Raw genomic sequence first — 55,520 nt, 5'->3', positions numbered from 1 at the left:
GGGCACGCCGCACTCGCCCGACACGCACACCTCGGGCACCACCGACCCGGCCTCGACCACGACGCCCACGCCCACCGGCGTGCCGACGACGACCACGCCGCAGTCCGGCGCGGCCGCGGCGAGCGGTGGCGGCGGAGCGTTCGGCGGTGGCGGTTTCGGCGGCTACGGCGCGGGTCGCGGCTCGCTGCCCTCCCCGGTCACGGCCTCCGGCGGCGGTTCGGGCTCCGGCTCGGCCGGTGTCGGCTCGCTGTCCTCGCCCGGCGTGGCGACGGGCGCGCTGGCCAACGAGTCCCGCGGCGGCGGTTCCGCGCCCGGTGGCGTGACGAGCCAGTTCCAGGCGCCGAAGAACGTGACGCCGCAGTCCGGCGGGATGATCGGCGGCCCGATGGCGCCGCCGCCCATGGCGCCCACCGGTGGCGGCGGGGAGGCCCGCGACCACACCCGGCGCAGCATCCTGGAGGAAGAGGACGACGTCTTCGGCGTCGACCGCGCCGCCCCACCGGTGATCGGCCTGTGAGCGAACGCGTCTTCCGGTTGAGCGAGGCGGAGTTCTTCCTGCTGTGGCAGGAGGTCCACCGCGACACCAGGCCCGTGCCGCTGGGCGTGCGGCACGTCGGCTTCACGCAGGCCGCGCGGGCCCGTTCGGCGGAGGACGCGTCGCGCGGGTTGGCCGCGCGCGGGTACGGCACCGTGTCGCGGCCCGAGCCCGAACTGGCCGGCCTGCTGCACGGGCTGGCCGAGTACGAGGTGGGCCTGGAGGTCGTGTTCACCGCGCGCGGTCAGCAGGCGCGCGGGCTGGCCACCGTCGGGCGGCACGGCGCGTTCGCCGGCCGGATGGGCGACTCGGTGCAGGTCACCGGGTTCCGCCCGACCGCGCTGGCGTCCACCACGGTCGGCACCCTGCCCGCCGCGCCGACCGGCACCGGCCGTTCGGTGAACGTGCGCTGGGAGGACTACCTGGCCGCCGGTCGCGCGGGCGAGGAGGACGGCGCCGAGGGCTTCCTGGACGTGCTGCGCGGCGTCGGGATGCGCGAGCCGGAGATGAACACCCTGATGCGGGCCGTGACGACGCGCAGCGGCGGCGGCGAGGTGGCCGTGATCGCCCGCAACCGCAACGGCTACCTGCACCACACCGGCGACTCGGTGTCCTGGCTGGACACCGCCGAGGGCCGGTACCTGCTGCGCCGCGACCGGCAGTGGCTCGTCGTGACCCCGACCGACGCGCCGCGCCTGACCTCGGCGGTCGAGACCCTGGTGGCGGGCGCCGGCCGGAACTAGCCCGGTGTGTGGAGACCAACTGTGGTTCCCGGGCGGTTCTTCGGCTAGGAACTTCAGGTATGAGCGACACGCGCGCCGGCACCGCCGCCGGCCAGGCAGAACTGCTGTGGCGACCCGACCCCGACCGGGTCGCGGCCACCCGCATGGCGGCCTTCCGCTCCTGGCTGCACGAGACCAAGGGCCTGGAGTTCGGCGACTACCCGTCGCTGTGGGAGTGGTCGACCTCGGACCTGGAGGGGTTCTGGGGCGCGATCGCGGAGTTCTTCGAGGTCGAGTTCCACACGCCGCCGGAGCGGGTGCTGCCCGAGGCCGTGATGCCCGGCGCGCGCTGGTTCCCCGGCGCCACCCTGAACTACGCCGAGCACGCGCTGCGCCGGGACACCGACGAGGTCGCCGTGGTCTTCCACCGCGAGGACGGCGAGTCGTCCCGGCTGACCTACGCGCAGCTGCGCCGCCGGGTCGCGGCCGTGCGCGCCGGGTTCCGGTCGCTGGGCGTGGGCCGGGGTGACCGCGTGGTCGCCCTGGTGCCGAACTCGCCGGAGGCGCTGATCGCGTTCCTGGCCGCCGCGTCGCTGGGCGCCACCTGGTCGTCGTGCTCGCCCGACTTCGGCGCGCGCGCCATCGCCGACCGGTTCGCCCAGATCTCGCCGACCGTGCTCGTCGCCGTCGACGGGTACCGGTACAACGGGCGCGGCTTCGACGTGCGGCCGACCGTGGAGCAGCTGCGCGAGCAGATCCCGTCGCTCGCGGCCACCGTGCTGGTGGACTACCTGGGCGGCACGCTGCCCGGCACGGTGGCGTGGGACTCGTTGCTGACCGATTTCGCCGACGCGCCGCTGGAGTTCGAGCCGGTGCCGTTCGACCACCCGCTGTGGGTGCTGTACTCGTCGGGCACCACGGGGCTGCCCAAGGGGATCGTGCAGGGGCACGGCGGGATCCTGTTGGAACACCTGAAGATGCTGGCGCTGCACAGCGATCTCGGTCCGGGCGACCGGTTCTTCTGGTTCACCACCACCGGCTGGATGATGTGGAACTTCCTGGTGTCCGGCCTGCTGGTCGGCACCACCGTGGTGCTGTTCGACGGCAGCCCGGCGCACCCGGACCTGTCGGTGCTGTGGCGCCTCGCGGCCCGGGAGCGGGTGACGTACTTCGGCACGTCCGCGCCGTACATCCAGTCGTGCCTCAAGGAGGGCCTGGAGCCGGGCGCCGAGCACGACCTGGCCGAGCTGCGCGTGGTGGGCTCGACGGGCGCGCCGCTGACCCCCGAGGGCTTCCGCTGGATCTCCTCCGCCGTCGGTCCGGTGCAGATCGCCTCGGTGTCCGGCGGCACCGACCTGTGCACCGCCTTCGTCGCCGCGTCGCCGGACCTGCCGGTGTGGCTGGGGGAGCTGTCGTGCCGCGCCCTGGGCGCCGCCGTCGAGGCGTACTCCGAGGCGGGCGAGCCGGTGGTGGAGGAGGTCGGCGAACTGGTGCTGACCAAGCCGATGCCGTCCATGCCGGTGCACTTCTGGGGCGACGAGGACGGTTCGCGGCTGCACGAGGCGTACTTCGACACGTTCCCGGGCGTGTGGCGGCACGGCGACTGGATCCGGATCACCGACCGGGGCTCGGCGGTCATCTACGGCCGCAGCGACTCGACCCTCAACCGCGGCGGCGTCCGGATGGGCACCAGCGAGTTCTACCGCGTCGTGGAGGGCGTCGAGGGCGTCGAGGACTCGCTGGTGATCGACACCTCCGGCGCGGGCCAGGCGGACGGCGAGCTGCTGTGCTTCGTGGTGCTGGCGGACGGCGTGACGTTGGAATCCCTGGAGCCGGCCCTGAAATCGGCCCTGCGGACCGAGCTGTCCCCCCGCCACGTGCCGAACCGGTTCGTCGTGGTGGACGAGATCCCGAGGACGCTGAACGGCAAGAAGTGCGAGGTGCCGGTGAAGAAGATCCTCGCCGGCACCCCGGCGGAGAAGGCGGTGAGCCGCGACGCGCTGCGCAACCCGACTTCCCTGGCGCCGTTCCTGGCGCTGGCCGAGCACTGAGACGAACCTCACGATCATGCCCGTGAACCCCCGGTAAACACCGGGAACGCCCCTCTCGCACGTGCCCTGACCAGCCAGGATGCCGTGACGAGGGGGGCGTTTTGCCTCGGCCGGGGTGACCTGTGTAATCTATGCGTCGTAGCCGAGGGCTCCGGGAGGCTTCGCCTAGTCTGGTCTATGGCGCCGCACTGCTAATGCGGTTTGGGTTTATCGCCCATCCCGGGTTCAAATCCCGGAGCCTCCGCAACACCCTGCTATACTGGGGTGACAACTGAACACTGACGCGCCCGTAGCTCAACGGATAGAGCATCTGACTACGGATCAGAAGGTTAGGGGTTCGAATCCCTTCGGGCGCACACGAGCAAGAACAGGGCCCCGTTCCGACATCGGAACGGGGCCCTGTTGCGTCGGGGCCTGGTCCTCCGTCACGCGAACGTCTGCGCGGAGCCGGGCCGTCGGGCGCGGAGATCCTCGTCACCTGGACCCGCTGGGCCGAACCCGGTTGCCGTGCGTCGGGACGGCTCATGGAGTCCCTGCGGATCCGGATGCTTTCCCGGCTTTGTCCGACCGATTCCGGTGCCGGCTTTTGTCCTTTTTCTGGGTCGTTCCTCGTCTGTTTTGGAATGCCCTCGGTCGATACGGTGTGCGCCGCGTCGCCTGAATTCGGCGTGCAATTCCGCGACAGCGGGAATCGATTCGAACGAGGAGGGGCGATGGACCGGTACACGGTGCGGCTCGCGCCGGTGGACGGGCAACCCGGTGTGTTCGTGGTGGCCGACGGCCCCGACGCCCGAGTGCACCGGGTGACGACGACGTTGCGGACCTTCGAGGGGACCGAGGCGTTGCTCGCGCTCGAACTGGACGTCGAGGGGGTGGAGCCGGGGCAGCTCCTGATCTACACGCCCGGCGCGTTCAAGATGGTGCTCAAGGCCTTCCCGAAGGTCTACGACGGGGTGAACTCCGTGCTCAAGGAGATCCAGGCGAAACGGGATCGCGAGGCCGAGGAGGCGGCGGCCGCCGCCGCCGAGTTGGAGAAGCGGGAGGCCGACGGGCTCGCCCGGGTGCCGGAGGAGGCGGAGACCAAGGGCGACTTCGAGCGGGGGCTGGCCGCGATCAGGAAGAAGTGGGAGCAGTCGGCGGTGAAGCGCGCCGCGGTGCTCGCGGTGTTCTCGCTGCGCAAGGAAATCACGCTCATCTTCAACCAGCCCCACGAGGGGTACTACCAGGCCGACCCGGTGCGGCTCGTGGTCAAGGGCGCGGTCCGGGCGGGCGACCTGCGTGTGGACCCCGGCCGGTAGCGGACGCGGCGCGGCAGGTGGTCGGCTGCCGCGCCCCGTCCGCGGGGGTCAGTCGCGGGTTTCGTCGTCCTCGGTGGGCGCGGCGGGTGCGGACGGCGCCGGTGCCTGGCGGGCGCGGTCGGTCGGGGTGTCCGGGTGGAGGAGGTCCACGATCTGGTTCTGCGCCCAGCCCAGCGTGCGGCCGGTCCACGCGGGTGGGTCCGGGAGGGTGGTGACGAGGTCGACCAGGTCGCTGAACTGGTCGCACGCCTCGTCGGCGAGGCCGGACTTGATGTAGTCGTTGAGCAGGTTGACCCTGGATTGCAGTTCGAGTTGGTGGTCCTGGCGTTCCGCGGCGAACAGGACCAGTTTGTGCACTGCGGCGCGGAATCGTTCCAAAGAGTTCGCCATCCGGATCCTCCCCGGTGTTTTCCCATTGGCTTCGACCGTGTCATCGGAGTGCTCCCGGAACCCGTTACGCCGTATTTCTGCGGGTAATTCCGGTCGAGGAATGGCGCATCGTCCGGCACTCGGGTCGGGTACCCGCCAACCGGGTGGCCATGTCAAGAACTCTTGACATGGTGTCAAGCCGACCATACCTTCGCTCATGTCAAGTCTGTTTGACATCGAGGGAGGACGGCCATGTCGTACGAAGAGAAGGGCGCGTGGGTGTACCTGGTGGTCACCGTCGCCGCCTTCGTCGGGTACGCGGTGGTGACACCGCTCCGCGACGGCACGCCCTACGTGGCGAACCTGTTGTGGGCGCTGGGGATCGCCGTCGTCGGCGCGATCGTGCTGCGGGTGCTGGTGGAGGTCGTGCGCCCCAGCGAGCGGCACCGGGCGGACGAGCGGGACCGGGAGGTGCGGCGGCGCGGCGAGTACGTCGGCGGCGTGGTGCTCGGGGTGGCCATGGTCGGCCCGTTCGGGTTGGCGCTCGCCGACCGGCCGCACTTCTGGATCGCCAACGCGATGTACCTGGCGTACGTGCTGGCCGCGGTCGTCGGCACGGCGGTCAAGCTCGTCGGCTACCGCCGGGGGTGGTGAATGGCCACCCGGATCACCAACTCCATCCGCGCGCTGCGGTTCGCGCGCGGCGAGATGACGCAGGCCGAACTCGCCCGCCGGGTGGACGTCACCCGGCAGACCGTCATCGCCATCGAACAGGGTCGGTATTCACCCTCCCTGGAAATGGCCTTCCGCATCGCGCGGGTGTTCGACGTCCCGTTGACCGACGTTTTCCAGTACCCGGAGGAGTGACCGATGCGCGCCATCGTCCAGGAGCGGTACGGCGACCCCGCCGAGGTGTTCGAGATCCGCGAGGTCGACCGGCCGACCCCGCGGGACGGCGAGGTGCTGGTCAGGGTGCACGCGGTGCCCGTCACCGGCACCGACTGGCACCTGTTCCGCGGCCTGCCCTACGCCGCCCGCCCCGCCACCGGGCTCAGACGCCCGCGCAACCGGTTCCCCGGGCTCGAGCTGTCCGGCACGGTCGTGACCGGCGGCGGCGGGTTCGCGGTCGGGGACGAGGTGTTCGGCTGGTGCGCCGGCACGTTCGCCGAGTACGTGGCGGTGCCCGCGAACCAGTTGGCCCGCAAGCCGGACAACGTGACGCTGGACGAGGCCGCGGCCGGTCCGATCGCGGCGTTCACCGCCTACCAGGCCGTCAAGCACGTGGCGGCGGGCGACCGGGTGCTGGTCTCCGGCGCGTCCGGCGGCGTCGGCACGTACGCGGTGCAGTTCGCGAAGGTGGTCGGCGCGCACGTGACCGCCTTGTGCGGCAAGGAGAAGGCCGACCTGGTCGCCGGGCTCGGCGCGGACGTGGTGCTCGACTACCGCGCGTTCGACTACACCGGCCGCGGCTTCGACGTGCTGCTGGACGTCTACGGCAGCCCGTCGGTGCGCCAGTGCCGCGACGTGGTCCGCCCGCGCGGCAAGGTCGTCATGGTCGGCGGCACGGGCGGGAAGTTCTTCATGGGCACCGACCGGTGGCTGCGCGCGCTGGTCCTCGCCCCGTTCCTGGGTTTCACCGCACGCCCGGTCGTGCACCGGGACAGCCACGACGACCTGGTCGCGATCCGGGACCTGGTGGCGGCGGGCGCGGTGCGACCGGTGCTGAGCGGCACCTACCCGTTCGACCAGGCGCCGCAGGCGATCCGGGACGTCCACGAAGGACGGGCGCGCGGTCACGCCGTCGTCCGCGTCGCCCGCTGACCGCATGCCACCCGGTCCGGAATCACCCGGCGACGGCACCCCTACGTGCCGGTAGCGGACAGAATGGCGGGGACGCACGCCACAACCGGGGGGTTTCCAGTGCTGCGCATCGATCCGCTCCACCCGAGCACCGCCGCCGAGTCCGCGCTCGCCGGGTACGCCCGGGTCCTGCGCGCCGCGCGGGCCGTCGACCGACCCGACTTACCCGGGCTGACCGAGGAGGCCGTCCTCGGTCGACTGTCCGGACCGGCCTGCGGTGCCGGTCCGGTGCTGCACCTGGTGGCGCACAAGGAGGACGTCGTCGGCGTCGCCTCCGCGCACTTCCCGTCCGACGTGGAGAACCGCGGCGTGGCGCTCGCCGACGTGCGGGTGCACCCGGGCCACCGGCGCGCGGGCGTGGGCACCGCGCTGCTGGACGCCGTGCTCGCCGCCGCCCGCGAGCGCGATCGCGTTGTGCTGGAAGGGATCCGGGTCGTCAAGGACGGCGCGGGCGAGCGGTGGGCCGCCGCGCGCGGGTTCCACCCGGTCCACCAGGTCGTCGACCAGTCGTTGGTGGTGACCGAAGTGGACCCGGCGCTGTGGGACGTCCGACCGCCCGCCGGTTACCTGATCCGGCACTGGACCGGCGCCGCGCCCGACGAGCTGGTCGCCTCGCTCGCCGCCGCGCGGAGTTCGCTGACCGACGCACCGCGCGGCGGCACGGCCTACCGCGCGCCCACGTGGTCCGCCGGGGCGCTGCGCGCGCAGGAGGCCGAACTGGCCGAACGGGGTGTCGAGCGCCGGGTGGTCGTGGCGGTGCACGAGGCCGTCGGCGAGGTCGTCGCCTTCACCGAGCTGGACGTGCGGCCGCACCGACCGGCCTCGGCCGTGCAGCGGGACACCGCCGTGCTCGCCCGGTACCGGGGTCTCGGGCTCGGAAGGGCGGTGAAGGCGCACCAGTACCGGCTTCTCGTCGCGCAACGACCCGGGCTCGACCGGGTGCACACCACGACCGGCGCGGACAACGCGCACATGATCGGGGTCAACCACCAGCTCGGGTTCACCACCGGCCGCGACCTGCTGACCGTGAACCGCCCGGTTTAGCCGAGTTCGGCGAGCACGGCGTCGGTGAACGGCGTCCAGGCCTCGACCGCCCACGCGCCGAACGCCCGGTCCGTCAGGGTCACGCAGGCCGCGTGGGCGTCGGGGTCGATCCACAGGAACGTGCCGCTCTGCCCGAAGTGGCCGACCGTCCGGGCCGAGCTGGCGGTGCCGGTCCAGTGCGGCTGCTTGGCCGCGCGGATCTCGAAGCCCAGGCCCCAGTCGTTCTCCTTCTGGAGCCCGTAACCCGGCAGCACGCCGCGCAGCCCGGGGAACACGACCGAGGTCGCCTCGGCCACCAGCCCCGCCGACACCAGCTTCGGCCGCTGCACCTCGGCGGCGAACCGGACCAGGTCCGCGACGGTCGAGGTGGCGCCGGCGCCCGCCGAGCCGTCGAGGCTGGTCGACGCCAGGCCGAGCGGCGTCAGCACGGCCTCGCCGAGGTAGTCCGGGAACGCGATGCCGGTCGCCGCGCGCACCGTGTCGGCCAGCACCTCGAAGCCGGTGTTGGAGTAGATCCGCTTCGCGCCGGGCGCGGCCTGGACCTGCTCGGAGTCGAACGCCAGGCCGGAGGTGTGCGCGATCAGGTGCCGGACCGTCGACCCCTCGGGTCCCGCGGGCTGGTCCCACTCGACCGCGCCCTCCTCGACCGCGACCAGCACCGCGTAGGCGGTGAGCAGCTTCGTCACCGACGCCAGCGGGAACCGGCGGGTCACGTCGCCGACCTCGCCCAGCACCCGGCCGTCCGCCGCGACGACGGCCGCCGCCGCGTGGTCGACCGGCCAGTTCGCCACCGTCCGCAAGCTCTCCATGCCGCAGACTCTGCCACGTGTCCCCGCGTGAACTCGTCGTCCTCGGCACCGCGAGCCAGGTGCCCACCCGCACCCGCAACCACAACGGCTACCTGCTGCGGTGGGACCGCGAGGGGTTGCTGTTCGACCCGGGCGACGGCACCCAGCGGCAGATGCTGCGCGCCGGCGTGGCGGCGAGCGACGTGACCCGGCTGCTGATCACGCACTTCCACGGTGACCACTGCCTCGGCGTGCCGGGGGTGGTGCAGCGGCTGTCGCTCGACCGGTGCGCGCACCCGGTGTTCGCGCACTACCCGGCGTCCGGCGAGGAGTACTGGGCGCGGCTGCGGCACGCCTCCTCGTTCTACGACGCGGTCGACCTGCGCGCCGAGCCGGTGACCGGACCCGGGGTGGTCGCGGTCGGTGACTTCGGCACGCTGGAAGCGCGTGAGTTGGACCATTCGCTTCCCTCTTTCGGGTATCGCCTGGTCGAACCGGACGGGCGCCGGATGGTGCCCGAACTGCTCGCCGCGCACGGTGTCTCGGGACCCGCGGTCCGGGCGCTGGAACCGCCCCTGCTGGACCTGGTGAGCGTGCCGCGACCGGGCCAGAAGTTCGCGTTCGTCATGGACACCCGGCTCTGCGACGGGGTCTACGAGCTGGCCGCCGGCGTCGACCTGCTGGTGATCGAGTCGACGTACCTGCACGTGGACGAGCGGTTGGCGGTCGAGCACGGTCACCTCACCGCCCGGCAGGCGGCTCGGGTTGCGCAGGAGTGCGGCGTCCGCAAACTGGTGCTCACCCACTTCTCCCAGCGGTACTCCGAGCCCGCGGCGTTCCACGAGGAGGCGGCCTCGGTGTTCTCCGGCGAGGTCGTGGTGGCCGAGGACTTGCAGCGGATTTCGGTGCCGAGCCGAATCGTCACTCGACAGGCGTAACGCGTGCGCCGTTCGGGCGATGTCACGCGCAGCCTGATGTGATGGAGGTTCGCGTTGTCCCGTTCCTGGCGCCTCGGCGCGGTGGTCGGCCTGCTGTGCGCCGCCCTGCCCGCCCTGTCCTCCGGCACCGCCTCCGCCGCTCCGTCCGACCCCTCGTGCACGCCGGTGACCTGGGACGCGCCGGGATTCGAGTGGCCGCGCAGCGTGGTCGACTCCTACGCCACGTTCGGCGACCTGCACGTGGTGGCGTCGCTGACCGACCCGGCGTCGCGCAACGGCGACGACTCGAACCCGCTGGCCGACTTCGGCGAGGCGGGCGTGCCCGGCTGGGCGAAGCGGGCCTACACCGGCACGCTGGCGGGCTTCGGCCACGGCGTGCTGACGCTGGTGATGAACAGCCTCACCGCGGGCGACGCGCTCGGCCTGACCTTCCGGTTCGACCGGCCGGTGGCGATCCCGGACTTCACCGTCGGGGAGATCGACTCGGTCACCGAGGGCGAGATCTGGCACACCCACGAGGACTTCGTGAAGGTCGAGGCGTTCCGGGACGACGTGCCGGTGACCGTGGCGGTGACGGGCGCGCAGACCCGCGTGTACGCCACGGCCGACCTGGTGACCTCGCTGCGCCTGACGTTCTCCGACGGTCCGCGCGACGCCGAGGCCGACGCCGCGGCCGTCACCTCGGTGGTGTGGCCCGCGCCGGCGACCGCCGTGTCCGACGGCATGGCGATCCGGATCGACGGGTTCACCGCGTGCGACCGGGTGCCGACGCCCACCACGACGACCACGCCCGCGCCGACCACGACCACCGCCGAGCCGACGACCACCGCGACCGGCACCCCCGAGGCCGTGCTGGGCACGTCCGTCGAGGAGCCGCCGACCTCCGCCGACAGCTGGACCTCCGCGCCGGTCACCACCTCGGAGCAGGCCTACGCGGTCCCGGACCAGGGCGGGTTGGCCTCGACCGGCGCGGACCTCGGGTGGCTGCCCGCCGCGGGCGCGCTGCTGGTGGTCGCGGGCGGGCTGCTGCTGGTGGTCAGGCGCCGGGTTCGGTGAGCCACTGGTCCCGGACCACGTCGTCCAGGGCCGAGTCGCGCGGCCGCCAGCCGGTCGCGCGCAACCGGGACGTGTCGGCGCGGAGCTCGGGGATTTCCCCCGGGTTGGCGGGTTTTCGGGTGGCCGGCACCTCGCGGCCGCTGACCCGGGCGACCGAGGCGAGCACGTCGGCCACGCTCGCCGACGTCGCGCCGACGTTGTAGACGCCGTCGCCGGTCGCGAGCACGTGCACGAACGCCCGTGCCACGTCGCGCACGTGCACGAAGTCGCGCACCGCCGTGCCGTCGCCGTAGACGTCCATGCCGGGCAGCCTCCCCGCCGCGACACCGCAGGCCCGGGTGATCACCCTGGTGTCGTCCCGGTCGCCGCCGCCCGCCACGTTGAACAGCCGCAGCACCACGCCGTGCCCGACCCACCGCACGGCCTCCTCGGCGGCGAGCTTCGACGCCGCGTACGGGTTCGCCGGTCGCACCGGGCTGTCCTCGTCCAGCACGCCGCCACCGCCGTACACGCTGCCCGTGGACGCGAACACGAACCGCTCCACCCCGTGCCGCAACAGGTTCAGCGTTCCGCCGACGTTCACGTCGAAGTACTCGCGGGCCCGCTCGACCGACTCGCGCACCCGCGCCAACCCGCCGAGGTGCACCACGCCGTCCACGCCACGCACGCCCGCCCGCACCGCGGCCTCGTCGCGGACGTCGCCCGCGAACCGGACCACCTCGATCCCGGCGCCGACCGCCTCGGCCTCCACGGCCCGCCCGACGTACCCCCGCCACCCGGTCACCAGAACCCGCATGCGGCCCATCCCACCACCCCGGCACCCGGGCGTCCGGACGGAGGCCGGGCAGTGTCCGCCCGGCCTACCGGCGTTCTCCCGAACGGGTGGGTCAAGCCCCGATCTTGGTGAAGTGATTCGTGGAAAATTGACCCTAAAGGTGCGGTGCGGGGTCGCCGATACAACCCAAGTGAGTTACCCGCACCCAGCCACGCCCCGGACCATCGACGGCCCGCTCGCCGAGCACGCCGTGCTGGAGGCCAAGCGGCAGCGGTTCCTGGAGGCCGCCGCGGCGATCGTCGCCGCCGCCGCTCCCACGTCCGTGGAGGACACCCTCCTCGGGCTCACCATCCCGTTCCCCAAGTCCAAGGGAGCCCGGGCTTTCCTGAGCCGGGTTGACCAGGTGCTTCGCGACGCCGCTCGATGATCTCGCGGGGTCGGCCGCGACCCCATCGGCAAGTTTCATCCGGTCGTTGCCCGACCGTGCTGGGACATCCCGCTCGCCTGCCTCTACAGTGCGTGGCACTGGCGCTCGCCAGTTGTCTCGTCTGCTTCTCTACAAAGCGAGTTCTCGGCGATGGATCATGTCCTTTCCGCGCTCACCGAGCGCCTCGGCACGTTGTTCGGCGACCGGCTGGTCGTGCTCGCGGGCGGTACTCGGTTGAGTAGTCGCGTCGGCGAGCTGCACCAGTTGGGCGCCCGTCACACGCTCGTGCTGTCCACGGACGATCACGCGCCGCTCTACGACTCCGAGAGAGCGCGCTGGGTGCCGCTGGGCATCGCGGGCGGCTTCGTCGCGGTCGAGCAGAACCGCCTGACGAAGCTGCTCACGTCGCCGAACCGCAAGGTCCGCGAGGTCCTGCGCGAGTTCGACCCGGAGGGCGAGGCGCTGGTCATCAGCACGCCTTACGTGCACACGCCCGAGTTCGCGGGCCGGCCGGTGCTCAACGCCCGCCGCCCCGAGTGGGTCGAGCTGGAGAACAAGACCACGATCGACGCGCTGTGGGACGAGCTGTCCGCGCCCCGCGCGCCCGCCGTGGTGCTGGACCTGGACTTCGAGGCGCTGTGGGCGGCCACCGAGCAGCTCGACAAGGGCGCCGGCGTGGTGTGGTCCGGCGACGGTCCGGCGATCAACGGCGGCGCGAACTTCGTGCGCCGGGTGCGCGGCCGCGAGGAGGCCCTGGAGGCCTTCGAGGTGCTGGCGCCCAAGTGCGACTTCGTCCGCGTGATGCCGTTCCTGGAGGGCATCCCGGTCAGCGTGCACGGGATCGTGTTCCCGGACGGCACCGCCGTGCTGCGCCCGATCGAGATGGTCGTGCCGCGGCGCGCGGGCCAGGCCCGGTTCCTGTACGCGGGCTGCGCGTCGTACTACGACCCGCCCGCCCACATCCGCGAGGAGATGCGCAACCTGGCCCGCCGGGTCGGCGAGCGCCTCCGGGAGTCCGTCGACTACCGCGGCACGTTCACCCTGGACGGCATCGCGACCGCCGACGGCTTCCTGCCCACCGAGATCAACACCCGGTACGGCGGCGCGATGGTGTGCTTCGAGGACGCCGTCCCGCAGCTGCCGCTGGCCCTGGTGCAGGTCGCCCTGGTCGCGGGCCACGACCTCGGCGTCTCCTCGATCGAGTTCGAGGAGCTGCTGGTCGCCTCGGCCGACGCCTACCGGCACGGCTCGGTCGGCGCGAACGTCCGCGCGGTCAACCCGACCGAGGTCGTGGAGCGGCCGGTCGTGTTCACCGAGTGGTCGTGCCGGTTCGCGCACCCGGAGGAGACCCCGCACGGCGCGCTGCGGCTGCGCCCGTCACCGCTGGGCGCCCGGCTGGAGCTGGACTTCGTGGCCGACGAGCTGGTGCCCGGCCGGCCGGTCGTCGCGCTCACGGTGGCCGCGTTCGCGCTGGCCGACCAGGAGTGGGGCACCGCGATGGGCCCCCTGGAGCCCGCCATCCCGATCGAGGACGACGAGCCCGCGATCCTCGCGCCGGTCGCCGAGCCGACCGCCGTCACGGCCTGACCGGGGGAGTGCCCGCGCGGCACTCCCCACCGGCCCGCTAGTCGCCGTCCGGTTCGCCGTACGCGGCCAGGAAGGCGAACCGCGACCCGATCAGCTGGAGCGTCACCTCGGCCGGCTGGTAGGGCGGGAACGCGCCCTCCTCCAGCTCCCGCAGCACTTCCGGGTGCGCGCGGGCGGTCGCGCGCACCCGCGCGGCGTCGGTGTCCGCGCCGCGGGTCAGGTGCAGCACCACGGCCGCGGCCTCCCCCAGCAGCGGCGGGCACGTGCCGCCGAACGCGATCCCGTGCGCCACGTCCACGATGTGCGCCGGCACGACCTCGGGCACCGCGATCGCCAACGCCATCGAGCACGCCACCTCCGCGCCCGCCAGCGCCTCGAAGACGCCCGGCGCGGCCTTGGCGACCGCGTACCGGGTCTGGGTGATCCAGTCCGGCGCGAGCCGCGGCAGCTCCCGGCCGAGCGGGTTCCACCGCCGGCGGGTGCGGCGGCCGCCGGCGGTGAACCCGGCGCTCGCCAACGCCAGTCGGGCGAGCAGGAAGATCACCCGATCGCGGGACGCCCCGGGCACCTTGTACGACGCTCCGACCTCGGCCAGGAACGGCGCGGCCCACGCGCTCGCCTCGGACACCGTGTCGTCCTCGAGCAGCCTCGCGTCCAGCGCGGAACACGCGTCGAGGTCGCCGCTCGCGGCACGACGCAGCAGGTCGTCGACGCCGGCGCCGCGGTCCAGCCCGGTCCACGGCGCCTTCGCCAAGCCGCGCAACGGGTCCGGTCTGTGCCAGGTGGGTGGCAACTCCATGCGGGGCAAGCTACGACAGGTCGTACGATCACCGCTGTGCGCGCTCCCACTTTCAAGGTCGTGGACCTGTTCTCCGGCGCCGGTGGGATGAGCCTCGGCTTCCAGGCGCACCGCGACTTCACCGTCGTCGGCGCGGCGGACGCGCAGATCGGCAAGCCCTCGTCCCGGCTGGGTTCGTTGCGCTGCAACGGGACCTACCGCGAGAACATCGGCGTCGACCCGCTCCAGGTCGACCTCGGCCGGCTCGACCCCTCGGTGTTGCGCCAGGTCTGGAACCTGCGGCGGGGCGAGCTGGACGTGCTGGTGGCGTGCCCGCCGTGCTCCGGTTTCACCCGGATCAGCCCGGCCAACCACCTGCGCGACGACCCGCGGAACTCGCTGGTCGGCCGGGTCGCCGCGTACGCCGAGGAGTTCCGGCCGCGGGTGGTGCTGCTGGAGAACGCGCGCGAGCTGGTGAAGGGCAAGCAGCGCCACCACCTCGAGGGGTTGGCCGACCAGCTGATCGCGCTCGGGTACGAGGTGGACGCGCGCAAGCACATGCTGTCCAGGTTCGGGTTGCCGCAACTGCGGGAGCGGGCGATGGTCGTCGCGGTCGACACGGGGGTGCCGCTGCGCACGCTGGACGACCTGTGGCACGGCTGGGAGGTGCGCGACGCGGCGGTGACCGTGCGGCGCGCGATCGGCAAGCTGCCGCCCGTCGAGGCGGGCCTCGCGCACCCGGACGACCCGATGCACGTGTCGCCGTCGTTCCGGCGCGACAAGTCGCTGGAGCGGATGCGGGCGATCCCGGCCGACGGCGGGTCGTGGGGCGACCTCGTCGGCGCGTCCGAGGACCTGCTGAACCCGGCGCAGCGCAAGATCATCGACGCGGGCAAGTGGGGTTCGCACCCCGACGTGTACGGCCGGATGTGGTGGGACGAGCCCGCCAGGACGATCAAGCGCGAGTGCGGCCACGTCGGCAACGGCCGGTACGCCCACCCCGACCAGCACCGGCTGTGCACGGTCCGGGAGATGGCGCTGCTCCAGGGTTTCCCGCAGCGGTTCCGGTTCGACGTGTCGGTGATCGGCAACGCCTACCGGCACCTGGGCGACGCCGTGCCGCCGCTGGTCTCCTACCAGCTGGCCGCGCTGGTGAGGTGGATCCTGACCGGCAGCCCGCCGACCGCGAGGGACCTGTGCCTGCCCGGCACGTCGCTGCGGCCGGGCGACATCCGGCCCGCGCTGCCCGCCGACCTGGTCGCGTGATCACCGTTCCGTAACGGTGTGGAGTCGAATCGCTGCACAGCGCGTCACCGCCGGGCCGGTTCGATCATCCACTGTGGACGGTCGACCTGGCCTTCCGGCTGCTCAGCGCGCCGATACGCACGGTATATCCCGTTCTCGTTCGTGGGTAACCCGATCGGCTAAGGTCGCGCCGATTCCTGTCGGTTTGGTGCAGGCGCTTTCTGGTTTCAGCAGCCCGCCGAACGACAGGAACCGCCGCCTTCACCACATCGGGCTACTCGCGAAGCCTTAGGAGACACATGGCACCCCGGTTGACCTTGAAGCGCGTGGGGGCTGCGGTCCTCGGCGCCTCCGTCGTGCTGACGACCGCCGCCCTTCCCGCCCTCGCGGACCCGGTCAAGGTCGTGCCGATCGAGCGGTCCGACGCGGACTTCGCCAAGTACCACGAAGAGGGCATCAACGTCTGGCTCGAGGGTCACGACGACCCGGACGACGCCGCCGTCGACGCGAACCTGATCGCCCTGTACGTCATCGAGAACGGCGCCAAGAACGTCGTCCAGACCTACTGCGTCGAGCTGCCGACCCAGCTGGTGAACGGCACGCCGCTGCACGAGGTGCCGTGGGACCAGCACCCGAACGCGACGACGAAGTTCAAGGACAACGCCAAGTACGTCAACTGGATCCTGCACCACAGCTACCCGTCGGTCGACTTCGCCAAGGTCGGCGACGAGGCCGGCAAGAAGGTCACCAAGCGCGAGGTCATCGCCGCGACGCAGGCCGCGATCTGGCACTACAGCGACGGCGCGAACCTGTCGACCAAGAACCCGACCGCCGACGACGACCCGACCGTCGACGCGAACGTCAAGGCCGTCTACGACTACCTGACGAGCGCCAAGAACGAGGGTGACGAGCAGCAGCCGAAGCCGACCCTGGAGATCAAGCCGGAGTCGCTGCACGGCAAGGCGGGCGACAAGCCGATCGGCCCGTTCACGCTGACCACGAGCGCGTCCCAGGTCCTGCTGAAGGCCGCGCTGCCCGACGGCGTGAAGTTCACCGACGCCGACGGCAAGGACCTCGGCTCGCCGGTGACCGCCAAGGACGTCTACCTGAAGGTCCCGGCGGGTGCCAAGGCCGGCAAGGTCGAGTTCACCGTCGAGGCGAGCGCGCCCGTCAACCAGGGCCGGCTGTTCGTGAGCGTGGACAAGAACGACAAGACCCAGTCGCTGGTCGTGGCGAAGTCCGGCGACGTGTCGGTCAAGGCGAAGGCGACCGCGGACTGGGAGGAGGGCGTGGTCGAGACGTCCCCGAGCAGCACCGTGCCGTCGACCTGGCCGACCACCACGACCGCCGTGCCCTCGGAGTCCGTCGAGGTCCCGCCGACCATCACCACGACCGACACGCCGCCGGCCGCCGGTGCGGACACCGACGACCTGGCCTACACCGGCGCGTCGATCTTCGTGCCGCTGCTGATCGGCCTCGGCCTGCTGGCCGCAGGCGTCGTGGCGCTGATCGTGGTGCGCCGCCGCAAGTCCGCGTAGTTCCCCGTCGGACGGCCCCCTCGGCGAGCGCCGAGGGGGCCGTTTCGCGTCGGTGCGGACATCCGGGCGATACCCGCTGGTCATGACGTCGCAACCTGGTGGACCGACTGGTCGCGGGCCGTTCCGGGGTGCCGGGGGTACCGTTTGGCGCTGGGGACGCGAGGTCGGTTCGGGTAACCTGCGTCAGGAGTGCGAGGGAGCACCATGAACTTCGACGAGATCAAGAACAAGGCGTCCGAGCTTCTCGAGCAGAACCACGAGAAGGTGGACGACGGCATCGACAAGGCGGCCGAGTTCGTCGCCGGCAAGTTCGGGCACGAGGACCAGGTCAAGTCGGTGGCCGAGAAGGCCAAGGACATCCTTCCGGGTGGAGAGTGAATTCTTCGAACACGGATGAGCGGGTCGCCCAGCTCGGGGAGGCCCGCTCTCCTTCTGCGCGCATGATCACCTGGCAGGGCTACGACGTGCCCCGCCTGGAGCAGGTCCGGTTGCAGCTGTCCGAGCGCAGGCTGCGCGCCTCGGGCCGGCTCGTCACCGCGGGCCCGGGCGAGCAGTTCAGCGGCTCGTTCGAGGTCTCGGTCGGCGAAACCGGCGCGGTCACCCGTTTGCTCCTGCGAACGGCCACCGTGTCCGAGGAACGCCAGATCTCGGTGTCCCGCTCGTCCGAGGGCATCTGGCTGGTCGACCACGGCCAGGGCGCCGAACGCGCCGACTTCGACGGCGCGGTGGACGTGGACGTGCAGTTCGCGGTCCTGTTCAACGCGATCCCGGTGCGCCGGCTGAACCTGCAACGCGAAGAGGGCACCCACGAACTCCCGGTGGTCTACGTGACGCTGCCGGACCTGTCGGTGCAACTGGTGCGCCAGACCTACCGCACGGTGACGATCGAAGAGGACCGCTCGGTGGTGTCGTTCACCCACGGCGACTTCACCCAGGACATCACCTACGACGAGTCAGGCCTGGTCCTCGACTACCCCCGAATCGCCTACCGCCTCTGACTCTCGTTCGGGCGACGCAATCGTTTGCGCCCGGTGTTGGGGCGGCCCGGCCGCAACAGGCGCGAAGCCCTGGCTCCCGCCGTCCGACGGACCTACCAGGGCTCACTTCCTCGGTCGAGCGACCTCGGCCGCAGGAGCGTATCGAGCCGTACGACCGCCGGCTATCGCTGAACCGGGTGATCACACCCGGACGGCCACCGCCATGCCCTGACCGACGCCGACGCACGCCGCCGCGATGCCCAGGCCCCCGCCGCGAGCCCGCAGGTGGCGGCACAGGTCGACGATCACCCGCGGCAGCGAGGCGCCCAGCGGGTGCCCGTACGCGATCGCGCCGCCGTGCACGTTGACCTTCTCCTTCTCCACCTCCGGCAGGTGGTGCAGCACCGACAGGGCCATCGCGGCGAACGCCTCGTTGATCTCCCACAGGTCCACCTCCTCCGCCGACACCTTCAGCCGCGCCAGCAGCTTCCGGATCGCGGACACCGGCGCCAGCGTGAACCGCTGCGGGTCGTCCGCCGTCACGGCGCTGCCCAGCACCTCCGCCAGCGGCTCCAGCCCCAGCTCCGACGCGGTGTCCTCGGAACCCATCAGCACCGCCACCGCGCCGTCGTTCAACGGCGACGAGTTGCCCGCCGTCACCGGACCCGACTCGGAGAACGCGGACGCCAGGTTCGCGAGCTTCGCGAGCGACGTCTCCGGCCGCACCGACTCGTCCCGCCGCACCGACGACCCGTCCGGCAGCTGCACGGGGAACGCGAAACCCTCGTGCACCCCCGCGTCCCACGCCGCCGACGCGCGCCGGTGCGAGCGCAGCGAGTACAGGTCCATCGCCTCCCGGCCGATGCCCAGCCCGACCGCCACGTCCTCGGCCGCCCGACCGAGCGGCACCGTCCACTCCGGTCGCATCCGCCGGTTCACCAACCGCCAGCCGAGCGCCGTCGACGCGGGCTCCAACCGGTCCGGGAACGCCTTCTCCGCGCGCGGCAGCACGAACGGCGCGCGCGTCATCCCCTCCACCCCGCCCGCGATCACCAACGACATGTCGCCCAGCGCCACCGCCCGCGCGGCCTGCACGATCGCCTCGCCGCCGGACGCGCACAGCCGGTTCACCGCGACGCCCGGCACCGACGTCGGCAACCCGGCCAGCAGCGCCGCCATCCGACCGACGTCCCGGTTCTCCTCGCCCGCGCCGTTGGTGTTGCCCAGCACCACGTCGTCCACCAGCGCCGGGTCGACGGGGTGTCTGCGCAGCAGTTCGGTGATCGGCAGAGCGGCCAGGTCGTCCACCCGGACACCGGCCAACCCGCCCCGGTAGCGACCGAACGGCGTGCGGGCGGCGTCGAGGATCAGCGGGCGCTGCATGCGCCCCATCCTCTCACTGCGCCACGAAGAACGGGACGAAAGCCGAGGTGGGGCGGGTGTCCGCGGACGTGCCGAACAGTCGCACCTCGACCAGGTGGGGCCCGGCCGACAGCGCGCCGGTGTTCACCGCGAGCCGCCACCGCCCGGCCACCGCCGGTCCGGCCGCCGTCGTCGGCACCGACGCCACCCGGTCGCCGTCCACCCGCACGGTGAACCCGGCGAGCCCCGCGACCGGCCCCGACGCGTCCAGCACCAGGTCGAGCACCAGCCTGCCGCGCTGCACGGGCGTGCCCTCGGGCACCGGGTGCCCGGCCGCGTCCAGCACGCTGCCGGTGGCCCGGGCGAGTTCGCGCTCCACGCCGCCCAACGGCGCGGTGTCGGTGCTCGGCGGCGTGCCGGTGAACGTGCCGGCCAACTCCAGGTCCACGTGCGACACCTGCACGCGCAGGGTGCTCACGACGGTGGCGTGCAACGTCCCGTCCACCACTCGCACCGCTTCCTTCGGCAGGTCGGCCACCGCGGCGTACCCGGACCGCCACGCCTCGCCCGCCACCGCCGGTCGCAGCGGCACGCTCACCCCGCCCACCACGACGGACAGGTCGGGCGCGCTCGGCGCGGTGTCGGAGTGCAGCAGCGTCAGCCGCAACTGCCCGCCGGTCACCCCGGCCACCGGCTGACCGGCCTCGTCCTCCGCCGCCTTCGCCGCCACCACCACGTCGACCTTCGGCGACGGCACGTACGGCGGCAGCGCGCCCGCGTCGAACGCCACCAGGCTCACCGCGACCCGCTGCCCGGTCGGCCCGGACACCGACAGCAGCGCGGTCGCCTCGGACCACCGCGCGACCGCCGTGCTCGTCGCGACCGTCGACCCGTCGAGCACCACCGACACCCCGTCCGGGCGAATCAGGAGTTCCCACCGGTGGGTGATGCCGGGCTCGAGCAACGGCACCGCGCGCACCGCGGTGGTGGGCGTTCCCTCGGCTGTGAGCACCTCCACGGTGGACGTGCCACCACCGGAGGCCACCCGCAGCCGCAGCACGCCCGGCGGCAGCGGATCGCCGGGCACCGCGCTGAACGGGCCGGGCGCGAGGTCCACGAGCAGTTCGCCGTCCAACCCCGGCCCGTCGGTGTCGACCAGGAACCGGCCCGCGCCGTCGTGCAGCACGAACGGCGCGCGCGAGCGCAGCACGGCGGGCGCGGAGGCGCAGTTGCTGCTGAGCACGAGCCGCCGGCCGTCGTCGTCGCGACCGGGCGTGGCGCGCGCGCAGTTCGGTCGCGACGAGAGCCGCCAGCGGGTCGGGTCGGGCGCGTTCGGCTGGTCGAACCGGTCCACGAAACCGGCGTCGACCCGTGACGACTGCGGCGTCCCGGCACCGCGCGCCGGTTCCGACCGCTGCCCGAACGCGTCCACCGCCCGCACCTCGACGGTGTACTGCACGTCGTCGTCCAGGCCGTTCAGCTCGGTGGCGTTGCGGGTGGTCAACGTGCTGCGGTCGAGCCCGTCCCGACCCCAGCGCACCTCGTACCCGGGCGCCTCACCCGTCCAGCGGACCTGGAGGCGGTGCGGTCCGGCGCGGAACGACAGGGCCGTCGGGGCGGTGGGCGGCGCGCCGGGCGTCGGCACCAGCACGCCCTCGCCCGCGAACGGCGCGAGCGAGGTCGGCGGCGGCGCGGACGTGGTGGCCGTCGTCGGCGACTCGGGCGCGCCGGTGGTGCGGAGAACCGCGACCGCACCGCCGAACAGCACCACTGCGGCGGCGATGACGGCGATCCGGCGACGGTCCATGGCGCAAAGCTAGGTCGCGGGGTGATCGCGGTCACCCCTCGTTGCCCAGCTGAGACCTACCTCGGCGGGGTGTCGAACGACTGCTCTTCCGTGCGGACGCCGACCCGCTGGTCCACCGGGAGCACCCGGGCGGTGATCCGGTGCGCTCCGGCGGCCAGGTCGTCGAGCACGAACTCGTGCCGGCCGCCCGCCGAGCCGTTGGTGGGCACGGCGGCGACCTTCGTGCCGTCGAGGTCGAGCTCGACGCCCTTGATCGCGGCCAGCTCCCGCTCGGACCGGCCGTCCAGCTCCACGGCGATCCGCGTCTTGCCCTGGTCCTGCACGACGGTGAGCGACGGCTGCGGCGTGCGCGGCTCGGGCGTGCCCTGGTCGGCGAGCTTGGGCAGCGGGCGGTGCGCGTCCGGGCCGTCGGTGACGACCAGGTGCGAGTCGTAGACGGTGACACCGGCCTCGCCGCTCACCGAGATCCTCCCCTCGCCGCCGGTGACCGGGAAGTCCGCGTACACCACGGCGTTGCGGCCCTGGTCGACCTCGGACGCCGGGCTCAGGAAGGTCGCGGTGGCCGACCGGTCGTCGTACTTGATCGTCACCGGCGTCTTCTCGGCCACCACGGTCGCGACCACGCGGACCGAGGTGCCGCCGGCGACCAGGTCGCGCGGCGGCGACTTGAGCACCGCGGCGTTGTGGTCCTGGGTGCCGGGTCCGAGCGGGACCACCGACGACCGCTGCGGCGACTGGGGCGTGCCGGCGACGCCGAACGAGTCGAGCGTGGTGCCGCGGGCGTTGCGGAACACCAGGCGCGGCCGGGCGGTTTTCCACGGGATCTCCACCGACGAGGTGGCCAGCGCCTCGCCGTCGCGGAGCGCGACCACCGTGTCGTCCAGGATCCGGACCTCCCAGCGGTGCCGGACGCCCGGCGTCGGCGGCGCGACGGAGCTGTTGATGTTGACGACGCCGGAGTTCGGCAGCGCGCCCTCGCCGACGTCGAACGACGCGCCCTGCCTGGTCACGTGCAGCACGATCGAGCCGGTCGGGAAGGGCGCGGCGAGCTTGCCGAGGTCCTGGTAGGGCTCGGGCAGCAGGACGATCAGGAACTCGCCGTCGTCCGCGCCGGCCGGACCGTCGGTGGTGAACACGACCCGGCCGAACGCGCCGTCCTTGTCCGGCTTGTCGGTGAGCTGGAGCGGGGTGTTGGCCTGGAGTTCGAGCTCCTCGCAGGTCACCTCCACCCGCTTGCCGTTGAACGGGCGCAACCCGACGCAGTCGGCGTTGCCGTGCAGCCGCCAGCGCTGCGGGTCGAGGCCGCTCGGGCCGTCGAAGACGTCGACGGGTTGGACCAGGCCGTCCAGCCGGTGCGGCTCGGCCAGCCTGTTCGGCACGCCGCTCGCCCTGGCCGGCTCGGACCGCTTGCCGAGCGGGTCGAGCGCCCGCACCTCGACGTCGGTCGTCGCCTCGGGGTCCAGGTCGGTGAGCTCCACCTCGGTGTTCTGCACGAGGCGGACGTGGTCGCCCCACCGGACCTCGAACCCGTTGCGCGTGTAGCCGCCGGCGGCGGTCCACTGCGCCCGGATGCTCGTCCGGTCGAGCGCGGACAGCTTCAGGTCCTGGGGCGTGGCGAGTTCCTGGGAATCGGGCGCGTACGCCACTCTAGAATCCAGGTACCGGCCGAACGCCACGTCTTCTTCAGGCATCGTCCCCTGCCGCAACACGACGACCGCGCCGACAACCAGCGCGACTCCACCGACAACCGCGACCACCCCGAGTCGTCCCACACCACGACAATACGACTCGCGAGTGCCGATTGCGACCCCGCTCTGCTTGGCCTTCGCTCGAATTCCCACCCACCGGCCCGGCTATTCCGCAACCCCTATTCCCGCTAGTCAGAGTCGCTGCCGCCGCACCCGATCAGCCCACCTGGGTGCGAATTCCGCAGGCCCGAACCCGGACGCGACCGAATTTCGCGATCCCGCATTGCCTTCCGGTCGACCCGTCAATTCCCCGCGGCTCCGCCAATTCCCACCGTGGCCACGCTTTCACCCGGTCGATCCGCCACCGCGAAGCGCTCGAATGATGCACGCCGGGTTAGCGCCGTGATAGCGCGAGGATAGAACTTCCGCCGCCGATGTGAGTTCGACGTAAATTCCGCGCCCTTTGTAGGATCATAGGCGGCAAGGATCGTCCCCTCATTGACAAGTAGGATCGTTCAACAACCCCACAATCCCACTTATCAACGAGAGAACATCAGGGCGTGTAGGTCCGCACGACGTGGCGGGAGAGCCCGACGACCCGACCTCCGACGCGACCCAGGGCGGTCAGCGCGCCGAGGGCGCCGGGCGCGGCGAGGTCGATGGTGGCGTCCTCGCGACCAAGGGCCGCGTCGGCCACCACCCCTCCCCGCTCGTCCTGGCCCGAGGTGCCCGCGGGAGTGAGGGCGCGGTCGGTGGGCGTGGTCGCGGGCGTCGCGTCGCGGTCGGTCGGCGCGGCTGCGGACGGTGGGGTGTGGTCGGTGGGCCTGATCGCCGGCAACGCGGCGTGGTCGGCCAGTGCGGCTGCGGGCGGTGGGGTGCTGTCGGTGGGTGTGATCGCGGGCGTCGCGTCGCGGTCGGTCGGCGCGGCTGCGGGCGGTGAGGTGCGGCCGGAGGAAGGGGAGGCGGGAGCGGCGCCGGCGTGGTCGGCCGAAGGACCCGTGCCCCCGTGGGCCAAGTCGGTGGAAGGACCCGCGCCCTCGTCGGCCAGGTCGGCGGAAGGAACCTCGCGCCCATGGGCCGGGTCGGTGGAAGCAGCCGCGTCCCCGTCGGCCAGGTCGGTGGAAGCAGCCGTGCCCTCGTCGGCCCTATCGGCGGAGGTGGTCGTGGGAGCGGTGGTCGTGGGGGCGTGGTCGAAGCGGGCGCGGTGGAAGTGGAGGGCTTGGCGGGCCTCGTGGCCGGCGTCGATGGTTTTCGCCAGGCCGCCCGTCGACGCCAGGGAGCCGCGGGCCGCGCCGAGGCGGCCCAAGGCGTCGTCCACCGCGTCCAGCAGCGCGGCCCGGTTGCCCTCGCACATCGCGCGCACCAGTTCCGGCCGGCTGCCCGCCACCCGCGTCCCGTCCGCGAACGACCCCGCGGCCAGCGACAGCGCCAACGGCCCGCCGTCCGCGCCCACGCTCGCCAGCACCGCCGCCAGCACGTGCGGCAGGTGCGAGATCCGCGCCACCGCCGAGTCGTGCTCGGCCGCCGACGTCGGCACCACGTGCGCGCCCGCGTCCAGCGCCAGCGAGATCACGTCCTCGAGCACCTCGCGGTCGGTGTCGTCCTCGACCGCCACCACCCACGCCGCGCCGTCGAACAACCCGGCGCCACCGGCGTCCCACCCCGAAGCCGACGTGCCGGCCATCGGGTGACCGCCCACGTACCGCACCCCGGGCGCGACCCGGCGCACGAGGTCGTCCACCGGACCCTTCACGCTCACCACGTCGGTCACCCGCACCCCGGCCGGCACCGCCCGCAGCACCTCTTCCACCGCGAACAGCGGCACCGCGACCACCAGCAGCCCGTCGACCGCCACGACCCGGTCCAGCGCCGAGGCGAGGTCCACGACCTCGAACCCGTCCCGCCGGGCCGCCGCCGCGTCCGCCTCCGACGCCGTCACGCCCCACGCGGAACGCCCCGCCGCACGCGCCGCGCGCAGCACCGAGCCGCCGATCAACCCCAGTCCGACCACGCACACGTCACGCACGGCCCTCATCCTGCCGGCGGGCGCCGGAGCGCCCGCCGACCAGGCGTCACCGCAGCGCGTCCAGCGCGAACGCCGAGTACACGACCACGCCGTGCTCCATCGCGGCCTCGTCGAACAGCACGCGGCTGGAGTGGTTCGCCTCCGCGTGCGCCAGGTCCACCCCGCGCGGGCACGCGCCGAGGAACGCCATCGCGCCCGGCACCTTCTGCAACACGTACGACCAGTCCTCGGCGCCCATCAGCGGGTCCTCCATCGGCACCGCCCACCGCGCGCCCAGCGCCGACGCCGCGACGTCCACCACGTGCGGGCCGACCACGTCGTCGTTCACCGTCACCGGGTACCCCGGCACGATCTCGACCTTCGCCGTGCACCCGTGCGCCGCGGCCACGTGCGCGACCAGCTCGGGCAGTTCGCGCAGCACGAACGTCCGGGTCTCCTCGGACAGCGTCCGGACGGTGCCCTCCAGCAGCGCGGACTCCGGGATGATGTTGCTCGTGGTGCCGGCGAGGATCCGCCCGACGGTCACCACCGCCGGCCGGTGCACGCTCACCCGCCGTGCCACCAGCGCGTTGAACGCGGGCACCAGCGCCGCCGCGGCCTGCACCGGGTCGATCGCGTCGTGCGGCATGCCGCCGTGCCCGCCGCGCCCGGTGACCCGCACGGTGAAGGTGTCCGCGGACGCCATGATCGGGCCGGGCCTGCTCACCACCACGCCGGACTGCAAGGTGGACGAGATGTGCAGCGCCAGCGCCTTCTCCACCGGCGTGCCACCCGCGTCGAGCACGCCCTCCTCGATCATGAACCGGGCGCCGTGGTGACCCTCCTCACCCGGCTGGAACATGAACACGACCTGCCCGTTCAACGCGTCCCGCCGCGACGACAGCAGCCGGGCCGCGGACGCGAGCATCGCCACGTGGGTGTCGTGCCCGCACGCGTGCATCGTCCCGTCGACCTCGGACGAGTACTCCAACCCCGTCTCCTCCTGGAGCGGCAGCGCGTCCATGTCGCCGCGCAGCAGCACGGTCGGGCCCGGCCGCGCGCCGCGCAGCACCGCCGTGAGAGAGGAAGTGCTGGTACCGGTGGTGATCTCCAGCGGCAACCCGTTCAGCGCGTGCTCGATCGCGGCCTGCGTGGCGGGCAGCTCCAACCCCTGCTCGGGGTGCCGGTGGATCTGGCGGCGCAGCGCCACCGTCCGGGGCTGGAGGGCCCGTGCCGCTTCCGCCAACCCCGTGAACCGTGGCTCCGGAGTGGTCGGCTGGGCGTTCGACAGAGTTGTGCTCATCCCTCGATAGTGGCACCCGTTCCACCCCGATGCCGGGACGCGAGGCCCCCGTGCTACCGGGTGTGGTGCGGTGGCCCTACGGTGTGCACCATGGCAGACCAGGAGCCCGTCGGTGGCTTCGCAGTCGCCGTCGTCCGCGAGGACGGCCGCTGGCGGTGCAGCAAGATGGACAGCTCCGCGCTGTCCGAACTCGACGCGGCGATCACGGAGCTGCGTCAACTGCGCTCCACGGGTGCGGTGTTCGGTCTGCTGGCCGTGGACGACGAGTTCTTCATCGTGCTGAGGCCCGTGCCGGGAGGGGTGTCGCTGCTGCTGTCGGACGCCGCCGCGGCGCTGGACTACGACATCGCCGCGGACGTGCTCGACCTGCTGCGCGTGGACCCTCCCGACGAGGAGGACGAGGAGCTGTGGCCCGAGGGCGACCTCGCGGTGCTCGCGGACCTCGGGATGCCGCGCCACGAGTTGCAGGTCATCGTGGACGAGGTCGACCTCTACCCCGACGAACAGCTCCAGATGATCGCCCAGCGGATCGGCTTCGGCGACGAGTTCACCAAGTTGCTGGACACTATTCAGGCGTGACGCCTTACGAAGAGATGGTCTCGTCCGCATTGGAAGTCGCTTCGCTGGCGCCCGCCACGGGTGACATCCCCATCGGCGCGGTGGTCTACGGCCCGGACGGCGCGGAACTCGCCCGCGCGTGCAACGGCCGCGAAGCGCTCGGCGACCCCACCGCGCACGCCGAGGTGCTGGCCCTGAGAGCGGCGGCCGGCCGGTTCGGCGACGGGTGGCGGCTGACCGGCTGCACGCTCGCCGTGACGGTCGAACCCTGCACGATGTGCGCCGGCGCGCTGGTGCTGGCCCGGGTGTCGCGGGTGGTCTTCGGCGCCTGGGAGCCGCGCACCGGCGCGGTGGGCTCGCTGTGGGACGTGGTGCGCGACCGCCGGCTGAACCACCGCCCGGAGGTGGTCGGCGGCGTGCTGGAGTCGTCGTGCGCCGCCCTGCTGGAGGGCTTCTTCGCCGACCTCTAGCCGGCTCGTTGAAGTAGCCGCCTCCGGTGGTCGGTGCCACGATCCCGTGGTGGAGGACGCGGTGCTTGCGGTACTGGTGGCCAGGGGTGACCGTGCGGCGTTTGCGGCGCTGGTGGACCGGTACTCGGTGCGGGTGTTCCGGGTGGCGGTCCGTATCCTGGGCGACGCGGCCGAGGCGGAGGACGTCACCCAGGAGGTCTTCGCGACCGCGTGGGGCCGGCTGGGCGACCTGGCCGACCCCGCGGCGGTCCGCACGTGGCTGTTCCGGGTGACCGAACGCCACTGCCTGGGCGTCCTCCGCACCCGCCGCTGCGTGGTGGTCCCGTCGGTGCCGGAACAGCGCTGCGCCTCCTCCGACGACCCCCAACACCTGGTCGAGGCCGCGGCGACGGTGACGGCCCTGCACGCGGCGGTGTCCACCCTGCCGCCCACCCAACGCGCGGTCTGGTTCCTGGCGGAGGTCGAAGGACTGTCGTACGCGCAGATAGCAACCACCCTGACCACCTCGGAGGAATCCGTCCGAGGCCGCCTGTGCCGAGCCCGCGGCCGCCTGGCGGACGCGATGAGAAGCTGGCGCTGACCCCCACTTCCACCCCCGTTCGGGGGACCTGTATTGTTCTCGGCGGTGGCGTGTCCGAGCGGCCGAAGGAGCACGCCTCGAAAGCGTGTGAGGTGAAAGCCTCCGTGGGTTCAAATCCCACCGCCACCGCTGAAGACGGGGTCCCAGCTGCGGAAACGCAGCGGGACCCCGTTTCTGTTTCCGGGTGCTCCACCTCCGCCGACGGGTTCGCAGCGAACACAACTGCGCACCTTGAACCGGAGCACTCCGTGGGTACGAAAGCCCTCCTCGACTGGGGATCTCGGTCACTCCCTCCACCGCCACTGGCACGCGCTCGTCCGCGACTGGCGCCGATCCCTCCGCGCGGACGGCAAGAGCGACGCGACCATCCGGATATACCTGACGGCGGTGCGGCACCTCGTCGCGTGGCTGATCGCGGAGGGTGATCTCTGCACCGCCGACGAGGTCACCCGAAGCCACGTGCGGGGCTGGGTGGCGCACATGATCGACACGCGTTCGGCCGCGACCGCGAACACCAACTACCGGGCGATCCGGCTGTTCTTCACGTGGCTGATCGGCGAAGAGGTCATCACCCGGTCACCGATGGAGGGCACCGGCAGCCCGAGGCGCCCGACAAGCCGATCCCCGTCATCCGCGACCGGGAGATGTCCAAGATCCTCGGTGGCTGCACGGGACGCGGGTTCCTGGCGTCGCGCGACCGCGCGATCATCCGCCTGCTCGCGGACACCGGCGTGCGCCGATCCCAGATCGCCGGTTTGGACGTGGACGACGTCGACTTGGCCTACGACTTCATCCGGGTGACCGGCAAGGGTGGACACGTGCGGACCGTGCCGTTCGGCGCGAAGACGGGCAAGGGCAGGCTGAGCCCTGTCGCGCTCGGGCACATGCTCACCAGACGCGGCGCCGCCGTGGGGATCGAAGGTCTGCACACCCACCAGTTCCGGCACACGTTCGCCCACACCTTCCGCAAGCTCGGCGGCAACGACTCGGATCTCAAGCGGCTGGGTGGGTGGAAGTCGGACGCGATGTTGGAGCGCTACGGCCGGAGCGCGGCGGACGAGCGAGCACGCGAAGCCCACCGGCGCCTAGCCATCGGAGACCGCTACTAGCTGCGGATTCACCCTCGACACGACCCCTGACCGGGCATTCCGGCGGCTACCGCGCCGATCAGGACACCCTGGACGGGTTCTCCGGCCCAGACTCGATCCTTGCGCCGGCGGAGTCCGGGACCGTGCCGCTCAAGGAGGTGCACGTGGCGTACTTCGACTGGGCGGAGGAGGAAGGTCACGCCGAGCGCCACCGCTACACCCTGCGCAACCTGAAGACCGAGTTGGAGAACCGTGGGTTCACCTTCGGCCGTACCGGCGGGCGACAGATGATCCGCAACGCCCGGTTGAACCGTTCGGGAACCCGCCCGGTCCCGCCGGTCGCCGCCGTCTGATCGACGCGGGGGGTGCGCAGGTGCGTACCTGAGTCTCACCGGCTCTTCGTTATTTGATGTTCTGATTCGACCCCACTATCCCTAGAGGGAAATTGGGGTCTGTTCGCGCCTGCCCACCTCCGCGTGAATGCGGCGGGTTCGTCGGGGGCGACTGCCGCAGGGGGAGGGTGGTCCGAAAGTTCAGGGCCTCCCTCCCCTCTGGGCATCCCGGCCACTCTTCGCACACGCCCTGAGTGTCGTGGTGTTTTTCCGGCGCGAAATGGCTGGTTGGGGCGTTTCGGGTGTCGAACCGGCTTCTCGCGGAGACGCTTGAAGCGTCGGTTAGTCGGTGTTGAGTGCGTGGTAGTAGCTCATTCGGTGCCGCGTCCACGTACGTACTGCTGTGGTGGGTGGGGTGGTGGCGAATCGGCGTTCCCACATGCGGAGCAGCGATGCGGCAAACGAGGTGATCGCGTGCGGCGGTGCTGCTGCGAAGGCGTCGAAGCGCTGTGCCCAGTTCTCGGCCGCGTCGGGGCGGTGTCCTTCGGCGATCAGTCGGACCGTCAGGAACGCGGGGTCGATCCACGCGGCACCGGTGCGCCACCAGGCCCAGTCGATCACCTTCGCGGTGCCGGTGATCAGGAAGTTGGCCGGGTTCAGGTCGGAGTGGATCAAGCGGTCGCCGTCGAGGTGTTCCGGCGCGCGGGCGGCCCAGTCGACGACAAGTTCGGCGTTGGTCTCGGACCACGGATCGGCGTTGTCCGGTGGTGGTGAGCCGAGTTCCTTCTTGAGGGCCTGGTGCCATTGGATGGCCATCGGTCGGGTCTGCGGGGGTTCGCCGGCCGCGATCCGGGCTACCGCGTCGGCGACTGCGGGGAGATCGGTCGAGCCGGGGGACAGGTCCGCGTGGTGACCGTCGAGGTGTTCGAACCCGAGGATCAGCCAGTCATCGGCTTCGACGTGCCACAGCAGGCGTGGCGCGAGTTCGTCGGGCAGGTGCGGGCCGATCGTGAGTTCGTTGCGGTGCATGGCCGCGAGTGGCGAGCCCGTCGTGATGCCCTTGCAGAACACCGGTCCGGACGCCGTGGTGAGCGTGACGGCGAGTTCGGAGTTCCGACCGCTGTCCGGGGACCTCACTTCCGATACCGGTCCGGTGTGCTGTTCCACGGCCTGCCGCACCCCTTCGGGCAGGTCGTGCCAATCACGACGGGTCGCCATCACCTGTTCCTGTTCTGGGGCTCAGCGCCCCGTCGTCACGAGCGTGCGGTTCCGGGCCGCCGCGCCGTCCTCGTCACCACCCTGGCCGCAGTTGGTGCACCCGGCGTGGCACTGGGAGCACTGCGCGGACCCGGCCGTCGCCCACAGGTCCGGGTCCACCTCGAAGCCCGCCGCACGAAGTGCGTCCACCGTAGGGGCGAGCATCCGCGCGGTGTCGGAGGGCGTGGCACGCGGCGGGGCGAACTCCTCGGGCACGTGGTGCAGGAACCGGCCCGCGACGCGGTCGCAGAACTCCGCGTAGTCGACGGTGTTCAGGATGAACTGGTGCCACCCCAGGTCGACCCGCAGGCTCGGGCGGAAGTGGCCGTCCGGGTGGTCGGCGCAGACCTTCAGGAACGCCACGGTCGCGTCCACGATCCGCACCGCCTCGTCACCGGTCATCCCCGCGTGCTCGTTCACGAGCTGCCGGACCAGCCGGTTGCGGACTTCGCTCGAAATCAGTGGCTGGATGGTCGAGAGCGTCATCTTTCCCCTTCCCGTGCGAATTTCGGGAACCTCGCGCAAGGGCGTCCGTGCTGACCGCCAGTGCCTCCACCCACCGCGCGGCTTCTTCTTCGGGAATCCGGATTCCCTCCGGGTCTCGGGCCTCCCGAATAATCACCAGGGCAACCTGTGTCCACGCGTGCAGGTCGAGCACCGCAAGGCTCCGTTGTGCGTTCTGGGTGGTGGTCCGGTGATCCCCGTCGGGGTGGTGATCACCGGACCGGCCACGGGGCTTGTGCCCTGCCAGTAGCTTGGCTGTGGCACACCGCTCGCGGAACGGATTCGGTGTCCACAGCCGTCCACAGCACGAGGGAGACGGTCGTCATGTCCGAGACGGCGAGAGCACTGCGGAGCGCTCGCGAAAGCGCCAAGGTCAGCTTGGCCGCGCTCGCGAAGCGAACCCACTACAGCAAATCCTTGCTCGGGATGGTGGAAACTGGTCAGCGCACGGCGACGCCCGAACTGATAGCGGCCTACGAACGTGCGCTCGACGCACAGGGGTTGGGTGAGGATGTGAACAGGCGCGAACTGTTAGCCGCAGCGGCGGCGGTGTTGGCCGGAACCACGACCCCCGATCCACTCGTGCGACTGCTGGGCGGCCTCAGTGCGCCCGGTGCGCACGTCCGCGACTGGGGATGTGTTCCCCCGGTCCAGGATCGGGCTCGGGCGGGGTGTCACCCGGTTGCCCCGGACGTGCCCGGAGCAGCGGTCCTCCGGAGGTGGGGGTCTCAGTAGTGTGAGGCCCGTCACGTTGTGGAGGGTGTTGGGAGGGTTGCGGGCGATGAGTGGGCAGGGTTCCACACCGACCCCCGAGGAGGTCGGTGCCGCGTACGACCGGTTCGGTGATCTTTACGCTTACACAGTCGGGGACGCCGGGTTGCACATCGGGTTGTGGTCGCGGCCGGGGGAGCGCGAGCCGGCGAGCACGTTGACCGACCTCGCCAACCGCGCGCAGGAACGGCAGACCGATCATCACGCCGACGCGCTCGCGCTGGCCGCCGGAGACCACCTGCTCGACATCGGGTGTGGCAACGGGCGGCCCGCGGTGCGGATCGCGCGGCGGACCGGGGCGCGTGTCACCGGCATCACGGTCAGCAACGACCAGGTCGGCCGGGCGAACGAGGCAGCACGGGTGGCGGGTGTCGAGGACCGGGTGGGGTTCGGGCTCGGCAACGTGCTCGACCTCGACTTCGCCGACGAGTCGTTCGACGCCGCGCTCGCGATCGAGGTGTTCGTGCACCTGCCCGACCGGCCGCGGGCCTTCCGCGAGGTCGCACGGGTGCTGCGCCCCGGCGGGCACTTCGTGCTCAGCGAGTTCACCGCCCGCGGCGCGCCCGCCGCCGACGAGGAGGCCGCGTTCCGGCAGACCTGGGCGTGCGGCCCGCCGACCACGCTCGCCGACACCCTCGAGCGCGCCGCCGCGGCCGGGCTCGACCCCGTCCGCGTCGAGGACCAGACCCAGAACTGCACCTTCACCGGCGACCTCATGGGCCTGCTCTACACCGAGCACCGCGCTGCGATCGCCGACCGCTACGACACCGACCTCGTCACCGAGCTGGACGCCCTGATCCCGCTGGTCCGCTCCTACACCCGCGACCACCTCGGCTACTACCTGTTCCTGCTGCGCAAACCCCGCTAGCCGCGACCACCCCGACCATCAAGCCGGCCCCGACCACGCAGCGTCACGCCTTCGGGTGACCCCGAAGTGCCCGAACCACGCCCGACCCACCCCGGGGTGTGAAGAACTCTCCCTCACCCGGGTGACCAGCGCGTACATCCGCCACAGGGGGCGTCGGTCGACCTCGTCAGGTGACCGACGCCCCTCGTGTGCCTAAGCTGCCCAGCGCTGGGAGGGCCACCGGGCGGCGTGGCACCAGCGTACCCCATCCTCGAACACACGTTCGAGTGATTCGGGCTGGGTTGACCGTTAGTGACGACTTCTTCCGCCGTTCACCGGATACGGGCAGGATGCGCGGACCCCGCCACTACTGGAGGATCCGTTGATACCCAACCCGCTCCGCGTGGGCCTCGTGCTGACGGCCACCGCGGCCGCCACGCTGGCCCTCGTAGTGCCGTCCTACGCCACCCCGAGCACCGACGCGCTGATCGCCGAGGTCTACGGCGGCGGGGGCAACTCCGGGGCCACCCTCACCCAGGACTTCGTGGAACTCGCCAACCGCGGTTCCGCGCCGGTCGCGGTCGACGGGTGGAGCGTGCAGTACCTGCCCTCCGGCGCGTCCGCCTCCAGCACCTGGCAGGTCACCCCGCTCACCGGGTCCATCGCGTCCGGCAAGCGGTTCCTCGTCGCCGAGTCCAAGGGCGCCGCCGGCACGGTCGAACTGCCCGCGCCCGACGCCACCGGCACGATCGCGCTGTCCGCCACCGCGGGCACCGTCGCGCTCGTCACCTCCACCACCGCCCTGACCTGCAAGTCCGTCGCCGACTGCGGCGCCGACGCGCGGATCAAGGACCTCCTCGGCTTCGGCACGGCCACCGTCGTCCGCGAGGGCGCGCCCACCGCGAACCTCTCCAACACCACGTCCGCGGCCCGCCCGGACGCGCTGACCGACACCGACGACAACGCCACCGACTTCACCGCCGGCGCGCCCACCCCGGTCAACGCCAAGGGCCAGACGCCCGGCGGCACGACCCCCGACCCCGACCCCACGCCCGGCGACAAGCGGATCCACGACGTCCAGGGCGCCACCCGGATCTCGCCGCTGAACGGGCAGAAGGTCGTCGGCGTCCCCGGCGTCGTCACGGCCACCCGCGCCACCGGCGACCGCGGCTTCTGGATCCAGGACACCCAGCCCGACGCCGACCCGCGCACCAGCGAGGGCGTCTTCGTCTACACCGCGGCCAACGCGCCCACCGCCGAGCCCGGCGACAACGTCCTGGTCTCCGGCACGGTCGCGGAATACCGCCCCGGTGGTGACGCGGCGAGCAACTCCAACCAGACCCTCACCGAGATCACCGGCGCCACGGTCACCGTGCTGTCCAAGAACAACGCGATCCCCGCGCCGGAAACCCTGGCCGTGCCGGACAAGTACGTCCCGACCGCGAACGGCGGCAGCATCGAGGCGCTGGCCCTCGACCCCGCCACCTACGGCCAGGACTACTACGAGTCCCGTGAGGGCATGCTCGTGCAGCTCAACGACGCCCGCGTCGTCGGCCCCACGAACAGCTTCGGCGAAACGTGGATCACCGCCCGCCCGGACCAGAACCCGACCACCCGCGGCGGCACGAACTACCTCGGCTACGACCAGCCCAACAGCGGCCGCATCAAGGTGAAGGCCGGCGCCGCGACCCCGCAGGCGAGCAACGTCGGCGACGTGTGGACCGGCACGACGGTCGGCAACATCGAGTACACGAACTTCGGCGGCTACACCCTGGCCACCAAGACCGTGGGCGCCTACAAGTCGGGCGGCATCCAGCCGGAGAAGACCGACGCCACCCAGAATCCCGAGCTCTCGGTGGCCACCTACAACGTGGAGAACCTGGCCGCGACCAACCCGCAGGCCAAGTTCGACCGGCTCGCCGCGGCGGTCGTGACCAACCTCGCCTCGCCGGACGTGGTGGTGCTGGAGGAGATCCAGGACGACAACGGCGCGACGGACGACGGCACGGTCGGCGCCGACGCCACGTTCACCAAGTTCACCGACGCGATCGTCGCCGCGGGCGGCCCGCGCTACCAGTGGCGCCAGGTCAACCCGGAGAACAAGGCCGACGGCGGCGAGCCGGGCGGCAACATCCGGGTGGCGTTCCTGTTCAACCCGGCGCGCGTGCAGTTCGTGGACCGCCCGGGCGGCACGGCCACCACGCCCGTCTCCGTGGTGAAGCAGAACGGCCGCGCGGCGCTGTCGGTGTCGCCGGGTCGCGTCGACCCGACCAACGCGGCGTGGGCGAACAGCCGCAAGCCGCTCGCCGGCGAGTTCAAGTTCCGCGGCCGCACGGTGTTCGTGGTCGCGAACCACTTCAACTCCAAGGGCGGCGACCAGGCCCTGTCCGGCCGCTACCAGGAGCCCGCGCGGGTGTCCGAGGTGCAGCGGGCGCAGCAGGCCACCGCGCTGCGCGCCTTCGTGGACCAGGTGAAGGCGGTCGACAAGGGCGCGAACGTGGTGCTCGCGGGCGACATCAACGACTACCAGTTCTCGCCCGCGGTCGGCACGCTGACCGCAGGCGGCGCGCTGGTCGACCTGATCGCCACGCTGCCGCCGACCGAGCGGTACAGCTACGTGTTCGAGGGCAACTCGCAAACCCTCGACCACATCCTCACCTCGGCCAACATCACCCGGTGGCGGTACGACGTGGTGCACGTCAACGCCGAGTTCGCCGACCAGGCGAGCGACCACGACCCGCAGATCGTGAAGCTGCGGCCGAGCACCGGCGACCAGCGCGTGGACAAGCTCGTGTTCGCGCTCGAAGACCTGCTGGAGTGCCTGAAGAAGTAACCCCCGAACGCGCGAGAGCCCCCCGGAACGAATTCCGGGGGGCTCTTCGGCGCGGAGGATACGGGATTTGAACCCGTGAGGGGGTTAACCCAACACGATTTCCAGTCGTGCGCACTAGGCCGCTATGCGAATCCTCCGTGGCGGAGTCTAGCGGAGCGGGTGGGGCGTACCCAAAACGGGTGGTCGGCGGCCTGCGCGCTTGACCGCGCCGCCGACGACCGTCACCTCCGCGGCCGGCACGTCGTGCAGCGAGGTGACGAAGTCGTAGAGGTCGGGGAGGTCGCGGCAGAACACCGCGGCCATCAGGTTCGTCGGGCCGGTCGTGGCCAGCACGCCGTGCACGAGGGGGTGCCGGGCGAGGTCGGCGCCCAGCGCCGGCAGCCGGGCCGGCGGCACGGTCATCCACACGTTCGCGTCCACGGTCAGCCCGAACAGCCGCGGGTCGGCGATCGCGTACGTGCGCACGTGCCCGGTCGCGACCAGGCGGTCCACGCGGCGGCGCACGGTCGACTCGGGCGCGCCGGTGGCGGTGGCGAGCGCGGACGGGCCGGTGCGGGCGTCCTCGGCGAGCAGCTCGAGCAGGTGGTGGTCCAGCGCGTCGGGGGAGTGGTTCCCGCTCGGCGGCGCGGGGCGCAGCGTCTCGACCTCGGCCGCGGTGAGCACGCCGGAGCGCCAGTCGGCCGCGTCGGAGAACACGTGCAGGACGGACAGCGCGTGCACCGAGGTGACCGCGTTGGCGGGCAGCCGCGGCACGCCGCCCAGCGCGACGGCGCTGATCTCCTCGCCGCCCGCGAGCACGTCCACGAACAGCACCTCGGGCCGCGCGGCGAGGGCGTCGGCCAGCACCTCGACCCGACCGCGCAGCACCCGGACCCGCAGCAGCGTCGCGCCGCGCAGGCCGTGCTCGGGGTTGGGCACCCGCACCACCCGGACGTCGCCCGCGGTCCGCGCGAGCGACCGGGCGACGGTGCGCGCCGACACGCCCAGCACCTCGGCGATCCGACCCGGGCCCGCCAGGCCGTCGACCTGGAGCGCGGACACGACGCGCTGGTCCAGTTCCGCCAGTTCCCCCACCACCGGTGACCTCATCCGCTCAATACCGCCCACCCTTGGCCTCCGAACGCCGGAAGCGCCCTCACGATCGTCGCATGCTGACCACCGTGATCGACCTCGTCGAAGACGTCGCCCGGGACCTGCCGGCCCTCCAGCCCACCACCCCTCCCGCCGACCTGGACGACCTGATGGCGCGCTTCGCGGAGGTCGACGCGCCGATCGCCGAACGCCTGCTGGACCGGCTCGGCGGCGGGCAGGCGGGTGACGAGTGGTCGCCGACCGCCGACGGGTGGGTGGTCGACGCGCTGGACGGCGCGGTCACCTACCTCCAGGGCCTGCCGCAGTGGTGCGTGAGCGTCACGCTGGTGCGCGAGGGCGAGCCCGTGCTCGCGGTGCTGCACGCGCCGGCGCTGGGCGAGACCTACGCGGCCGAGGCGGGGCGCGGGGCGTGGCGCGACGGTCGGGTGATCGCGCCGTCGGCCAAGACCGACCTGCGCGCGGCGGTCGCGGCCACCAGTCAGCCGCCCGCGTTGACGCCGCAGCCGGAGGCGTTCGCCCGGGCGGGCGCGGCGCTGCCGGGTGTGCTGGCCCGGGTGGCCGCGGTGCGCAACCTCGGTCCGACCTCGTGGCAGGTGGCCGACGTCGCGTCGGGGCGGCTCGACTTCTTCTGGGAGTACGGGCTCGACGCCGGGAACCTGCTCGGCGGCGCGTTGATCGCGCGCGAGGCCGGCGCCGTGGTGACCACTGTGGACGGTCGACGGTGGACGGCCGCCGAGGGCAGCTTCCTCGTCGCCGGGCCGGGATTGCACGCGATCGCCCAAAGAATCCTGTGTTAGCTTAGGCTGCCCTAACAAGGAGGAGCCCGTGAAGCGCGGAGTCGTCGTCGCCCTGTCCGCCCTGCTGCTCGCCGCCTGCGGCGGTGGTGGCGGCGCGGCGACCAGCCGGTCCTCCGGGTCGGCGGAACCGGTGACGGTGGACACCCGGTTCGGTCCGGTCACGATCGACAAGCCGCCGGTGCGGGTGGTCGCGCTCGGCTGGTCGGACGCGGAGGCCGCGCTGGCGCTCGGCGTGCAGCCGGTCGGCGCGAGCGACTGGCTCGGGTTCGGCGGCAAGGGCGTCGGGCCGTGGGCCGCGGACCGCTACACGACCGAGCCGAAGCTGCTGGGCACCACGGAGATCGACTACGAGGCGGTGGCCGCGCTCCAGCCCGACCTCATCCTCGACACCCGGTCGGACAACGACGAGAAGAAGCACGAGACGCTGAGCAGGATCGCGCCGACGGTCGGTGCGCCCAAGGACGTCATCTCCTACGGCACCACGTGGAAGCAGCAGGTCGAGCTGGTCGCGAAGGCGCTGGGCAAGGAGGCCGAGGGCGCGCGGATCGTCGCCGACCTCGACGGGAAGTTCGCCGCCGCGCGCAAGTTCGAGGGGAAGACGGCCGTGGTGGGCGCGTACTTCGACGGCAAGTTCGGCGCGTACGTGAAGGGCGACTCGCGTGCCGACTTCCTGGCCTCGATCGGGTTCACCCCGAAGAAGGACGTCGAGGCGCTCGCGAGCGGGTCGTTCTACGTCCCGATCTCGGACGAGCGGCTCGACCTGTTGCAGGCCGACCTGACCGTCGTGTTCCCGATCGGCTCCGACCTCGCGGCGCTCGAGAACCACCCGTTGCTGACCGGGAAGGCGTTGATCCTGAAAGACAAGGACCTGGTCAACGCGTTCTCCAGCGGGTCCTCGCTGGGCACCGCGTACGCGCTGGAGAAGGCCGTGCCGCTGTTCGCCGAGGCCGTGGCGTGATCGTTCCGGGCCACCGGCTACACTGACCGTGGACCTCGTGCGGCACACATCTCGCGAACCTCCCCAGGGCCGGAAGGCAGCAAGGATAAGCGGGCTCTGGTGGGTGCACGGGGTCCCCTTCTTTCCCGGCGCGCGCTGCCCGCCGGACTGTCGTACCCCTTCGGTAAGGTCCCCGGCGTGGCGCTCGCCCTCTACCGCAAGTACCGTCCGGCGACCTTCGGCGAGGTGGTCGGGCAGGAGCACGTCACCGACCCGCTGCGCATCGCGCTCGGCGCGGGTCGGGTCAACCACGCGTACCTGTTCTCCGGGCCGCGCGGGTGTGGCAAGACGTCGTCCGCGCGGATCCTCGCCCGGTCGCTGAACTGCGTGAACGGCCCGACACCCGATCCGTGCGGGCAGTGCAACTCGTGCGTCGGGCTGGCGCCGAACGGGTCCGGCAGCGTGGACGTGGTCGAGCTCGACGCGGCCAGCCACGGTGGCGTGGACGACGCCCGCGAGCTGCGGGACAAGGCGTTCTACGCGCCGGCCGAGGCCCGCTACCGGGTGTTCATCATCGACGAGGCCCACATGGTCACGACGCAGGGCTTCAACGCCCTGCTCAAGATCGTGGAGGAGCCGCCCGAGCACCTGATCTTCATCTTCGCCACCACCGAGCCGGACAAGGTGCTGCCGACGATCCGGTCGCGCACGCACCACTACCCGTTCCGGCTGATCCCGCCGTCGGCGATGCGCGCGTTGCTGGAGCGCAACTGCGAGGCCGAGGGCGTCAAGGTCGAGCCCGCGGTGCTGCCGCTGGTGATCCGCGCGGGTGGCGGGTCGGCCCGGGACACCCAGTCGGTCATGGACCAGCTGCTGTCCGGCGCCGGTCCCGAAGGGGTGACCTACGAACGGGCGATCAGCCTGCTCGGCGTCACCGACGTGGCGTTGATCGACGACGTGGTGGACGGGTTGTCCGCCGGTGACGGCTCGAAGGTGTTCGGCACCATCGACCGGCTGGTCGACGCGGGCCACGACCCGCGCCGCTTCGCCTCCGACCTGCTGGACCGGTTGCGCGACCTGGTGCTGCTGCACGCGGTGCGGGACGCGGCCGAGCGCGGGCTGGTGTCGGCGCCGGAGGACGAGCTGGCCCGGATGGTGGGCCAGCGCGACCGGACCCGGCCGGGCACCGTGACGCGGTGGGCCGAGGTGCTGCACCAGGGTTTGACGGACATGCGCGGCTCGACGGCGCCCCGGTTGGTGCTGGAGCTGGTGACGGCGCGGATGCTGCTGCCGTCGGCGAGCGACGCGGAATCGGCCGTGCTGCAACGGGTCGAGCGGTTGGAGCAGTACGGGCCGCCGACGGGCGCGCTCGCACCGGCGGGCGGTCCGATGGCCAGTGCGCCGCCCGCGCCCGCCGCCGTGCCCCCGCCGCAGGCCGCCTCGTCGGTTGCCCCGCCAGTCGCCCCGCCGGCCCAGGGCACCGCGTCCGAGGGCCGTTTCCAGCGCCCGTCCCAACGCGCCGCGCAACCCGAACCCCGTGCCGTGCCGGAGCAGTCCCGCCCCGAGCCCACCCCGCCGGCCGACGCGCCCGCCCACCCGGGTCCGGCGTCCGCGCCCCCCGAGCCGACCGGCGCCGAGCCGACCGGCCCCGCGTCGAACGGCTCCGCGTCAAGCGGCTCTGTGTCCAGCGGCTCTGCGCCGACCGACCCCGTGTCGGCCGCTTCCGCGCCCGCGGCTCCCGCGCCGACGGACGCCGCGCCCGCCCACGAGCCGGTGCCCGCCGCCTCGGAGGCAGGCGGGTTCGACGTGGCCGCGGTGAAGAAGCGGTGGCCCGAGGTGCTGGCCGTGGTGCGGGGTTCCAGTCGCAGCACCGAGGCGATGTTGACCAACGCGGCCGTCACCGACGTCGACGGAGTCACGATCACCGTGTCGCACCCGTCGCAGCCGTTGGCCAGGCGGTTGGGCGAGGCGCGCAACGTGGAGGCGATCGCGAAGGCCGTCGGCCAGGTGCTCGGCGGCACGTGGCAGGTGCGGTGCGTGCACGGCGACGCGACGGCCGCGCCCGCCAGGCCCGCGCAGCAGCGCCAGCAGCGCCCCGCGCCGCAACGGCCGAGCCAGCAGGCCCAGCGGTCCGGTCAGCCGCAGCGCCCGGAGTCGACCGGCAGGCCCGCGCCGCGGTCGTCGTCGGACGACATCCCGCCGCCGCCCGAGCCGCCGGACCTGGACGACCCCCTCCCGCCGCCGCCCGAGCCCGACTTCGAGCCCGAGCCGGTGGACGAGGAGGAGATGATGCGCGACGCGTCCCGACCGACGGACCCGGACGCCGAGCGGCTCGACCCCGAGGCCGTGGTGTTGCAGCTCCTCAAGGACCAGCTCGGCGCTCGGCCGCTGAAGGGCTGATCCACCGGGCTACGCTGGATGCCAAACCCGCAAGTAGAGAGGAACCCGCGGTGCAACCCGGTGGGCCCAACATGCAGCAGATCCTCCAGCAGGCGCAGAAGATGCAGCAGCAACTCGCAGTCGCCCAGCAGGAGCTGGCCGAGGCCGAGGTCACCGGCACCGCGGGCGGCGGTCTCGTCACGGCCGTCGTGTCCGGTGGCGGCGAGCTGAAGAGCCTGGCCATCGACCCGAAGGTGGTCGACCCGGACGACGTCGAGACGTTGTCGGACCTGGTCGTCGCCGCCGTCCGCGACGCGAACCGCGCGGCGCAGGAGCTGGCCGCCCAGAAGATGGGCCCTCTCGCCAGCGGTATGGGGGGCCTTGACGAACTCGGTGGCCTCGGCGGGCTGTTCGGCTGATGTACGAGGGGCCCGTCCAGGACTTGATCGACGAGCTCGGCAGGCTGCCGGGTGTCGGTCCGAAGAGCGCGCAGCGCATCGCGTTCCACCTCCTCGCCGCCGACGCGGCGGACATCGGCCGGTTGCAGGACGCGTTGCAGAAGGTCAAGGACGGCGTGGTGTTCTGCGACGTCTGCGGCAACGTCTCGGCCGAGGCGACCTGCCGGATCTGCCGCGACCCGCGCCGCGACCTCACCCTGATCTGCGTGGTGGAGGAGCCGAAGGACGTGCTCGCGGTCGAGCGCACCCGCGAGTTCAAGGGCCGCTACCACGTCCTGGGCGGCGCCCTCGACCCGTTGTCCGGCGTGGGCCCGGACCAGTTGCGCATCCGCCAACTGCTCACCCGCATCGGCACGGACGTCAACGAGATCATCATCGCCACCGACCCGAACACCGAGGGCGAAGCCACCGCCACCTACCTGGTGCGCATGCTCCGCGACTTCCCCGGCCTGACGGTCACCCGCCTGGCCTCGGGCCTGCCCATGGGCGGCGACCTCGAGTTCGCCGACGAACTGACCCTGGGCCGCGCCCTCTCCGGCCGCCGCAGCATGTGATCGAAGGATCGTTGAACAACCCAACGATCCTTCGATCCAACAAGCCGCAGCCGCTCAGCCCGAGGTGAGAATCGTTGAACAACCCCACAATCCTCACCCCCACGCCGAACCTCCCCAGGCGAGGATCGTTGAACAACCGCACAATCCCACGACCCACCCCAGGTCGGCCGGGATGAGGATCGTGGCGGTGGACGGCCCGTCGGGAGCCGGCAAGACGACCTTCGCCCGAACCCTGGGCGGCGTGGTCGTCCCGACGGACCACTTCGCGACCTGGGACGACCCGGTCGCCTGGTGGCCGCGCCTGGTCGCCGACGTGATCACCCCCCTCCGCGCCGGCCGCCCGGGCCGCTACCGCCGGATGGACTGGTCCGACGGCCTGCCGAAGCTCGGCGAGCACGTCGACGTCCCGCCGACCGACCTGCTGGTGATCGAGGGCGTGTCGTCCGCCCGCCGAGCCGCGACCTGGCTGACCGAGGCGATCTGGGTCGAGGGCCCGAGCGCACCGGAACGCCTGGAACGCGCCGTCGCCCGGGACGGCGAACAAAGCCGTCCCCACCTCGAACGCTGGCAGGCCTTCGAACGCGGCTGGTTCGCCGTGGACCGGACGAAAGAACGCGCCACCCGAATCGTGGACGCGCCAACCCCGCCGCCGAGCACGACCTCACCGCCGCCGGGGAACTGACCTCAGGCACCGCACCGGCACCGCCAACCCACCGCGCCGCCTACCGCGCACTTTCCGCCGCGCGCCGGGAGTCCTGAACTCGCCGCTCTCGCCGGACTGTAGGCCCGCACCAACGCGCCGCCTCCAGCCTCCCGGTCAGCCGGCCACCCCGATCACGCGACCACCCCAGCCACCCCGGTCACTCCGGGTCGACCGGCGTGCCCACCGCGATGAACGCCTCACGGGCCTGCGCCCACCGGACCCGCGCGCCGGCCTCGTCCCCCAAGGCGTGCAAAGCGTCCCCCGCCACCTGCGCCGCCTTCGCCTCGACGTACCGCTGACCGTTGGCCCGTGCGTGCTCGACCGCCCGCGAAGCGAAGTCCAACGCCTGCTCCACGTCACCCTGGTCCAACCGGATCCGCGCGGTGATCGCCAGGACGTCCACCTCGGCCAGCCGCAACCGGTGCCGGACCGCGCTGTCCAACGCCTGCGCCGCCGAGTAGCGGGCCTCGTCCAGGCGCCCCCCGGACCGGTGCGTCACGGCCAGGCCCCGGCGGGCCGCGCAGGTGCCCCACGCGTACCCGATCTCCTCGGCGATGCCCAGCGCCTCGGTGTGCCGCAGCACGGCCTCCTCCCACCGCCCGGCGCCGTGCAACGCCTCGCCCAGCACGTTCTGCGAGTCGCACAACCCCTTCAGGTGCCCGATGTCCTCCGCGATCTCCACCGCCCGGCTCGCCTCGGCGATCGCGTCCGGGTACCGCCCCCGCATCACGTAGGTGTGCGCCAGCCCCTCGTGCGCGATGTGCGCGAACCCCCGCGCCCCGGCCCGCTCGTACAGCTTCCCGCTGCGCTCGTACAGGTCGGCCGCCTTCTCCGGCTGCCCCTGGAAGATGTGCACGTCGGCCAACGCCCGCAGGCTGTCCGCCTGGGTGATCCACACCCCCAACCGGTTGCCCACGTCCAGCGACCCCTCGAACGACGACACGGCCCGCTCCAGCAACCCCAGTTGCAGGTACACGCCGCCGAGGTTGAGCTGCGCGATGACCTCCTGCTGCAACGCCCCGATGGACCGGGTGATCACCAGCGCCCGCTCCAGGCAGTCCGCGGCCTGCTCCAGCTCGCCCAGGTCGATGTACACGCCGCCGAGGTTCGCGAGCACGGCCGCCTCGGCCGCGGGTGGCGCGTGGGTGCGTTGCTGGATCGGGATCGCGCGCCGGAAGTGGTCCACGGCGACCCGCGTCTGGCCGATTCCCCAGTACAGCGTGCCGAGCGAGGACAGCATCGCCACCTCGCCGACGGGGTCCTGGATGCTCTGCGCCACCGCGAGTCCGGCCTTCGCGGTCGCCAGCCACTCGACCGGCAGCCCCTGCGCGTAGAAGTACCGCCGCAGCGCGTCCGCGAGCTGCCAGATGTCGCTGTGCGGACGCCGTTCCACCGCGTGCACCACCAGCGACACCAGGTTCGCCCGCTCGGCGTCCATCCACGCCAGCGCCTCGGCGGCGGAGGAGAACACGCGCGGTGTCACGCCCGGCGCGGACGACTCGCGCGGCACCCGCATCAGGGTCGCCTTCATCGCGTCGGTCGCGTGGTCCACCGAGCGGATCGACCAGTCCAGCAACCGGTCGAACGCCTGCGTCGACTCGGCCGGGTCGTCCTCGAACGCCAGCCGCTCGGCGGCGTAGTCCCGCAGCAGGTCGTGGAACTGGTAACGGCCGGGCGCGTGGTTGTCCACGAGGTTCGCCGTCGCCAGCCGGTCCAACCGCCGCCGCGCGTCCTGCGTGGTCAACCCGCCCAGCGCCGCCGCCACGTCCGGCGTGATGTCGCCGGGTGCGAGGCTGAGCAACCGGAACGACTGCGCCAGCTCGGGTTTCAGCGCCGTGTAGGAGAGGTCGAACGCCGCGTGCACCGCCGCCCGCTCGTCGCCCTCGACGGCCAGCGCCGCCAGCCGGTTGCCCGCGCGCAGTTCGTCCACATAGGACGAAATGGTGATCTCGGGGCGGGACAACAGGTTCGCCGCCGCGATCCGCAGCGCGAGCGGCAGGTGGGCGCACAGCTGGGCCAGTTCGTCGGCCGCGTCGGACTGCGCCGCCACGACCTCCTCGCCGAGCATGCCCGCGAGCAGCGCCCGGGTTTCCGACACGTCCAGCACGTCCAGCCGCACGTTCGACGCCGCGTGGCTGACGGCCAGGCCGCGCAACGTGTCCCGGCTCGTCACCAGCACGGCGCACCCCGGCGAGCCGGGCAGCAGTGGGCGGATCTGCTCGGCGTTGGCCGCGTTGTCCAGCACCAGCAACACCTGCTGGTCGGTCAGCCGCGACCGGAACATCGCCTCCTGCTCGTCCTGGTCCAGCGGCACGGACTCGGGCGGAACCCCTTGCGCGCGCAGGAATCGGGGCAGCACGTCGACCGCGGACAGCGGCGGGCCCTGTGCGTACCCGCGCAGGTTCACGTACAGCTGCCCGTCCGGGAAGAACTGCCGCATCTTGTGCGCGGCGTGCACGGCGAGCGCGGTCTTGCCGACACCGGGCGGCCCGGCCAGCGTCACCACCGGCACGCCCTGCGCGGTGCGCAACAACGCCTCGATCAGCTGCACGGCCTGTTCGCGACCCACGAAGTCGCCGATGTCGGCCGGCAGCTGGGACGGCACGACGCGGTCCGGTCGCGCGGGAGGGTTCTGCTTCCCGAAGGCGGGCGCGCCGGTCAGCACCTGCTGGTGCACGCGGCGCAGCTCGTCGCCGGGGTCGATGCCCAGCTGCTCGGCGAGCAGCCCGGACACCCGCCGGTACGCCCCGAGGGCGTCCGCCTGCCGACCGGACCGGTACAGCGCGACCATCAGCTGCGACCACAGCCGCTCGCGCAACGGGTGTTCGCTCGTCAGCCGGGACAGCTGCGGGATCAGCTCGGCGTGTCGGCCCAGCTCGAGGTCGACCTCGACGCGGCGTTCCTCGACGTGCAACCGCCGTTCACCCAGTCGAGGTACCTCGTCCCGGTGAAGCACCTCGGACGGCACGTCGACCATCGCGGGGCCGCGCCACAGCTGGAGCGCGGCGGTGAAGATGGCCGAGGCGGACTCCAGCCGACCGCCGGTCCGCTCCTGCTCACCCTCTTCCACCAGCTGTTCGAACCGCATCACGTCGATCGTGCGCTCGTCGACGTCGATCAGGTACCCGTCCGGAACGGTGCGGATCGGCACCTCCGGCCCGAGCACCTGACGTAACCGCATGACGTAGGTCTGCAACGTCCCGCGTGCCCGTGCGGGTGGTTCCGCGCCCCAGATGTGTTCGGCGAGTTCATCCACCGACACGCTCGATCCGGCGCGCATCAGAAGTGAGACGAGGAGCGACCGCTGCCTTCCGGCCCGCACGACGACTTGTTGACCGTTGACCAATACCTGTAGTGGCCCGAGGACGCGGAACTCGACCTGATGGCCCATCGGCGACCTCCCCTCAGCGCGACAACAGGTTTCCGTTGTCCGTTGTACAGCGTAGGAGAGCGTTTGCCTGATCTCCCGTGGTCACGTTGGGTCAGCGAAGGTGCGCCGGACGTATGAGAATGTCGATTCACGTGGCCGGATCGTGACCTGCGTTACGTCGGAAGGGTTGTGACGACCGGTTAGGGTCCGTGACCACACCGAGAGAACCCGGATTTCCCAAGGGGTGTTTGATGGTTCATTCCCGAACGGCACGCCGCCGTCGGACGGCCTTGATCGGCCTGACCGGCGTTGCCGCCCTCGCGCTGTCCGCCTGCGCTCAATCCGAGCGGGGAAGCGACTCCGGGTCCGGCAAGGTCGGCGGCACCCTGACGTTCGGCGCCGCGGGCGCGCCGAAGCTGTTCGACCCGTTCTACGCCGTGGACGGCGAGACGTTCCGCGTCGCGCGCCAGATGTTCGACGGCCTGACCACCTTCAAGCCCGGCACCGCCGAGCCCGAGGGTCAGCTGGCGGAGAAGTGGTCGAGCAGCTCCGACGGCCTCACCTGGACGTTCAACCTGCGCAAGGGCGTGAAGTTCCACGACGGCACGGAGTTCAACGCCGCGGCCGTGTGCGCGAACTTCGACCGCTGGTACAACCAGAAGGGCGCCGGCCAGTCCGACGCCGTGTCGCAGTACTACTCCGACAACTTCGGCGCGTTCGCGGGTCAGGCCAAGACCTCGCTGTACAAGTCCTGCGCGGCCAAGGACGCGAACACCGCCGAGGTCGTGCTGACCAGCTCCACCTCGAAGTTCCCGGACATCCTGGGGCTGCCCGCCTTCTCGATGCAGAGCCCGACCGCGCTCAAGCAGTACGACGCGGACAACGTGGTGGCCGAGGGCGACAGCTTCAAGTTCCCGGCGTACGCCACGGACCACCCCACCGGCACCGGTCCGTTCAAGTTCTCCAAGTACGACAAGGCGAACAACACCGTCGAGCTGGTCCGCAACGACGACTACTGGGGTGAGAAGACCAAGCTGGACAAGCTGGTCTTCCGGATCATCCCGGACGAGACCGCGCGCAAGCAGGCCCTCCAGTCCGGCGACATCGACGGCTTCGACTTCCCGAACGCCGCGGACTGGGAGAGCCTGAAGAAGGCCGGCTTCAACGTCCAGATCCGCCCGGCGTTCAACGTGCTGTACCTGGGCATCGACCAGAAGAACAACCCGAAGCTCCAGGACCTCAAGGTCCGCCAGGCGCTCGCCTACGGCATCAACCGCGACCAGCTCGTCAAGTCGCAGCTGCCCGAGGGCGCGAAGGTCGCCTCGCAGTTCATCCCGGAGACCGTCGGCGGCTACGCCAAGGACGTCACCGAGTACAAGTACGACGCGGACAAGGCGAAGGCCCTGCTGGCCGAGGCCGGCGCGTCCGACCTGACCCTGAAGTTCTACTGGCCGTCCGAGGTCACCCGGCCCTACATGCCGAACCCCAAGGACATCTTCGGCGCCATCTCGGCCGACCTCCAGAAGATCGGCGTCAAGTTCGAGGTGACGACGAAGCCGTGGAACGGCGGTTACCTGACCGACGTCGACCAGCACATCCCGGACCTGTTCCTGCTCGGCTGGACCGGTGACACCGGCTCCGCCGACAACTGGATCGGCACGTTCTTCGGCAACCCGGAGAACCGCTTCAACACCGCGTCCTCGCCGTGGGGCGCCACGCTGGCCGCCGACCTGAAGAAGGCCGACGCCGAGCCGGACCGCGACAAGCGCTACAAGCTCTACGAGGACATCAACAAGAAGATCATGGGCGAGTACCTGCCCGCGATCCCGATCTCGCACTCCCCGCCGGCCCTGGTCGTGAAGAGCAACATCAAGGGGATCGTCCCCAGCCCGCTGACCGACGAGCGGTTCGCCACGGCCAGCATCGGCTGACCGTTCCGACACCTGACACAAAACGGGGTTACCAGTGCTCCGCTATACGGTTCGACGGCTGATCCAGCTCGTCGTCGTGGTGCTGGTGCTCTCGCTGCTCGTCTTCGCGTGGTTGCGCGCACTCCCGGGAGGGCCGGCATCGGCCCTCCTGGGAGACCGCGGCACCGAGGAGTCGCGGGCGGCCTTGAGCGCGCAGCTCGGCTTGGACCAGCCGATCTTCATCCAGTACTTCAAGTTCCTCGGTCGGGCGATCACCGGAAACTTCGGCAACTCGACCGGTGTGCAACCGGGTGACCCGGTGGTGGACATCTTCCTCCAGCGGTTCCCGGCCACTCTCGAACTCAGCGCCTTCGCGATCGTGCTGGCGGTCATCGCCGGCATCCCGCTGGGCTACCTCGCGGCCAAGCGCCGCGGCGGCTGGTTCGACAACCTCAGCGTCGGCGCGTCGCTCATCGGCGTGGCCGTCCCCGTGTTCTTCCTGGCGTTCCTGCTCAAGTACCTGCTGTCCACCAAGTTCGGCATCCTGCCGTCGTTCGGCAGGCAGGACGGCGCGATCGAGGCCACCCGGGTCACCGGGTTCTTCGTGCTCGACGGGATCCTCACCCAGGAGTGGGATGCCGCCTGGGACGCGTTCCGGCACCTCGTGCTGCCCGCCATCGCGCTGGCCACGATCCCGTTCGCGGTGATCTTCCGGATCACCCGCGCGGCCGTGCTGGAGGTGCTGAACGAGGACTACGTGCGCACCGCGGAGTCCAAGGGCCTGCTCGGCTCGGTCATCCGGCGCCGGCACGTGCTGCGCAACGCGATGCTGCCGGTGGTCACCACGATCGGGCTCCAGGTCGGCGCGCTGCTCGCGGGCGCCGTGCTGACCGAGAAGGTGTTCGCGTTCTCCGGCGTCGGCGAAGCGCTCGCGCTCGGGTTCGAACGACGCGACTACCCGCTCCTCCAGATGTTCATCATGGTGGCGGCGATCGTGTACGTGCTGGTCAACCTGCTGGTCGACCTGTCGTACGCGCTCATCGACCCCAGGATCAGGGCGAGGTAGGCCGTGCCGACTCCCACCACGAAGAAAGAGCGCATCGACGCGCTGGCCGAGTCGACGTCGGACTCCGGCGTCAGCCTCGCCGCCAGCGCCTGGAAGCGGCTGCGGCGCAGCCCGGTCTTCCTCGTCGGCCTGGTGATCATCGTGCTGTTCCTGGTCACGGCGGTCATCGCGCCGTGGATCGCGCCGCACGACCCGGCCGCGCGCGACCTGATCGACCAGGTCGTCAAGGCGCGCAACGAGATCCCGCCCGCCCAGCCCGGCTACCCGCTCGGCGGTGACCAGGTCGGCCGCGACTTCCTGTCCCGGCTGCTGGTCGGCTCGCAGCAGACGCTGCTGGTCGGCGTGTTCGCCACGCTCATCGGCCTCGTCGGAGGCCTGATCCTCGGCACGCTCTCGGGCGCGCTCGGCGGTTGGGTCGACTCGCTGGTCATGCGCGTGGTCGACGTGATGCTGTCGATCCCGCAGCTGCTGCTGGCCTTCGGCATCGGCGCGCTCTTCGCGAAGCCGAACCTGTTCACCGTGATCCTGGCGGTGTCGATCGTGCAGATCCCGGTGTTCGCCCGGTTGCTGCGCGGATCGATGCTGGCGCAGCGGTCGAGCGACCACGTGCTGGCCGCGACCGCGCTCGGCGTGAAGCCGGGGCCCATCGTGTTCCGGCACATGCTGCCGAACTCGCTCGGCCCGGTGATCGTGCAGTCCACGCTGGTGCTGGCCACGTCGATCATCGACGCGGCGGCGCTGTCCTTCCTCGGCCTGGGCAACCCCGACGACACGGTCCCCGAGTGGGGCCAGATGCTCGGCAACGCGCAGACCGTGATCGACAGCCACCCCGCGCTGGCGTTCTGGCCGGCCGGCTGCATCATCCTCATCGCGCTCGGCTTCACGCTCGTCGGCGAGTCGCTGCGCGATGCCCTCGACCCGAAGAACAGGCGGTGAGTCGAAGTGGCACTGCTGGAAGTCCGTGATCTCACCGTCGTCTTCGAGCGCAAGGGCGAGGCGCCCTTCACCGCGGTCGACCGGGTGAGCTTCGACGTCGAGCCGGGTCAGACCGTGGGTCTGGTCGGCGAGTCGGGCTGCGGCAAGTCGGTGACCTCGCTCGCGATCATGGGCCTGCTGCCCAAGCGCGGCGCGAAGGTGTCCGGCTCGGTGCAGTTCGAGGGCACGAACCTGCTGTCGTTGTCCGACAAGGGCATGCGCGACCGCCGGGGCCGTGACCTCGGCATGGTGTTCCAGGACCCGCTGTCGTCGCTGAACCCGGTCATCCCGATCGGGCTCCAGGTGACCGAGGTGCTCGAGCGCCACCGCGACATGCCGCGCCGCAAGGCCATGGTGGAGGCCGCCGACCTGCTGGACAAGGTCGGCATCCCCGACCCCGGGCGGCGGCTCACCGAGTACCCGCACCAGCTCTCCGGCGGCATGCGGCAGCGCGCGTTGATCGCCATCGCGCTGGCCTGCCGGCCGCGACTGCTGATCGCGGACGAGCCGACCACCGCGCTGGACGTGACGATCCAGGCGCAGATCCTGGCCCTGCTCAAGGAACTCGTGCGCGACCTGGGCACCGCCCTGGTCATGATCACGCACGACCTGGGCGTGGTCGCGGGCCTGTGCGACGAGGTCAACGTCCTGTACGGCGGCCGGGTCGTGGAGAAGGCGCAGCGGCACGAGCTGTTCGCCCAGCCCCGGCACCCCTACACCCACGGCCTGCTGGCCTCGATCCCGAGGTTGGACGCGCCGCGCGGCGAGAAGCTGGTGCCCATCAGGGGTTCCGTCGCGGACAACATCCCGTGGGAGGGCGGCTGCGCGTTCGCGCCGCGCTGCCCGAACGCGCTGGACGTGTGCCGTCAGGAGACCCCCGCGCAGGACGACCTGGGTGGCGGGCGGCTGTTGCGCTGCCACAACCCCGTGCGGCCCGCGCCGGCCGAGGAGGTGTCGGTGTGAGCGCGCCGACCGAAGCGGTGTCCACTGTGGACACCGAGCTGATGTCCGTGCACGACCTCAAGGTGCACTTCCCGATCAAGCGCGGCGTGCTGCTGGACCGCACGGTCGGGCACGTCTACGCGGTCGACGGCGTGGACCTGAGCATCACCCGGGGCGAGACCTACGGCCTGGTCGGCGAGTCCGGCTGCGGCAAGTCCACGCTCGGCCGGGCGATCCTGCGGTTGTCCGAGCCCACCGGCGGCCGGGTCGTCTTCGACGGCACGGACCTCTCGTCGCTCAAGGGCGAGTCGTTGCGCACCATGCGCCGCCGGATGCAGATGGTGTTCCAGGACCCGATGTCCTCTTTGGACCCCCGTCAGTCGGTGGAGTCCATCCTGGTCGAGGGTCTGCGGGCGCACGGCCTGGACAAGGGCAAGGAGTCGACCGGGAAGCGGTTGCGCGAACTGCTCTCCGCCGTCGGCCTGCCGTCGACCTCGCTGCGGAAGTACCCGCACGAGTTCTCCGGCGGTCAGCGGCAGCGCATCGGCATCGCGCGGGCGCTGGCGGTCGAGCCGGACCTGATCATCGCGGACGAACCGGTGTCGGCGCTGGACGTGTCGGTGCAGGCCCAGGTCGTGAACCTGCTGGAGGAGTTGCAGCAGGAGTTCGGCCTGACCTACCTGGTCATCGCGCACGACCTGGCCGTGGTGCGGCACATCTCCGACCGGGTGGGCGTGATGTACCTGGGCGGGATCGTGGAGGAGGCGTCCTCGGACGACCTCTACGCCGAGCCGCTGCACCCGTACACCCGGGCGCTGCTCTCGGCGATCCCGGTGCCGAACCCGGAGATCGAGGACCGCCGCGAGCGCATCCTGCTCACCGGCGACCTCCCGTCGCCCGCCAACCCGCCGAAGGGCTGCCGGTTCCACACCCGGTGCCCGTGGCGGCAGGCGACGAAGTGCGACACCGAGCGGCCGGAACTGCGCGAGGTCGTCCCCGGCCACAAGGTGGCGTGCCACTGGGTCGAGGGCATCCGCAGCGGCGAGATCCGGATGCACGACGTCGAGCCCGTGCTGGTGGCGGAGGACGGCCTGTCGCCGGATCTCCCGCTGGTGGGCCCGGCCTCGGTGACCGAGGCGCTCAACCCGTAGCGCGGTGAAGGGGTGCCCCACCCCCCGGTCGGGGCACCCCTTCTCGTCACGCTGACCAGGCGGGATCGCGCCCGAGCAGTCCCACCAGCCGGTCTCCGACCGGTGCGCCCTCCGGCACGGCCACCGGCATCGCGAACGCCGAACCCGGCCCCCGCACGGACGTGGTCACCGGGTACCGCGACGCGATCCGGTGGGCGGCGCCGGCGAGCCGGTCGTCCAGCACGACGGCCCTGCCCAGCGCCCGCGTCACGTCCCAGTAGTGCACGAGGTTGTCCACGAAGTGCACGGCGACCAGGTTGCGCCCCGGCATCGGCCCGAAGTCCGGGAACTCCGCCTCGCGGTCCAGCAGCCCGTCGGCCCGGAACGCCGCCGTGACCTCGTCCGCGGCCCGCGCGTACTCCTCGACCAGGTTCGCGCGGTCGTGCGCCCGCGGCTCGCCCAGCCGGGCACCGGCGGCGAACGCCAGCGTCTGCTCGACCTGGTGGTCCAGCACGTCCCGCACCACCCACCCCGCGCACGGCGTCGGCCGGTCGAACTCGTCGTCGGTGAGCTCGGCGTAGAGCGCGACGTTGAGGTCGAGTGCGATCCGGTCGATGTCCAGCAGGTCCATGTCCGCCCTCCAAGTTGTACGAACGATCGTACAATTAGTTTGCGCCCGGTCAAGGGGCTACCGTTGACGGGGTGAAGGTCGACGGCCGGGTGGAGCGCGGCGAGCAGACGAGGCGCCAGATCCTGCGCCGCGCGGTGGACATCGCGTCGGTGGAGGGCCTCGAGGGCTTGTCGATCGGCCGGCTCGCGACCGAGTTGCACGTGAGCAAGAGCGGCGTGTTCGCGCACTTCGGCTCGAAGGAGGAGTTGCAGCTCAAGACGGTGTCCGCGGCGGCGGCGATCTTCTCGGACCTGGTCGTGACACCGGCCCTGGCCCTGCCCGACGGCGGACCGCGGCTGACGGCCCTGATGGAGGGCTGGCTCGCCTACTCCGAGGGCCGGACCTTCCCCGGCGGCTGCTTCTTCTCCACCGTCCAGGCCGAGTTCGACGCCCGCGAGGGCCGCGTCCGCGACCTGATCGCCGACTACGACCGCCGCTGGACCTCGCTCGTGTCGGCGACGGCGGCCCGGATCCCCGGCTTGACCGAGGACCCGGACCAGTTGGCCTTCGAACTCGTCGCCTACCTGGAACTGGCCAACGTGAGGTCGGTCCTGCACGCCGACCCGGCCGCGTACACCCGCGCCCGCGCCGCCGTCGCGTCCCGGTTGGCGCTGGCGGTCAGCGCCTGACCGAGGTCAGGAACGCCGAGAACGCCGCACTGGTGAACCGCAACACCGGCCCGTCGACGTTCTTGGAATCCCGCACACCCGCGAGATCCGGCACAACCGCCACCTCGACGCATTGCGCACCCGCCCCACCACCGCTTCGGCTGCTCTTGCGCCACACGGCGTCATTCAAGCTCATGAATCCGCCTCTCCAGTACCGTCTGCGTCTCGTCCTCCGACAGCGCCCGCTGGTACGCGTTGTCGAACGCGACGCGGTACGCACCGGTCGACTTTATGTACTCCGAGGCGGTCAGGGTCTCCGCGTACGCAATGTGCACGCTTGCGGGTTCGATCCAAAGGAGTGTGAACGGCACGCTCAACCCCGGCGTGTGCCCGGCGCTGTACGGGAACAGTTTCAAATGGACATTCGGCAAGGACGACAGTTCGGCCATGCGCTCCAACTGCCGCCGCAGCACCTCGGGCCCGCCGACGAGGTAGTCCAGCGCGGGTTCGCCCAGCACCACCCACACCGTCGGGGCACCGGGTTTGCGCAGCTGTTCGCCGCGCTCCTCGCGTGCCGCGGCCCATTCGTCCACGTGCGCGGACGTCACGGTCGGCGCGGACCTCAGCTGCGCCCGGGCGAACTCCGTCGTCTGGAACAGGCCGGGAATCTCGCCGTACACCATCCAGATGTCGGTGGCGGCGCGTTCCAGCGCGATGTACTGACGCGCGGAATCAGGCACCCGTTCGGGGGCGGACACCCGTCTCGCGTCTCGCCCCAGCTTTCGGATCTCGTTCGCGACCGAAGCGCGGATCTTGTACATCTCGATGAGGTCCTCGACCTCTTGGGGCTTCGTGGCGAGCAGCCCTGTCTCGACCTTGGAGAGCTTCCCGCGATACCAGCCGAGCTGGTCGTTCGCGGTTTCCAGCTCCACACCCGCGTCGGTGCGGAGCTGGCGCACTCGTGAGCCGAAAATCAGGCGCTGCACGACTGGTCCGGGATCGGCAACCATGGGCGAAGTGTTCCGCACTGCCCCACTCGGAGTAGCGGGACCCTGTTTCTCATTCACCGGCTGAGACTCGCCTTTTCACTCGATCGTGCGCGCCACAACCCGAGACTCTGAGCTAGCCTGTGTTGCGAGCACCCAACACGAAAGGTCAGGTCACAACAGTGAACCACATCAGCGGAGTCTCGATCTCCACCTACGTCTCGGTCGGCGACGAGGCCCCGATCAAGTGCGTGGCGACCCCGCGGGGCGTCGAGTTCACCTTCGGCGCGGGCGGCATGGACTTCTCACTCAGTCGGGTGGCAGCCGAGAAGACCCTCGCCGAGATCACGGCGGGCCTGCACTGGATCGACCAGCACGAACAGTCCGAGCAGGTGCGCAAGGCCTGACTCACGCACTGGCGGAAATAACCCTCCTTTGGGCGGACTTCACGGCCATCCCGATCGGCACGCTGATCACCGTCGCCACCCCGAACGACACGGCGGCCGCGAGCAGCGGATCGGAGATGATCTGCCCCCCGAAGTACCCCAACACCGCCGTGTACCCGCTCCACAGCGAAGACCCGACGAACGACACCGGCACGAACCGCCGCCAGGGCCACTTCAACGCCCCGGCCAACAACGCCCCGACCAACCCCCCGCCGGGGATGAACCGCACCGCCACCAGGATCGACTCACCCCGGCGGGCCAACTGCCCGGCAGTCCACTCCACCACGGCCCGAGACCCACCCCGCCGCCCGAACCGCCGCATGGCCCGCATCCCGGCACTCCGCCCAACCCCGAAGTTCACGAGGTCGGCCACAAAACACCCCAACGAGGCCACCAGGATCACCGAGCCCAACGACAACTCCCCAGCCGCCGCCAACACCCCACACCCGATCAACACGGCCTCGGTAGGCGCCAACGGCACAGCGGCAACCACGAACAGCACCAGAAGGGCGGTCATGATCGGGGAACGCTATCCGCCCCCAAATAATCACCCACCACCGCACACCTTCAGCCAATCGTCAGCCACGGTTAACACACCGCCCACCACCCCCAACACCCCAACCCCGCCCTCCCACACGACCTCCCAACCACCCCCACCCCCAACCCCAACCGCCCCACCGCCCGGCCACCTTCACCCCCTGACCGCCTTCACCCCGCCCTGCCCACACCAGGCGCCACTCACCCAGGCCAAACCGGCACAAACCACCCCACCGCCCAGACAGCCGCCAACGCCTCAACTCCCATCACCGCCCGCCCATCACCGCCCGCCCACCCGCCGCCCGCCGCGCCCACCTACCGCGCCCACCTCTCCCGGTGGCCGTCGCGGTGCCGGACAAGGTCGACCAGGGCACCCCCACCCGCCCGCCACCACCCACCGCACTCACCCGCGCCCACCGCTCACCGCGCCGGCCCACCGCACTCACCCGCGACCGCACCCACCGCGCCGGCCCCCCCCGCCCACCCGCGACCGCGCTCACCGCGCCCGCCCGCCGCCCCCCCCCCCCGCCCCCGCCCGCCCCGCCCGCCCCCCGCGCCCACCCCGCC

General features: G+C 71.8%; 53 protein-coding genes, 4 tRNA genes, 1 other RNA gene and 2 pseudogenes (1 of these 60 running past the window's edge). 42 read left to right on the top strand and 18 right to left on the bottom strand.

Annotation, left to right across the window (positions count from 1 at the left end; genetic code table 11):
- The 6 genes from AB0G50_RS03885 to AB0G50_RS03860 all read left to right on the top strand — a co-directional run.
- Positions 1 to 517, top strand: the final stretch of a protein-coding gene (locus AB0G50_RS03885; protein WP_360101948.1) for a PPE domain-containing protein. The gene continues 830 nt to the left of window position 1, outside the view; 517 of the gene's 1,347 nt are visible here — the last part of the coding sequence; its start codon lies off the left edge, out of view; it ends in the stop codon at positions 515 to 517.
- Positions 514 to 1,278, top strand: a complete 765-nt coding sequence (locus AB0G50_RS03880; RefSeq protein WP_360101946.1) for an ESX secretion-associated protein EspG — start codon at positions 514 to 516, stop codon at positions 1,276 to 1,278. The genes AB0G50_RS03885 and AB0G50_RS03880 overlap by 4 nt, the downstream gene beginning before the upstream one ends.
- Before the next feature lie 59 nt (positions 1,279 to 1,337).
- Entirely contained in the window at positions 1,338 to 3,308 is a 1,971-nt protein-coding gene (locus AB0G50_RS03875) for an acetoacetate--CoA ligase (RefSeq protein WP_360101944.1), read from the top strand.
- A gap of 154 nt (positions 3,309 to 3,462) precedes the next feature.
- Positions 3,463 to 3,552, top strand: a tRNA-Ser gene (locus AB0G50_RS03870).
- Between the two features lie 39 nt (positions 3,553 to 3,591).
- Positions 3,592 to 3,664, top strand: a tRNA-Arg gene (locus tag AB0G50_RS03865).
- A 357-nt stretch (positions 3,665 to 4,021) separates the two neighbouring features.
- Positions 4,022 to 4,606 carry a hypothetical protein gene (locus tag AB0G50_RS03860; RefSeq protein WP_360101942.1) on the top strand — a complete coding sequence of 195 codons (585 nt, stop codon included), beginning with the start codon at positions 4,022 to 4,024 and terminating at the stop codon, positions 4,604 to 4,606.
- A 48-nt stretch (positions 4,607 to 4,654) separates the two neighbouring features.
- Here the strand turns inward: AB0G50_RS03860 and AB0G50_RS03855 are convergent, their stop codons facing one another.
- A complete protein-coding gene (locus AB0G50_RS03855) occupies positions 4,655 to 4,996 on the bottom strand; it encodes a hypothetical protein (RefSeq protein ID WP_360101940.1) in 342 nt (113 codons plus the stop codon).
- A 231-nt stretch (positions 4,997 to 5,227) separates the two neighbouring features.
- Between AB0G50_RS03855 and AB0G50_RS03850 the strand changes: the two genes are divergently transcribed.
- The 4 genes from AB0G50_RS03850 (at position 5,228) to AB0G50_RS03835 (ending at position 7,879) form a co-directional block, all read left to right on the top strand.
- Positions 5,228 to 5,629 (top strand): hypothetical protein, encoded by a 402-nt coding sequence (locus tag AB0G50_RS03850; RefSeq protein WP_360101938.1) that lies wholly within the window; start codon positions 5,228 to 5,230, stop codon positions 5,627 to 5,629.
- A complete protein-coding gene (locus AB0G50_RS03845; RefSeq protein WP_360101936.1) occupies positions 5,630 to 5,842 on the top strand; it encodes a helix-turn-helix transcriptional regulator in 213 nt (70 codons plus the stop codon).
- 3 nt (positions 5,843 to 5,845) lie between these two features.
- Positions 5,846 to 6,796: an NAD(P)-dependent alcohol dehydrogenase gene (locus AB0G50_RS03840; RefSeq protein WP_360101934.1), complete on the top strand. Its 951-nt coding sequence runs from the start codon at positions 5,846 to 5,848 to the stop codon at positions 6,794 to 6,796.
- A gap of 99 nt (positions 6,797 to 6,895) precedes the next feature.
- A complete protein-coding gene (locus AB0G50_RS03835; protein ID WP_360101932.1) occupies positions 6,896 to 7,879 on the top strand; it encodes a GNAT family N-acetyltransferase in 984 nt (327 codons plus the stop codon).
- Here AB0G50_RS03835 and AB0G50_RS03830 read toward each other — a convergent pair.
- On the bottom strand, positions 7,876 to 8,688 hold the full coding sequence (locus tag AB0G50_RS03830; RefSeq protein WP_360101930.1) for a serine hydrolase domain-containing protein: 813 nt from the start codon (positions 8,686 to 8,688) through the stop codon (positions 7,876 to 7,878). The genes AB0G50_RS03835 and AB0G50_RS03830 overlap by 4 nt on opposite strands.
- A gap of 17 nt (positions 8,689 to 8,705) precedes the next feature.
- Here AB0G50_RS03830 and AB0G50_RS03825 point away from each other — a divergent pair, with 17 nt between their 5' ends.
- The gene (locus tag AB0G50_RS03825) at positions 8,706 to 9,605 is read left to right on the top strand and encodes a ribonuclease Z (protein WP_360101928.1); all 900 of its coding nucleotides are present in this window, start codon (positions 8,706 to 8,708) and stop codon (positions 9,603 to 9,605) included.
- A 54-nt stretch (positions 9,606 to 9,659) separates the two neighbouring features.
- Positions 9,660 to 10,661 carry an LPXTG cell wall anchor domain-containing protein gene (locus AB0G50_RS03820; RefSeq protein ID WP_360101926.1) on the top strand — a complete coding sequence of 334 codons (1,002 nt, stop codon included), beginning with the start codon at positions 9,660 to 9,662 and terminating at the stop codon, positions 10,659 to 10,661.
- Here AB0G50_RS03820 and AB0G50_RS03815 read toward each other — a convergent pair.
- Positions 10,642 to 11,457 (bottom strand): NAD-dependent epimerase/dehydratase family protein, encoded by an 816-nt coding sequence (locus AB0G50_RS03815; protein ID WP_360101924.1) that lies wholly within the window; start codon positions 11,455 to 11,457, stop codon positions 10,642 to 10,644. The two genes, AB0G50_RS03820 and AB0G50_RS03815, sit on opposite strands and share 20 nt — an antisense overlap.
- 169 nt (positions 11,458 to 11,626) lie before the next feature.
- Here AB0G50_RS03815 and AB0G50_RS03810 point away from each other — a divergent pair, with 169 nt between their 5' ends.
- Entirely contained in the window at positions 11,627 to 11,863 is a 237-nt protein-coding gene (locus tag AB0G50_RS03810; RefSeq protein WP_360101922.1) for a hypothetical protein, read from the top strand.
- A 150-nt stretch (positions 11,864 to 12,013) separates the two neighbouring features.
- Entirely contained in the window at positions 12,014 to 13,450 is a 1,437-nt protein-coding gene (locus tag AB0G50_RS03805) for a hypothetical protein (protein ID WP_360101920.1), read from the top strand.
- 37 nt (positions 13,451 to 13,487) lie between these two features.
- Here AB0G50_RS03805 and AB0G50_RS03800 read toward each other — a convergent pair whose 3' ends face one another.
- Positions 13,488 to 14,249, bottom strand: coding sequence for a hypothetical protein (locus AB0G50_RS03800; protein WP_360101918.1), 762 nt, complete (start codon positions 14,247 to 14,249; stop codon positions 13,488 to 13,490).
- A 36-nt stretch (positions 14,250 to 14,285) separates the two neighbouring features.
- Here AB0G50_RS03800 and AB0G50_RS03795 point away from each other — a divergent pair, with 36 nt between their 5' ends.
- The 4 genes from AB0G50_RS03795 (at position 14,286) to AB0G50_RS03780 (ending at position 18,009) form a co-directional block, all read left to right on the top strand.
- Positions 14,286 to 15,494, top strand: coding sequence for a DNA cytosine methyltransferase (locus AB0G50_RS03795; RefSeq protein WP_360101916.1), 1,209 nt, complete (start codon positions 14,286 to 14,288; stop codon positions 15,492 to 15,494).
- Positions 15,495 to 15,799: 305 nt separating this feature from the next.
- Positions 15,800 to 17,011: a thioester domain-containing protein gene (locus AB0G50_RS03790; RefSeq protein ID WP_360101914.1), complete on the top strand. Its 1,212-nt coding sequence runs from the start codon at positions 15,800 to 15,802 to the stop codon at positions 17,009 to 17,011.
- 204 nt (positions 17,012 to 17,215) lie between these two features.
- Positions 17,216 to 17,389 carry an antitoxin gene (locus AB0G50_RS03785; RefSeq protein ID WP_360101912.1) on the top strand — a complete coding sequence of 58 codons (174 nt, stop codon included), beginning with the start codon at positions 17,216 to 17,218 and terminating at the stop codon, positions 17,387 to 17,389.
- A gap of 62 nt (positions 17,390 to 17,451) precedes the next feature.
- The gene (locus AB0G50_RS03780) at positions 17,452 to 18,009 is read left to right on the top strand and encodes a putative glycolipid-binding domain-containing protein (protein WP_360101910.1); all 558 of its coding nucleotides are present in this window, start codon (positions 17,452 to 17,454) and stop codon (positions 18,007 to 18,009) included.
- A 180-nt stretch (positions 18,010 to 18,189) separates the two neighbouring features.
- On the opposite strand, the gene AB0G50_RS03775 is transcribed toward AB0G50_RS03780, so the two are convergent.
- From AB0G50_RS03775 to AB0G50_RS03755, 5 genes and pseudogenes are all read right to left on the bottom strand, one after another.
- Complete coding sequence (locus AB0G50_RS03775; protein ID WP_360101908.1) at positions 18,190 to 19,371, bottom strand: thiolase family protein; 1,182 nt, start codon at positions 19,369 to 19,371, stop codon at positions 18,190 to 18,192.
- A gap of 13 nt (positions 19,372 to 19,384) precedes the next feature.
- Positions 19,385 to 21,157, bottom strand: a complete 1,773-nt coding sequence (locus AB0G50_RS03770; RefSeq protein WP_360101906.1) for a hypothetical protein — start codon at positions 21,155 to 21,157, stop codon at positions 19,385 to 19,387.
- Positions 21,158 to 21,213: 56 nt separating this feature from the next.
- The gene (locus AB0G50_RS03765; protein ID WP_360101904.1) at positions 21,214 to 22,848 is read right to left on the bottom strand and encodes a fibronectin type III domain-containing protein; all 1,635 of its coding nucleotides are present in this window, start codon (positions 22,846 to 22,848) and stop codon (positions 21,214 to 21,216) included.
- Between the two features lie 1,168 nt (positions 22,849 to 24,016).
- A pseudogene (locus AB0G50_RS03760) lies at positions 24,017 to 24,880 on the bottom strand (prephenate dehydrogenase); the annotation flags it as partial.
- Positions 24,881 to 24,917: 37 nt separating this feature from the next.
- Positions 24,918 to 26,153 (bottom strand): M20 family metallopeptidase, encoded by a 1,236-nt coding sequence (locus tag AB0G50_RS03755; protein ID WP_360101902.1) that lies wholly within the window; start codon positions 26,151 to 26,153, stop codon positions 24,918 to 24,920.
- Positions 26,154 to 26,243: 90 nt separating this feature from the next.
- Here AB0G50_RS03755 and AB0G50_RS03750 point away from each other — a divergent pair, with 90 nt between their 5' ends.
- The 7 genes and pseudogenes from AB0G50_RS03750 (at position 26,244) to AB0G50_RS03720 (ending at position 29,202) form a co-directional block, all read left to right on the top strand.
- Positions 26,244 to 26,732 carry a tRNA adenosine deaminase-associated protein gene (locus AB0G50_RS03750; protein WP_360101900.1) on the top strand — a complete coding sequence of 163 codons (489 nt, stop codon included), beginning with the start codon at positions 26,244 to 26,246 and terminating at the stop codon, positions 26,730 to 26,732.
- A 14-nt stretch (positions 26,733 to 26,746) separates the two neighbouring features.
- A complete protein-coding gene (locus tag AB0G50_RS03745) occupies positions 26,747 to 27,181 on the top strand; it encodes a nucleoside deaminase (RefSeq protein ID WP_360102322.1) in 435 nt (144 codons plus the stop codon).
- A gap of 61 nt (positions 27,182 to 27,242) precedes the next feature.
- Positions 27,243 to 27,761, top strand: coding sequence for a sigma-70 family RNA polymerase sigma factor (locus AB0G50_RS03740; RefSeq protein ID WP_360101898.1), 519 nt, complete (start codon positions 27,243 to 27,245; stop codon positions 27,759 to 27,761).
- 44 nt (positions 27,762 to 27,805) lie between these two features.
- Positions 27,806 to 27,890: transfer RNA gene (locus AB0G50_RS03735), tRNA-Ser, on the top strand.
- A gap of 102 nt (positions 27,891 to 27,992) precedes the next feature.
- Positions 27,993 to 28,316 (top strand): annotated as a pseudogene (locus AB0G50_RS03730) (phage integrase N-terminal SAM-like domain-containing protein); the annotation flags it as partial.
- Complete coding sequence (locus AB0G50_RS03725; protein ID WP_360101896.1) at positions 28,307 to 28,870, top strand: site-specific integrase; 564 nt, start codon at positions 28,307 to 28,309, stop codon at positions 28,868 to 28,870. The pseudogene AB0G50_RS03730 and the gene AB0G50_RS03725, both read left to right, overlap by 10 nt.
- A gap of 143 nt (positions 28,871 to 29,013) precedes the next feature.
- Positions 29,014 to 29,202: a hypothetical protein gene (locus AB0G50_RS03720; protein ID WP_360101894.1), complete on the top strand. Its 189-nt coding sequence runs from the start codon at positions 29,014 to 29,016 to the stop codon at positions 29,200 to 29,202.
- A 321-nt stretch (positions 29,203 to 29,523) separates the two neighbouring features.
- Here the strand turns inward: AB0G50_RS03720 and AB0G50_RS03715 are convergent, their stop codons facing one another.
- Together AB0G50_RS03715 and AB0G50_RS03710 are read right to left on the bottom strand one after the other, a co-directional pair.
- Positions 29,524 to 30,360, bottom strand: coding sequence for a hypothetical protein (locus tag AB0G50_RS03715; RefSeq protein ID WP_360101892.1), 837 nt, complete (start codon positions 30,358 to 30,360; stop codon positions 29,524 to 29,526).
- 60 nt (positions 30,361 to 30,420) lie between these two features.
- Positions 30,421 to 30,924: a hypothetical protein gene (locus AB0G50_RS03710; RefSeq protein ID WP_360101890.1), complete on the bottom strand. Its 504-nt coding sequence runs from the start codon at positions 30,922 to 30,924 to the stop codon at positions 30,421 to 30,423.
- A gap of 342 nt (positions 30,925 to 31,266) precedes the next feature.
- Between AB0G50_RS03710 and AB0G50_RS03705 the strand changes: the two genes are divergently transcribed.
- The 3 genes from AB0G50_RS03705 to AB0G50_RS03695 all read left to right on the top strand — a co-directional run bounded on the left by AB0G50_RS03705 (position 31,267) and on the right by AB0G50_RS03695 (position 35,393).
- Positions 31,267 to 31,677 carry a helix-turn-helix transcriptional regulator gene (locus AB0G50_RS03705; RefSeq protein ID WP_360102320.1) on the top strand — a complete coding sequence of 137 codons (411 nt, stop codon included), beginning with the start codon at positions 31,267 to 31,269 and terminating at the stop codon, positions 31,675 to 31,677.
- 46 nt (positions 31,678 to 31,723) lie between these two features.
- Positions 31,724 to 32,581: a class I SAM-dependent methyltransferase gene (locus AB0G50_RS03700; RefSeq protein ID WP_360101888.1), complete on the top strand. Its 858-nt coding sequence runs from the start codon at positions 31,724 to 31,726 to the stop codon at positions 32,579 to 32,581.
- A 382-nt stretch (positions 32,582 to 32,963) separates the two neighbouring features.
- Positions 32,964 to 35,393 (top strand): endonuclease/exonuclease/phosphatase family protein, encoded by a 2,430-nt coding sequence (locus AB0G50_RS03695; protein WP_360101886.1) that lies wholly within the window; start codon positions 32,964 to 32,966, stop codon positions 35,391 to 35,393.
- Between the two features lie 52 nt (positions 35,394 to 35,445).
- On the opposite strand, the gene AB0G50_RS03690 is transcribed toward AB0G50_RS03695, so the two are convergent.
- A tRNA-Ser gene (locus AB0G50_RS03690) sits at positions 35,446 to 35,530 on the bottom strand.
- A gap of 10 nt (positions 35,531 to 35,540) precedes the next feature.
- Positions 35,541 to 36,482 carry an Lrp/AsnC family transcriptional regulator gene (locus tag AB0G50_RS03685; protein WP_360101884.1) on the bottom strand — a complete coding sequence of 314 codons (942 nt, stop codon included), beginning with the start codon at positions 36,480 to 36,482 and terminating at the stop codon, positions 35,541 to 35,543.
- A gap of 59 nt (positions 36,483 to 36,541) precedes the next feature.
- Here AB0G50_RS03685 and AB0G50_RS03680 point away from each other — a divergent pair, with 59 nt between their 5' ends.
- From AB0G50_RS03680 to AB0G50_RS03650, 7 genes are all read left to right on the top strand, one after another.
- On the top strand, positions 36,542 to 37,282 hold the full coding sequence (locus tag AB0G50_RS03680; protein ID WP_360101882.1) for an inositol monophosphatase: 741 nt from the start codon (positions 36,542 to 36,544) through the stop codon (positions 37,280 to 37,282).
- A gap of 28 nt (positions 37,283 to 37,310) precedes the next feature.
- Entirely contained in the window at positions 37,311 to 38,240 is a 930-nt protein-coding gene (locus tag AB0G50_RS03675; RefSeq protein WP_360101880.1) for an iron-siderophore ABC transporter substrate-binding protein, read from the top strand.
- A 27-nt stretch (positions 38,241 to 38,267) separates the two neighbouring features.
- An RNA gene (gene ffs / locus AB0G50_RS03670) (signal recognition particle sRNA small type) lies at positions 38,268 to 38,362 on the top strand.
- A gap of 55 nt (positions 38,363 to 38,417) precedes the next feature.
- Positions 38,418 to 40,619 carry a DNA polymerase III subunit gamma and tau gene (locus AB0G50_RS03665; RefSeq protein WP_360101878.1) on the top strand — a complete coding sequence of 734 codons (2,202 nt, stop codon included), beginning with the start codon at positions 38,418 to 38,420 and terminating at the stop codon, positions 40,617 to 40,619.
- Between the two features lie 71 nt (positions 40,620 to 40,690).
- A complete protein-coding gene (locus AB0G50_RS03660; RefSeq protein WP_360102318.1) occupies positions 40,691 to 41,017 on the top strand; it encodes a YbaB/EbfC family nucleoid-associated protein in 327 nt (108 codons plus the stop codon).
- On the top strand, positions 41,017 to 41,610 hold the full coding sequence (gene recR / locus AB0G50_RS03655) for a recombination mediator RecR (protein WP_360101876.1): 594 nt from the start codon (positions 41,017 to 41,019) through the stop codon (positions 41,608 to 41,610). The genes AB0G50_RS03660 and recR overlap by 1 nt, the downstream gene beginning before the upstream one ends.
- Before the next feature lie 172 nt (positions 41,611 to 41,782).
- Positions 41,783 to 42,292, top strand: coding sequence for a hypothetical protein (locus tag AB0G50_RS03650; RefSeq protein ID WP_360101874.1), 510 nt, complete (start codon positions 41,783 to 41,785; stop codon positions 42,290 to 42,292).
- A 178-nt stretch (positions 42,293 to 42,470) separates the two neighbouring features.
- Here the strand turns inward: AB0G50_RS03650 and AB0G50_RS03645 are convergent, their stop codons facing one another.
- Positions 42,471 to 45,704 (bottom strand): BTAD domain-containing putative transcriptional regulator, encoded by a 3,234-nt coding sequence (locus AB0G50_RS03645; RefSeq protein ID WP_360101872.1) that lies wholly within the window; start codon positions 45,702 to 45,704, stop codon positions 42,471 to 42,473.
- A gap of 230 nt (positions 45,705 to 45,934) precedes the next feature.
- Between AB0G50_RS03645 and AB0G50_RS03640 the strand changes: the two genes are divergently transcribed.
- Genes AB0G50_RS03640 through AB0G50_RS03620 form a run of 5 tightly spaced genes read left to right on the top strand, consistent with a single transcriptional unit; the run spans position 45,935 to position 51,727 of the window.
- On the top strand, positions 45,935 to 47,614 hold the full coding sequence (locus AB0G50_RS03640) for an ABC transporter substrate-binding protein (protein WP_360101870.1): 1,680 nt from the start codon (positions 45,935 to 45,937) through the stop codon (positions 47,612 to 47,614).
- A 34-nt stretch (positions 47,615 to 47,648) separates the two neighbouring features.
- Positions 47,649 to 48,659: an ABC transporter permease gene (locus tag AB0G50_RS03635; protein WP_360101868.1), complete on the top strand. Its 1,011-nt coding sequence runs from the start codon at positions 47,649 to 47,651 to the stop codon at positions 48,657 to 48,659.
- Positions 48,660 to 48,662: 3 nt separating this feature from the next.
- Positions 48,663 to 49,595: an ABC transporter permease gene (locus tag AB0G50_RS03630; protein WP_360101866.1), complete on the top strand. Its 933-nt coding sequence runs from the start codon at positions 48,663 to 48,665 to the stop codon at positions 49,593 to 49,595.
- A gap of 6 nt (positions 49,596 to 49,601) precedes the next feature.
- A complete protein-coding gene (locus AB0G50_RS03625) occupies positions 49,602 to 50,597 on the top strand; it encodes an ABC transporter ATP-binding protein (protein ID WP_360101864.1) in 996 nt (331 codons plus the stop codon).
- A 41-nt stretch (positions 50,598 to 50,638) separates the two neighbouring features.
- Entirely contained in the window at positions 50,639 to 51,727 is a 1,089-nt protein-coding gene (locus AB0G50_RS03620) for an ABC transporter ATP-binding protein (protein WP_360102316.1), read from the top strand.
- A 46-nt stretch (positions 51,728 to 51,773) separates the two neighbouring features.
- Here the strand turns inward: AB0G50_RS03620 and AB0G50_RS03615 are convergent, their stop codons facing one another.
- On the bottom strand, positions 51,774 to 52,337 hold the full coding sequence (locus AB0G50_RS03615) for a TIGR03086 family metal-binding protein (protein ID WP_360101862.1): 564 nt from the start codon (positions 52,335 to 52,337) through the stop codon (positions 51,774 to 51,776).
- Between the two features lie 71 nt (positions 52,338 to 52,408).
- Here AB0G50_RS03615 and AB0G50_RS03610 point away from each other — a divergent pair, with 71 nt between their 5' ends.
- On the top strand, positions 52,409 to 53,005 hold the full coding sequence (locus AB0G50_RS03610) for a TetR/AcrR family transcriptional regulator (protein ID WP_360101860.1): 597 nt from the start codon (positions 52,409 to 52,411) through the stop codon (positions 53,003 to 53,005).
- On the opposite strand, the gene AB0G50_RS03605 is transcribed toward AB0G50_RS03610, so the two are convergent.
- Together AB0G50_RS03605 and AB0G50_RS03600 are read right to left on the bottom strand one after the other, a co-directional pair.
- Positions 52,995 to 53,180 carry a DUF397 domain-containing protein gene (locus AB0G50_RS03605; protein WP_360101858.1) on the bottom strand — a complete coding sequence of 62 codons (186 nt, stop codon included), beginning with the start codon at positions 53,178 to 53,180 and terminating at the stop codon, positions 52,995 to 52,997. The two genes, AB0G50_RS03610 and AB0G50_RS03605, sit on opposite strands and share 11 nt — an antisense overlap.
- A complete protein-coding gene (locus AB0G50_RS03600) occupies positions 53,167 to 53,994 on the bottom strand; it encodes a helix-turn-helix transcriptional regulator (protein WP_360101856.1) in 828 nt (275 codons plus the stop codon). The genes AB0G50_RS03605 and AB0G50_RS03600 overlap by 14 nt, the downstream gene beginning before the upstream one ends.
- A 158-nt stretch (positions 53,995 to 54,152) precedes the next feature.
- On the opposite strand from AB0G50_RS03600, the gene AB0G50_RS03595 reads away from it, so the two are divergent.
- Entirely contained in the window at positions 54,153 to 54,377 is a 225-nt protein-coding gene (locus AB0G50_RS03595) for a hypothetical protein (RefSeq protein WP_360101854.1), read from the top strand.
- 1 nt (position 54,378) lies between these two features.
- Here AB0G50_RS03595 and AB0G50_RS03590 read toward each other — a convergent pair whose 3' ends face one another.
- Positions 54,379 to 54,933, bottom strand: coding sequence for a VTT domain-containing protein (locus AB0G50_RS03590; RefSeq protein WP_360101852.1), 555 nt, complete (start codon positions 54,931 to 54,933; stop codon positions 54,379 to 54,381).
- Positions 54,934 to 55,520 lie beyond the last annotated feature (587 nt).

Source organism: Actinosynnema sp. NPDC020468 (assembly GCF_040642015.1).
Lineage (GTDB): Bacteria > Actinomycetota > Actinomycetes > Mycobacteriales > Pseudonocardiaceae > Actinosynnema.
Note: the sequence above shows the minus strand (reverse complement) of the source record. Positions and strands in the feature narration are given on the sequence as shown.

What these genes read in the sequence shown, in the direction of transcription:
- AB0G50_RS03700 (WP_360101888.1), top strand. Translation starts at nt 31,724, where the DNA reads ATGAGTGGGCAGGGTTCCACACCGACCCCCGAGGAGGTCGGTGCCGCG.
- AB0G50_RS03800 (WP_360101918.1), bottom strand. Translation starts at nt 14,249, where the DNA reads ATGGAGTTGCCACCCACCTGGCACAGACCGGACCCGTTGCGCGGCTTG.
- AB0G50_RS03860 (WP_360101942.1), top strand. Translation starts at nt 4,022, where the DNA reads ATGGACCGGTACACGGTGCGGCTCGCGCCGGTGGACGGGCAACCCGGT.
- AB0G50_RS03840 (WP_360101934.1), top strand. Translation starts at nt 5,846, where the DNA reads ATGCGCGCCATCGTCCAGGAGCGGTACGGCGACCCCGCCGAGGTGTTC.
- AB0G50_RS03590 (WP_360101852.1), bottom strand. Translation starts at nt 54,933, where the DNA reads ATGACCGCCCTTCTGGTGCTGTTCGTGGTTGCCGCTGTGCCGTTGGCG.
- AB0G50_RS03600 (WP_360101856.1), bottom strand. Translation starts at nt 53,994, where the DNA reads ATGGTTGCCGATCCCGGACCAGTCGTGCAGCGCCTGATTTTCGGCTCA.
- AB0G50_RS03765 (WP_360101904.1), bottom strand. Translation starts at nt 22,848, where the DNA reads ATGCCTGAAGAAGACGTGGCGTTCGGCCGGTACCTGGATTCTAGAGTG.
- AB0G50_RS03685 (WP_360101884.1), bottom strand. Translation starts at nt 36,482, where the DNA reads ATGAGGTCACCGGTGGTGGGGGAACTGGCGGAACTGGACCAGCGCGTC.
- AB0G50_RS03845 (WP_360101936.1), top strand. Translation starts at nt 5,630, where the DNA reads ATGGCCACCCGGATCACCAACTCCATCCGCGCGCTGCGGTTCGCGCGC.
- AB0G50_RS03645 (WP_360101872.1), bottom strand. Translation starts at nt 45,704, where the DNA reads ATGGGCCATCAGGTCGAGTTCCGCGTCCTCGGGCCACTACAGGTATTG.
- AB0G50_RS03775 (WP_360101908.1), bottom strand. Translation starts at nt 19,371, where the DNA reads ATGCAGCGCCCGCTGATCCTCGACGCCGCCCGCACGCCGTTCGGTCGC.
- AB0G50_RS03855 (WP_360101940.1), bottom strand. Translation starts at nt 4,996, where the DNA reads ATGGCGAACTCTTTGGAACGATTCCGCGCCGCAGTGCACAAACTGGTC.
- AB0G50_RS03780 (WP_360101910.1), top strand. Translation starts at nt 17,452, where the DNA reads ATGATCACCTGGCAGGGCTACGACGTGCCCCGCCTGGAGCAGGTCCGG.
- AB0G50_RS03640 (WP_360101870.1), top strand. Translation starts at nt 45,935, where the DNA reads ATGGTTCATTCCCGAACGGCACGCCGCCGTCGGACGGCCTTGATCGGC.
- AB0G50_RS03705 (WP_360102320.1), top strand. Translation starts at nt 31,267, where the DNA reads ATGTCCGAGACGGCGAGAGCACTGCGGAGCGCTCGCGAAAGCGCCAAG.
- AB0G50_RS03750 (WP_360101900.1), top strand. Translation starts at nt 26,244, where the DNA reads ATGGCAGACCAGGAGCCCGTCGGTGGCTTCGCAGTCGCCGTCGTCCGC.
- AB0G50_RS03745 (WP_360102322.1), top strand. Translation starts at nt 26,747, where the DNA reads ATGGTCTCGTCCGCATTGGAAGTCGCTTCGCTGGCGCCCGCCACGGGT.
- AB0G50_RS03785 (WP_360101912.1), top strand. Translation starts at nt 17,216, where the DNA reads ATGAACTTCGACGAGATCAAGAACAAGGCGTCCGAGCTTCTCGAGCAG.
- AB0G50_RS03620 (WP_360102316.1), top strand. Translation starts at nt 50,639, where the DNA reads ATGTCCGTGCACGACCTCAAGGTGCACTTCCCGATCAAGCGCGGCGTG.
- AB0G50_RS03830 (WP_360101930.1), bottom strand. Translation starts at nt 8,688, where the DNA reads ATGGAGAGCTTGCGGACGGTGGCGAACTGGCCGGTCGACCACGCGGCG.
- AB0G50_RS03815 (WP_360101924.1), bottom strand. Translation starts at nt 11,457, where the DNA reads ATGCGGGTTCTGGTGACCGGGTGGCGGGGGTACGTCGGGCGGGCCGTG.
- AB0G50_RS03755 (WP_360101902.1), bottom strand. Translation starts at nt 26,153, where the DNA reads ATGAGCACAACTCTGTCGAACGCCCAGCCGACCACTCCGGAGCCACGG.
- AB0G50_RS03615 (WP_360101862.1), bottom strand. Translation starts at nt 52,337, where the DNA reads ATGGACCTGCTGGACATCGACCGGATCGCACTCGACCTCAACGTCGCG.
- AB0G50_RS03660 (WP_360102318.1), top strand. Translation starts at nt 40,691, where the DNA reads ATGCAGCAGATCCTCCAGCAGGCGCAGAAGATGCAGCAGCAACTCGCA.
- AB0G50_RS03680 (WP_360101882.1), top strand. Translation starts at nt 36,542, where the DNA reads ATGCTGACCACCGTGATCGACCTCGTCGAAGACGTCGCCCGGGACCTG.
- AB0G50_RS03805 (WP_360101920.1), top strand. Translation starts at nt 12,014, where the DNA reads ATGGATCATGTCCTTTCCGCGCTCACCGAGCGCCTCGGCACGTTGTTC.
- AB0G50_RS03710 (WP_360101890.1), bottom strand. Translation starts at nt 30,924, where the DNA reads ATGACGCTCTCGACCATCCAGCCACTGATTTCGAGCGAAGTCCGCAAC.
- AB0G50_RS03770 (WP_360101906.1), bottom strand. Translation starts at nt 21,157, where the DNA reads ATGGACCGTCGCCGGATCGCCGTCATCGCCGCCGCAGTGGTGCTGTTC.
- AB0G50_RS03850 (WP_360101938.1), top strand. Translation starts at nt 5,228, where the DNA reads ATGTCGTACGAAGAGAAGGGCGCGTGGGTGTACCTGGTGGTCACCGTC.
- recR (WP_360101876.1), top strand. Translation starts at nt 41,017, where the DNA reads ATGTACGAGGGGCCCGTCCAGGACTTGATCGACGAGCTCGGCAGGCTG.
- AB0G50_RS03650 (WP_360101874.1), top strand. Translation starts at nt 41,783, where the DNA reads ATGAGGATCGTGGCGGTGGACGGCCCGTCGGGAGCCGGCAAGACGACC.
- AB0G50_RS03605 (WP_360101858.1), bottom strand. Translation starts at nt 53,180, where the DNA reads ATGAGCTTGAATGACGCCGTGTGGCGCAAGAGCAGCCGAAGCGGTGGT.
- AB0G50_RS03875 (WP_360101944.1), top strand. Translation starts at nt 1,338, where the DNA reads ATGAGCGACACGCGCGCCGGCACCGCCGCCGGCCAGGCAGAACTGCTG.